The sequence below is a fragment of the Paenirhizobium naphthalenivorans genome (assembly GCF_007992095.1).
Lineage (GTDB): Bacteria > Pseudomonadota > Alphaproteobacteria > Rhizobiales > Rhizobiaceae > Allorhizobium > Allorhizobium naphthalenivorans.
The window spans coordinates 57,672-114,249 of sequence record NZ_BJZP01000003.1 but is presented as its reverse complement, the minus strand read 5'-3'; the positions used below and the strand labels follow the sequence as shown (position 1 = coordinate 114,249).

50 protein-coding genes and 1 tRNA gene (1 of these 51 running past the window's edge) are annotated in these 56,578 nt (G+C 60.5%); 28 read left to right on the top strand and 23 right to left on the bottom strand.

What is annotated here, in order from left to right:
- Positions 1–23 precede the first annotated feature (23 nt).
- The gene (gene carA / locus RNA01_RS04025) at positions 24–1,229 is read right to left on the bottom strand and encodes a glutamine-hydrolyzing carbamoyl-phosphate synthase small subunit (RefSeq protein ID WP_147178677.1); all 1,206 of its coding nucleotides are present in this window, start codon (positions 1,227–1,229) and stop codon (positions 24–26) included.
- Positions 1,230–1,553: 324 nt separating this feature from the next.
- Between carA and RNA01_RS04020 the strand changes: the two genes are divergently transcribed.
- From RNA01_RS04020 to RNA01_RS04000, 5 genes are all read left to right on the top strand, one after another.
- A complete protein-coding gene (locus tag RNA01_RS04020; RefSeq protein WP_371864046.1) occupies positions 1,554–2,006 on the top strand; it encodes a GatB/YqeY domain-containing protein in 453 nt (150 codons plus the stop codon).
- 288 nt (positions 2,007–2,294) lie between these two features.
- Complete coding sequence (gene dnaG, locus RNA01_RS04015) at positions 2,295–4,310, top strand: DNA primase (RefSeq protein ID WP_147178676.1); 2,016 nt, start codon at positions 2,295–2,297, stop codon at positions 4,308–4,310.
- Between the two features lie 77 nt (positions 4,311–4,387).
- Positions 4,388–5,671, top strand: coding sequence for an adenylate/guanylate cyclase domain-containing protein (locus RNA01_RS04010; RefSeq protein WP_235916409.1), 1,284 nt, complete (start codon positions 4,388–4,390; stop codon positions 5,669–5,671).
- 416 nt (positions 5,672–6,087) lie between these two features.
- Positions 6,088–8,148, top strand: a complete 2,061-nt coding sequence (rpoD, locus tag RNA01_RS04005; protein ID WP_147178675.1) for an RNA polymerase sigma factor RpoD — start codon at positions 6,088–6,090, stop codon at positions 8,146–8,148.
- A 159-nt stretch (positions 8,149–8,307) separates the two neighbouring features.
- The gene (locus RNA01_RS04000; RefSeq protein WP_147178674.1) at positions 8,308–9,450 is read left to right on the top strand and encodes a DUF930 domain-containing protein; all 1,143 of its coding nucleotides are present in this window, start codon (positions 8,308–8,310) and stop codon (positions 9,448–9,450) included.
- A 16-nt stretch (positions 9,451–9,466) separates the two neighbouring features.
- On the opposite strand, the gene RNA01_RS03995 is transcribed toward RNA01_RS04000, so the two are convergent.
- Together RNA01_RS03995 and RNA01_RS03990 are read right to left on the bottom strand one after the other, a co-directional pair.
- Positions 9,467–10,615 carry an amidohydrolase gene (locus RNA01_RS03995; RefSeq protein ID WP_147178673.1) on the bottom strand — a complete coding sequence of 383 codons (1,149 nt, stop codon included), beginning with the start codon at positions 10,613–10,615 and terminating at the stop codon, positions 9,467–9,469.
- A 78-nt stretch (positions 10,616–10,693) separates the two neighbouring features.
- The gene (locus RNA01_RS03990; RefSeq protein WP_147178672.1) at positions 10,694–11,299 is read right to left on the bottom strand and encodes a LysE/ArgO family amino acid transporter; all 606 of its coding nucleotides are present in this window, start codon (positions 11,297–11,299) and stop codon (positions 10,694–10,696) included.
- An 88-nt stretch (positions 11,300–11,387) separates the two neighbouring features.
- Between RNA01_RS03990 and RNA01_RS03985 the strand changes: the two genes are divergently transcribed.
- Both RNA01_RS03985 and RNA01_RS03980 read left to right on the top strand, forming a co-directional pair.
- A complete protein-coding gene (locus RNA01_RS03985; RefSeq protein WP_147178671.1) occupies positions 11,388–12,275 on the top strand; it encodes a LysR family transcriptional regulator ArgP in 888 nt (295 codons plus the stop codon).
- Positions 12,276–12,364: 89 nt separating this feature from the next.
- Entirely contained in the window at positions 12,365–12,739 is a 375-nt protein-coding gene (locus RNA01_RS03980) for a nuclear transport factor 2 family protein (RefSeq protein WP_170253348.1), read from the top strand.
- 25 nt (positions 12,740–12,764) lie between these two features.
- Here RNA01_RS03980 and RNA01_RS03975 read toward each other — a convergent pair whose 3' ends face one another.
- Positions 12,765–13,238, bottom strand: coding sequence for a heme-degrading domain-containing protein (locus RNA01_RS03975; protein ID WP_147178669.1), 474 nt, complete (start codon positions 13,236–13,238; stop codon positions 12,765–12,767).
- A gap of 88 nt (positions 13,239–13,326) precedes the next feature.
- Positions 13,327–15,498 carry a sensor domain-containing phosphodiesterase gene (locus RNA01_RS03970; protein ID WP_147178668.1) on the bottom strand — a complete coding sequence of 724 codons (2,172 nt, stop codon included), beginning with the start codon at positions 15,496–15,498 and terminating at the stop codon, positions 13,327–13,329.
- A gap of 267 nt (positions 15,499–15,765) precedes the next feature.
- Here RNA01_RS03970 and RNA01_RS03965 point away from each other — a divergent pair, with 267 nt between their 5' ends.
- Together RNA01_RS03965 and RNA01_RS03960 are read left to right on the top strand one after the other, a co-directional pair.
- A complete protein-coding gene (locus tag RNA01_RS03965; protein WP_147178667.1) occupies positions 15,766–16,188 on the top strand; it encodes a secondary thiamine-phosphate synthase enzyme YjbQ in 423 nt (140 codons plus the stop codon).
- 168 nt (positions 16,189–16,356) lie between these two features.
- Positions 16,357–16,728: a hypothetical protein gene (locus RNA01_RS03960; RefSeq protein WP_147178666.1), complete on the top strand. Its 372-nt coding sequence runs from the start codon at positions 16,357–16,359 to the stop codon at positions 16,726–16,728.
- A 117-nt stretch (positions 16,729–16,845) separates the two neighbouring features.
- Here the strand turns inward: RNA01_RS03960 and RNA01_RS03955 are convergent, their stop codons facing one another.
- Positions 16,846–17,583: an SIMPL domain-containing protein gene (locus RNA01_RS03955; RefSeq protein ID WP_284727818.1), complete on the bottom strand. Its 738-nt coding sequence runs from the start codon at positions 17,581–17,583 to the stop codon at positions 16,846–16,848.
- Positions 17,584–17,739: 156 nt separating this feature from the next.
- Here RNA01_RS03955 and RNA01_RS03950 point away from each other — a divergent pair.
- A tRNA-Ile gene (locus tag RNA01_RS03950) sits at positions 17,740–17,815 on the top strand.
- An 8-nt stretch (positions 17,816–17,823) separates the two neighbouring features.
- Here the strand turns inward: RNA01_RS03950 and RNA01_RS03945 are convergent.
- From RNA01_RS03945 to RNA01_RS03935, 3 genes are all read right to left on the bottom strand, one after another.
- Entirely contained in the window at positions 17,824–18,924 is a 1,101-nt protein-coding gene (locus RNA01_RS03945) for a tyrosine-type recombinase/integrase (RefSeq protein WP_147178664.1), read from the bottom strand.
- Positions 18,925–19,894: 970 nt separating this feature from the next.
- Positions 19,895–20,113 carry a hypothetical protein gene (locus RNA01_RS03940; RefSeq protein WP_147178663.1) on the bottom strand — a complete coding sequence of 73 codons (219 nt, stop codon included), beginning with the start codon at positions 20,111–20,113 and terminating at the stop codon, positions 19,895–19,897.
- A gap of 841 nt (positions 20,114–20,954) precedes the next feature.
- Positions 20,955–21,656 carry a hypothetical protein gene (locus RNA01_RS03935; RefSeq protein ID WP_147178662.1) on the bottom strand — a complete coding sequence of 234 codons (702 nt, stop codon included), beginning with the start codon at positions 21,654–21,656 and terminating at the stop codon, positions 20,955–20,957.
- Between the two features lie 159 nt (positions 21,657–21,815).
- Here RNA01_RS03935 and RNA01_RS03930 point away from each other — a divergent pair, with 159 nt between their 5' ends.
- Positions 21,816–22,403 carry a recombinase family protein gene (locus tag RNA01_RS03930; RefSeq protein ID WP_210245729.1) on the top strand — a complete coding sequence of 196 codons (588 nt, stop codon included), beginning with the start codon at positions 21,816–21,818 and terminating at the stop codon, positions 22,401–22,403.
- Between the two features lie 581 nt (positions 22,404–22,984).
- Here RNA01_RS03930 and RNA01_RS03925 read toward each other — a convergent pair.
- The 3 genes from RNA01_RS03925 to RNA01_RS23620 form a co-directional block, all read right to left on the bottom strand.
- Positions 22,985–23,992: a hypothetical protein gene (locus tag RNA01_RS03925; protein WP_147178660.1), complete on the bottom strand. Its 1,008-nt coding sequence runs from the start codon at positions 23,990–23,992 to the stop codon at positions 22,985–22,987.
- A 437-nt stretch (positions 23,993–24,429) separates the two neighbouring features.
- On the bottom strand, positions 24,430–24,804 hold the full coding sequence (locus RNA01_RS03920; protein WP_147178659.1) for a hypothetical protein: 375 nt from the start codon (positions 24,802–24,804) through the stop codon (positions 24,430–24,432).
- Between the two features lie 345 nt (positions 24,805–25,149).
- Entirely contained in the window at positions 25,150–25,290 is a 141-nt protein-coding gene (locus tag RNA01_RS23620) for a hypothetical protein (RefSeq protein WP_170253347.1), read from the bottom strand.
- Between the two features lie 158 nt (positions 25,291–25,448).
- Here RNA01_RS23620 and RNA01_RS03915 point away from each other — a divergent pair, with 158 nt between their 5' ends.
- From RNA01_RS03915 to RNA01_RS03900, 4 genes are all read left to right on the top strand, one after another.
- On the top strand, positions 25,449–26,156 hold the full coding sequence (locus RNA01_RS03915; protein WP_174824535.1) for an ABC transporter ATP-binding protein: 708 nt from the start codon (positions 25,449–25,451) through the stop codon (positions 26,154–26,156).
- A 4-nt stretch (positions 26,157–26,160) separates the two neighbouring features.
- A complete protein-coding gene (locus RNA01_RS03910) occupies positions 26,161–28,524 on the top strand; it encodes an ABC transporter permease (RefSeq protein ID WP_147178658.1) in 2,364 nt (787 codons plus the stop codon).
- Between the two features lie 4 nt (positions 28,525–28,528).
- Positions 28,529–29,731, top strand: a complete 1,203-nt coding sequence (locus tag RNA01_RS03905; protein WP_147178657.1) for an efflux RND transporter periplasmic adaptor subunit — start codon at positions 28,529–28,531, stop codon at positions 29,729–29,731.
- A gap of 77 nt (positions 29,732–29,808) precedes the next feature.
- Entirely contained in the window at positions 29,809–30,276 is a 468-nt protein-coding gene (locus RNA01_RS03900) for a hypothetical protein (protein ID WP_170253346.1), read from the top strand.
- Between the two features lie 4 nt (positions 30,277–30,280).
- On the opposite strand, the gene RNA01_RS03895 is transcribed toward RNA01_RS03900, so the two are convergent.
- Positions 30,281–31,537 carry an AGE family epimerase/isomerase gene (locus tag RNA01_RS03895; protein ID WP_147178655.1) on the bottom strand — a complete coding sequence of 419 codons (1,257 nt, stop codon included), beginning with the start codon at positions 31,535–31,537 and terminating at the stop codon, positions 30,281–30,283.
- A 191-nt stretch (positions 31,538–31,728) separates the two neighbouring features.
- Here RNA01_RS03895 and metH point away from each other — a divergent pair, with 191 nt between their 5' ends.
- Positions 31,729–35,496 carry a methionine synthase gene (metH, locus tag RNA01_RS03890; protein ID WP_147178654.1) on the top strand — a complete coding sequence of 1,256 codons (3,768 nt, stop codon included), beginning with the start codon at positions 31,729–31,731 and terminating at the stop codon, positions 35,494–35,496.
- 9 nt (positions 35,497–35,505) lie between these two features.
- Here metH and RNA01_RS03885 read toward each other — a convergent pair whose 3' ends face one another.
- The 8 genes from RNA01_RS03885 to RNA01_RS03850 all read right to left on the bottom strand — a co-directional run bounded on the left by RNA01_RS03885 (position 35,506) and on the right by RNA01_RS03850 (position 43,324).
- Positions 35,506–36,075 carry a TetR/AcrR family transcriptional regulator gene (locus RNA01_RS03885; protein ID WP_147178653.1) on the bottom strand — a complete coding sequence of 190 codons (570 nt, stop codon included), beginning with the start codon at positions 36,073–36,075 and terminating at the stop codon, positions 35,506–35,508.
- 2 nt (positions 36,076–36,077) lie between these two features.
- On the bottom strand, positions 36,078–36,566 hold the full coding sequence (locus RNA01_RS03880; RefSeq protein ID WP_147178652.1) for an HPP family protein: 489 nt from the start codon (positions 36,564–36,566) through the stop codon (positions 36,078–36,080).
- 451 nt (positions 36,567–37,017) lie between these two features.
- The gene (locus RNA01_RS03875; protein WP_147178651.1) at positions 37,018–38,178 is read right to left on the bottom strand and encodes an ABC transporter substrate-binding protein; all 1,161 of its coding nucleotides are present in this window, start codon (positions 38,176–38,178) and stop codon (positions 37,018–37,020) included.
- A 155-nt stretch (positions 38,179–38,333) separates the two neighbouring features.
- Positions 38,334–39,392 (bottom strand): ABC transporter ATP-binding protein, encoded by a 1,059-nt coding sequence (locus tag RNA01_RS03870; RefSeq protein WP_147178650.1) that lies wholly within the window; start codon positions 39,390–39,392, stop codon positions 38,334–38,336.
- A gap of 10 nt (positions 39,393–39,402) precedes the next feature.
- Complete coding sequence (locus RNA01_RS03865; protein WP_147178649.1) at positions 39,403–40,194, bottom strand: ABC transporter permease; 792 nt, start codon at positions 40,192–40,194, stop codon at positions 39,403–39,405.
- Entirely contained in the window at positions 40,191–41,066 is an 876-nt protein-coding gene (locus tag RNA01_RS03860) for an ABC transporter permease (protein WP_147178648.1), read from the bottom strand. Before RNA01_RS03860 ends, RNA01_RS03865 begins: the two co-directional genes overlap by 4 nt.
- 116 nt (positions 41,067–41,182) lie before the next feature.
- Entirely contained in the window at positions 41,183–42,268 is a 1,086-nt protein-coding gene (locus RNA01_RS03855) for an ABC transporter substrate-binding protein (protein ID WP_371864045.1), read from the bottom strand.
- 66 nt (positions 42,269–42,334) lie between these two features.
- Positions 42,335–43,324, bottom strand: a complete 990-nt coding sequence (locus tag RNA01_RS03850; RefSeq protein WP_147178646.1) for a MurR/RpiR family transcriptional regulator — start codon at positions 43,322–43,324, stop codon at positions 42,335–42,337.
- 184 nt (positions 43,325–43,508) lie between these two features.
- On the opposite strand from RNA01_RS03850, the gene RNA01_RS03845 reads away from it, so the two are divergent.
- The 8 genes from RNA01_RS03845 (at position 43,509) to RNA01_RS03810 (ending at position 52,620) form a co-directional block, all read left to right on the top strand.
- Positions 43,509–44,282, top strand: coding sequence for an N-formylglutamate amidohydrolase (locus RNA01_RS03845; protein WP_147178645.1), 774 nt, complete (start codon positions 43,509–43,511; stop codon positions 44,280–44,282).
- 123 nt (positions 44,283–44,405) lie between these two features.
- Positions 44,406–44,915: a TRAP transporter small permease subunit gene (locus RNA01_RS03840; RefSeq protein WP_147178644.1), complete on the top strand. Its 510-nt coding sequence runs from the start codon at positions 44,406–44,408 to the stop codon at positions 44,913–44,915.
- A complete protein-coding gene (locus tag RNA01_RS03835; protein WP_147178643.1) occupies positions 44,912–46,237 on the top strand; it encodes a TRAP transporter large permease in 1,326 nt (441 codons plus the stop codon). Before RNA01_RS03840 ends, RNA01_RS03835 begins: the two co-directional genes overlap by 4 nt.
- A 119-nt stretch (positions 46,238–46,356) precedes the next feature.
- A complete protein-coding gene (locus RNA01_RS03830) occupies positions 46,357–47,400 on the top strand; it encodes a TRAP transporter substrate-binding protein (RefSeq protein WP_147178642.1) in 1,044 nt (347 codons plus the stop codon).
- Between the two features lie 111 nt (positions 47,401–47,511).
- Positions 47,512–48,882 carry a glutamine synthetase family protein gene (locus RNA01_RS03825; RefSeq protein WP_147178641.1) on the top strand — a complete coding sequence of 457 codons (1,371 nt, stop codon included), beginning with the start codon at positions 47,512–47,514 and terminating at the stop codon, positions 48,880–48,882.
- Between the two features lie 259 nt (positions 48,883–49,141).
- The gene (locus RNA01_RS03820) at positions 49,142–50,527 is read left to right on the top strand and encodes an aldehyde dehydrogenase family protein (protein ID WP_147178640.1); all 1,386 of its coding nucleotides are present in this window, start codon (positions 49,142–49,144) and stop codon (positions 50,525–50,527) included.
- Positions 50,524–51,669, top strand: a complete 1,146-nt coding sequence (locus RNA01_RS03815) for an iron-containing alcohol dehydrogenase (protein WP_147178639.1) — start codon at positions 50,524–50,526, stop codon at positions 51,667–51,669. Before RNA01_RS03820 ends, RNA01_RS03815 begins: the two co-directional genes overlap by 4 nt.
- A 231-nt stretch (positions 51,670–51,900) precedes the next feature.
- A complete protein-coding gene (locus RNA01_RS03810) occupies positions 51,901–52,620 on the top strand; it encodes an AAA family ATPase (protein WP_147178638.1) in 720 nt (239 codons plus the stop codon).
- Positions 52,621–52,717: 97 nt separating this feature from the next.
- Here RNA01_RS03810 and RNA01_RS03805 read toward each other — a convergent pair whose 3' ends face one another.
- Complete coding sequence (locus RNA01_RS03805) at positions 52,718–54,049, bottom strand: L,D-transpeptidase family protein (RefSeq protein ID WP_284727827.1); 1,332 nt, start codon at positions 54,047–54,049, stop codon at positions 52,718–52,720.
- A 173-nt stretch (positions 54,050–54,222) separates the two neighbouring features.
- Between RNA01_RS03805 and RNA01_RS03800 the strand changes: the two genes are divergently transcribed.
- The 4 genes from RNA01_RS03800 to RNA01_RS03785 all read left to right on the top strand — a co-directional run bounded on the left by RNA01_RS03800 (position 54,223) and on the right by RNA01_RS03785 (position 56,363).
- Positions 54,223–54,696, top strand: coding sequence for a MarR family transcriptional regulator (locus tag RNA01_RS03800; protein ID WP_147178637.1), 474 nt, complete (start codon positions 54,223–54,225; stop codon positions 54,694–54,696).
- Positions 54,693–55,523, top strand: coding sequence for a DUF4432 family protein (locus tag RNA01_RS03795; RefSeq protein ID WP_147178636.1), 831 nt, complete (start codon positions 54,693–54,695; stop codon positions 55,521–55,523). The genes RNA01_RS03800 and RNA01_RS03795 overlap by 4 nt, the downstream gene beginning before the upstream one ends.
- A gap of 91 nt (positions 55,524–55,614) precedes the next feature.
- Entirely contained in the window at positions 55,615–55,953 is a 339-nt protein-coding gene (locus tag RNA01_RS03790; RefSeq protein ID WP_147178635.1) for a protein tyrosine phosphatase family protein, read from the top strand.
- 68 nt (positions 55,954–56,021) lie between these two features.
- Positions 56,022–56,363: a RidA family protein gene (locus tag RNA01_RS03785; RefSeq protein WP_147178634.1), complete on the top strand. Its 342-nt coding sequence runs from the start codon at positions 56,022–56,024 to the stop codon at positions 56,361–56,363.
- A gap of 75 nt (positions 56,364–56,438) precedes the next feature.
- Here RNA01_RS03785 and RNA01_RS03780 read toward each other — a convergent pair whose 3' ends face one another.
- Positions 56,439–56,578 carry the 3' portion of a thiamine pyrophosphate-binding protein gene (locus RNA01_RS03780; protein WP_147178633.1) on the bottom strand. 1,513 nt of this gene lie beyond the right edge of the window, so 140 of the gene's 1,653 nt are visible here — the last part of the coding sequence; its start codon lies beyond the right edge, outside the window; its stop codon occupies positions 56,439–56,441.

The window sequence follows — 56,578 nt, the reverse complement described above, 5'->3', positions numbered from 1 at the left end:
CAATCTCTAATGTGGGAATCGGATCAACGCTCTGCGAGCGCCGGCTCACCCTTGTTCTCGCGCACCAGGTTGATGAAGCGGCGGAAGAGGTAGTGGCTGTCCTGCGGGCCGGGCGAGGCTTCCGGGTGGTGCTGCACAGAGAAGACTGGCTTGCCGGCCAGTCGCAGGCCGCAGTTGGAGCCGTCGAACAGTGAAATGTGAGTCTCTTCAACGCCTTCCGGCAGGGACTTCGAATCGACTGCGAAGCCGTGGTTCATCGAGACGATCTCGACCTTGCCGGTGGTGAAATCCTTGACCGGGTGATTGGCGCCATGGTGCCCCTGGTGCATCTTCTCGGTCTTTGCCCCGAGCGCCAGGCCCAACATCTGGTGACCGAGGCAGATGCCGAACAGCGGCTTGTCGGACTTGATCAGGCTCTGGATGACCGGAACGGCATATTCGCCGGTTGCGGCCGGGTCGCCCGGACCGTTCGACAGGAATACGCCATCCGGCTGCAGCGCCAGGATGTCCTCGGCGCTGGTGGTCGCCGGAACGACGGTCACCTTGCAATCAAGACCGGCAAAGAGCCGCAGGATGTTGCGCTTCACACCGAAGTCGACGCAGACGATATGATACTGCGCATCCGCCGCGCCAAGCGTCGAGTAACCTTCGTTCCACACCCAGGGCTTCTCGTCCCAGACGGAGGACTGGCCGCAGGTTGCGACCTTGGCGAGGTCAAGGCCGACCAGACCGCTCCACGCCTTGGCCTCGGCCTTAAGCGTATCGATGTCGAACACGCCGTTCGGATCGTGGGCGATCACCGCATTCGGCGCGCCGTGCTCGCGGATCCAGGCGGTTAGTGCTCGGGTATCGACGCCATAAAGGCCGATGATGCCGCGGGCCTTCAGCCAGGCGTCGAGATGCTTGGCAGCGCGGTAGTTCGACGGGTCCGTGATGTCAGCCTTGAAGATCACACCGACTGCGCCGTGGCGTGCCGCCGGCGTCAGGTCTTCGATGTCTTCATCATTGGTGCCGACATTGCCGATATGCGGGAAGGTGAAAGTGACGATCTGGCCGAGATAGGACGGGTCGGTCAGGATTTCCTCATAGCCCGTCAACGCCGTGTTGAAGCATACTTCTGCCTGTACCTTGCCGGTGGCGCCGATCCCGTGGCCTTCGATGACGGTGCCGTCGGCGAGAACGAGAAGCGCAGTCGGCTTGCGGGTGGTCCATGGGGCTGTCGAGGTCATGTTCGTTCCTTGTCCGGCCGGGAACGCCGGTCCCTTGAAGAACCGGAGCCCACGCGCCATTTATGATCGCAGATCAAGGTCGCGCAGCGACGTGCGCGTTTTCCCCTGATGACAATTTTCGTGCAGGTGCCGGAAAATAGACGGATCGACCCTGAAGGTCAATTCGCCCTTGTGGAAAGCGTGGAATTTTGCCCCATGTATTTCAATGGGTTGCCTAATTGATTTGCGCGAAGCGGAAGGTCTGGTTAAGAGTTCGGCAAAAATGACAAGGAAAAGCCACAATTGACGACGTTCGCCAACCGGTTTTCCTATGGAGATGAAGAGATGATGCGCGACAGGCTCACCGAGGTTATGAAGGAATCCCTCAAGGCGAAGGACGTGCGCCGTACCTCGACTGTGCGGTTGATTCAGACCGCGATCAAGGATCGGGACATCGCCAACCGCGGTATCGGCAAAGATCCCGTTACCGACGACGAAATCATGCAGATCCTGATGAAGATGATCAAGCAGCGCGACGAGTCGGCGAAGATCTATGCCGACAACGCACGGCCTGAGCTTGCCGAGCAGGAGCTCCAGGAAATCTGCATCATCAAGAGCTTCATGCCGGAGCAATTGCCCGAGGAGAAGGTGCGTGAACTCTGCGCTTCGGTGATCACCGAAACCGGTGCCCAGGGGCTGCGCGACATGGGCAAGTGCATGAATGCACTCAAGGAGCGCTATCCCGGTCAGATCGACTTCGCCAAGGCGTCCGGCCTGGTCAAGGATCTGTTGAAGTAGGGGGCGAAGGCCTCGCTTCAGGACTCCGCCTTCGGGCGGAGTTTTTCGTTCAGCGCCTTTGAGATCTTCTGTTGCATGGTGAAATGGCGCAGAGAGAGCAAAAGGGTCCCGGCAATGGGGTGTCATCGGCTCGGTTCTATCCGCACCTGCCAGGCATTTACTGACCTCTGGTAATGTCGGTCCGCTTGCCGTTCTGGTCGGCCGCTGTGAATAGCGGGTGCAAGCCTTAAAAGCCTTGGCGCTTCCACCTCGGCCCGCCTATATGGAGGGAACGACCAAGAGGGCAGAATGCGCTTTTCCAACGACTTTCTCGACGAGATCCGCGACCGCGTGCCGATTTCGGCCGTGGTTGGTCGACGCGTGTCGTGGGATCGCAAGAAAACCAATGTCTCGCGCGGCGACTATTGGGCGTGCTGCCCGTTCCACGGGGAAAAGAGCCCGAGCTTTCACTGCGAAGACCGCAAGGGGCGCTATCATTGCTTCGGTTGCGGTGTCTCCGGCGACCATTTCCGATTCCTCACCGATCTTGAGGGGTTGAGCTTTCCAGAAGCCGTGCAGCAGATCGCCGACATGGCCGGCATCGCCATGCCAAAGGCCGACGCGCAGGCGGAACGGCGCGAGAAGGAGCGCACGACGCTGCAGGACGTCATGGAAATGGCGACGCAGTACTTTCAGGATCAGTTGCAGACCGCTACAGGCGCGCGGGCCCGCGCATATCTGCGCGAACGGGGGCTCTCCGGGCGCACGATCGAAACGTTCCGGTTGGGCTATGCGCCCGAGAGCCGCAACGCGCTCAAGGAATATCTCGCTGCCAAGGGCGTGCCTAAGGAACAGATCGAGGCCTGCGGGCTGGTGCGGCATGGTCCGGACATTCCCGTCTCCTACGACTATTTCCGTGATCGCATCATGTTTCCGATCCTGTCGTCGCGCGACAAGGTAATCGCCTTCGGTGGCCGCGCCATGGCTCCGGACGCGATGGCGAAATACATGAATTCGCCGGAAACGGAGCTCTTCCACAAGGGCAATGTGCTGTTCAATTTCTCCCGGGCGCGCCGGGCACTGCAGGGGCCGTCCGGTGCGGAGACGATCATCGCCGTCGAAGGCTATATGGATGTGATCGCGCTCCACCAGGCCGGCATCGAGAACGCCGTGGCGCCGCTTGGCACGGCGCTGACCGAGAATCAGCTCGATTTGATGTGGAAGCTGACGCCGGTGCCGGTGCTTTGTTTCGACGGTGACAGTGCTGGCCAGCGGGCCGCGTTCCGTGGCGTTGATCTGGCGCTTCCGCACCTGAAACCGGGCCGTTCGGTGCGCTTCGCCATGTTGCCCGACGGCAAGGACCCGGATGACCTGGTCAAGCAGGACGGTCGCGCACCGTTCGACAAGGTGCTTGCGGAGGCACGGCCGCTGGCGGAAATGCTTTGGCTTCGCGAGGCTGGAGCGGGGCAGTATGACACGCCGGAGAAGCGCGCGGAGCTCGAAGCCCGGATGAAACAAGTGGTCCAGGTGATCGCTGACGAGAATGTTCGCCGCCACTACCAGCAGGACGTCCGAGACCGGCTGAACGCGTTCTTCCAGCCGAGCCAGGCCGGGCGAGGCGAGCGTCGCGGCGGTTTCGAGCCGGGCAATCGCGGCGGGGGGCGTGGCGGAGCGGCGGGACAGGGCCGGTTCGGCGGACGCGCGCCCGGTCCATCGGCTGGCGGCGGTGGAGCGATTTCCGATCGGCTGGCCCGGTCCGGGCTGGTCAAGGGGCACCAGGATCAGCCGGCACTTCGGGAAAGCGTGCTGGCGTTGACTATCGTCAATCATCCGCAACTGTTGCAGGACGAGTACGACGAAATCGCCTCGATCGACTACGAGAACCGCGATTTACAGAAGCTCTGGTCCTCGCTTCTTACGATCGCGGCGGGGATGGGAGCCCAACTGACGCGGGAAACGCTGATTGCGCGATTGGAGGAACAGGGACATGGCGGTCTGATCAAAAGCCTCGACCAGCAGATCCGCAATGCGCGGCTGTGGACGGCGACGGAGATCGCCGCGCCCGAGGACGCCGGCGAGGGGTATCGCCAGGCCCTTTCCCTGCACAAGCGGACCAAGGCGCTGCGGCGCCAGCGCATCGAGCTTGAACGCGAGGTGGCGGAGGCGACCGAAGCCGAGGATGGCGACCATATCGGCCAGTTGATCGGTGCGCTGCATGAGGTGCAGCTCGAAATCACCCGGATGGAAAATCAGGAAGCGATCATCGACGGCTTCGGTGTGATGTCCGGACGCGTCAAAGGTGCGGCCACGGGTCATAATTCCTAGGCCATTTCGCTATAAGTGGTTGCTGAAAACCGGCAGATACTTCATTCAGCAGGACGATAGGCTCATCGGAACAAGTCGTGTCGACGCAGAGATTCGAAATTCAGTTACGACGCGAACGCGGGGTGCGTTCGGCGCGGCGTCTACAGACCCTCCATGCGCTCGTTGGACGTGCACTGGCGGTCCGCGCGCCGTATGGTCGTCGCCGGATGGACGTGACCAATATCGTCGCATTGCTCGCCAGCCTGATGACGATCCCCTACATCCTGCTTTATGCGCTCTACGATTATCAGGGGCTGTTGCCGGCCATTGCGGCCTTGTCGCCGCAGATCGTGCTCTATGCGATCACACCTTGCTTTCATCGCCTGGGACCCTGCGCCGCGGCGATCTATTTCAGCAGTATGTGGCTCGCCTTCGGTGTGCTCTGTTGTTTTCTGTTTGGAAGTGCGTCGGGGTTGCCTCTATTTTTCCTCACGGGCGCGGCCGCGACAATGCTGATTTTCGGCGCCGAGCGTTTCCTTCTGTCGGTGTTGGTGGCCGTACTGGCACTGGTGGCATTTCTGTGTGTCGAGGTATTCTTCAAGACTCCGGCGCTTGCCGCGGCTGATCCCGCCCTGATCGAAATTCTCTTCTTTATTACCGTGCCTTTCGCCTTCCTCCTGATCGTAACCACCGTCTATTTCGCTTTCGAGGAGGCGAGTCAGGCGGAAGTGGCCTTGGAAAAGGAGTATCGTTTCTCCGAAAAGCTCCTGGAGAACATGCTGCCGCGCGCGGTCGCTGCGCGCCTCCGACACGGCGATACCTCCATGATCGCCGATCAGATCTGTTCGGCTACCATTCTCTTCGCCGATATTGTCGATTTCACGCCGCGCGCAGCCAAATGGCCGCCGCAGGAGCTGGTGACTTTTCTCGGTCGGGTGTTTTGTTGTTTCGATGATCTTGCTGCGGGCCATGGGCTGGAGAAGATCAAGACAATCGGCGACGCTTATATGGTGGCGGGCGGTTTGCCGGAGCCGTGTGCCGACCATGCGGAGAGGATGGCGCTGATGGCACTCGACATGGTGGAGCGCTGCCGGCAGATCTCGGTGGAATATGGCGAGCCGGTCGATGTGCGCATTGGACTCGAGAGCGGTCCGGTGGTGGCCGGCGTGATCAGCTCGAGCAAGCTGCTCTACGATGTCTGGGGCGATACGGTGAATACTGCGGCACGGATGGAGTCGCACGGCGTCGCCGGCAGGATACAGGTCGGCGACCAATTCAAGTCGATGCTCGAAGACCGGTTCGAGTTCGAGTTGCGTGGCGAGATTGAAGTCAAGGGCAAAGGGGCGATGCGGGTCTGGTTCCTGAAGGGCCGAAAGCCATAACGCTCATCGATGATGCGTCGCAGAACCTTCAGTTTTGCGGGGTTTCAGCTCGCCCCTTGTTTCCGGTGCGTTCAGACCTACATCTGTCGGGAAGCGGTGCGATAGCCGTTCGTGTTAAGATTTTTCCCGTTTTCCCAGGCAATCGTGCCGGAAAAGCTTGACGGCAGGGGAAATTGTGGGAATCACCAGTACAGGCACACAAGGGTGAAGTGGGTCCAGGCGAATCTCTAGTACCATGACCGGTCATTCGGAAGAACGAGGACGTTGCGCGGCGGTGATGCAGTCCTTAGTTAATCGGGAATTAAGCACCATTCCGGTAGGTCATTGACAGAAATCGTAGCGGGCAGGGGCCTTCGGGCCGCTTTCCGCTTTGCATCGTGCGGACAAGATCAGACGTCAGGAAAGCGACGAAATAGATGGCATCCAAAGTCAAAGAAAACGAAGAAGCAGATAGCGAACGCGATGGCGCTACCGATGGTCCGCTTCTCGACCTTTCGGATGACGCGGTCAAAAAAATGATCAAGGCCGCCAAGAAGCGCGGCTATGTCACCATGGACGAACTGAACTCGGTTCTGCCGTCGGAGGAAGTCACCTCCGAGCAGATCGAGGACACCATGGCCATGCTCTCCGATATGGGTATTAACGTCGTCGAGGACGAGGACGCCGAAGAGGCTGCGCCCGCCGAAGAAGGCGATGACGATAACGACGGCGAAAGCGAAGGCGGCGAACTGGCGCCGTCGCAGGGCACTCAGCTCGCGACCGCCAAGAAGAAAGAACCGACCGACCGCACGGACGACCCGGTGCGCATGTACCTGCGCGAGATGGGTTCGGTCGAGCTTCTGTCGCGTGAAGGCGAAATCGCCATCGCCAAGCGTATCGAGGCCGGTCGCGAGACGATGATCTCCGGTCTTTGCGAGAGCCCGCTGACCTTCCAGGCGCTGATCATCTGGCGCGACGAACTTAACGAAGGCACGACGCTGCTGCGCGAGATCATTGATCTCGAAACCACTTATTCCGGCCCCGAGGCGAAGGCTGCGCCGCAGTTCCAGTCGCCGGAAAAGATCGAGGCCGACCGCAAACTTGCCGAGGAAAAGGAAAGGGAGCGGGCCAAGCGCCGTCCGGCCGGAGCTGGCGACGACGACATCACCAATGTCGGCGGCGACAATGCCGCGCCTGAGGAAGAGGAAGAGGACGAGGACGAATCCAACCTGTCGCTCGCCGCCATGGAAGCGGAACTGCGTCCGCAGGTCATGGAGACCCTCGACACGATCGCCGACACCTACAAGAAGCTGCGCAAGCTGCAGGATCAGCAGGTCGAGGCACGCCTTGCCTGCACCGGCACGCTGTCGTCCGGCCAGGAGCGCCGTTACAAGGAACTCAAGGACCAGCTGATCACGGCGGTCAAGTCGTTGTCGCTCAACCAGAACCGCATCGACAGCCTTGTCGAGCAGCTCTACGACATCAACAAGCGCCTCGTGCAGAACGAGGGAAAGCTGCTGCGTCTCGCCGAATCCTATGGTGTGAAGCGCGACAGTTTCCTTGAACAGTATTCCGGCGCCGAGCTTGATCCGAACTGGATGAAGTCGATCGGTAATCTTTCGGCCCGTGGCTGGAAGGATTTTGCTCGCGAGGAAAACCAGACGATCCGCGATATTCGCGGCGAGATCCAGAATCTGGCGACCGAGACCGGCATTTCGGTCACGGAATTCCGCCGCATCGTGCACATGGTGCAAAAGGGCGAACGCGAAGCCCGCATCGCCAAGAAGGAAATGGTCGAGGCCAACCTGCGTCTCGTCATCTCGATCGCCAAAAAATACACAAACCGCGGTCTGCAGTTCCTAGACCTCATTCAGGAAGGCAATATCGGCCTGATGAAGGCGGTCGACAAGTTTGAGTATCGTCGCGGTTACAAGTTCTCGACCTACGCCACCTGGTGGATTCGTCAGGCGATCACCCGTTCGATCGCCGACCAGGCTCGTACGATCCGTATTCCGGTGCATATGATCGAAACGATCAACAAGATCGTTCGCACATCGCGCCAGATGCTGCACGAAATCGGCCGCGAGCCGACGCCGGAAGAACTGGCCGAAAAACTCGCCATGCCGCTTGAGAAGGTCCGCAAGGTCCTCAAGATCGCCAAGGAGCCTATCTCGCTCGAAACCCCGGTCGGCGACGAGGAGGATTCTCACCTCGGCGACTTCATCGAGGACAAGAACGCGCTGCTGCCGATCGATGCCGCCATCCAGGCCAACCTGCGCGAGACGACGACGCGCGTTCTCGCCTCGCTTACTCCGCGTGAAGAGCGCGTGCTGCGCATGCGCTTCGGTATCGGCATGAACACCGACCATACGCTCGAAGAAGTCGGTCAACAGTTCTCGGTTACCCGCGAACGTATCCGCCAGATCGAAGCCAAGGCGCTCCGCAAGCTCAAGCACCCGAGCCGCTCGCGCAAGCTGCGCTCGTTCCTCGATAGCTAAGGCGACAGATAGAAGTTCAAGATTGAAGCCCGGTTGGAGCGATCCCGCCGGGTTTTCTTTTTCCCGGAGACATATGGACGGCGATCTGGCCGATCGACCTTGATGCCGCCTGCATTTGGCGCCACATCACGCGAAACGTTTGGGGACCATTGGTTCGGCATGGATGATTATGCGAAAAAGCGCTGGGGGAAGCTGGGTGCGGGCCTTCTGGTCTCGCTCGTGGTGCATTTTGCCGTGCTGGGCGTCCTCTTGGTGAACCTGCCGTTGTCGCTGCCGGCGCAGCCGCAGGAGGAAACGGTCGCGGTAGAGATCGTGCCGCCGCCGGAAGAGGCCAAGCCAGCGACGGAAGAGCCGCCGCCGGAGAAGGCCGAAGAACAACCACCAGAACCGAAGCAGCAGCCCGAGGCGGAAGCGGCTGCTGCCCCCCCGCCGCCACCTCCGCCATCGCCATCGCCATCGCCACCGCCGGAAAGTGTTCCGACGCCGCAGGAGCGTCCGGTCGAGCAGCCAGCCGGCGAGGCTGGCGGCGAGGCGCTGTCCCTGCCGGTGCTGCGTCCCGTCTTCGAATTCAGTGAGAAGGACAGCGGGCCGCGTAAGGATATGAGCGGCGACGCGTCGAAGGAGAGTGTCAAGCCGGACGCGGCGAATGACGAGAAGGGTAAGCCGGATCCTGAGGCGCCTAAGCCGCAAACTGCGGATGTCGAGCCTAAGACCGAGGCCGCGGGCCCGTCGGGTGTGCCGCTGCCGGATGACATCGCATTGCCCGAGATCGATACGGGAACGGCCAGCGCCGAGAGGGACGGGGCGCCGTCGCCCGCCCAGCCGGACGAGACTTCGGTGACCATCGGTGCGGCGGATCCCGTTGACGCCCCGGTTGAGCCTTCCGCTGCGCCGGATGCGTCCGCCTCTACCGTTGCCGAGAAAGCCGCATCTCCTGCCAAGCTAGAGGAGGTGAAGAAGCTCTATTCGAGGAATCTCACGAACGACGCGGCGGCTATGACGGCCATGCGCGATATCCCGCGTCCGGACCGCGCCGATCAGCTCTGCGTCACAGAATTGCGCGAGCAGTTGCGCAACGGCTCTCCCAGCTACCGGCCGGAGCTTCTTCCCTCCTTTCGGCTGAAGGAGGGCAATGTCCTTTCGATCGACAAGGCCGCCTTTCGCGCCAACGGGCAATGGTTCAATCTGCGTTTCCGCTGCGAGATCAACGCCGACGCCACCCGCGTGGTTTCATTTGCTTTCGATGTCGGCAGCGCCATCCCGAAAAGCGAGTGGAAGCGTTACGGCTTTCCCGACTTCTGAATATCCGGACGCGGCACTAGCCGAGGATATTCTGCACGACCCGCCTGAAGACCCGTGCGCCGATGCCGATCAACTCGTCGGGAAAGTCGTAGTCAGGGTTGTGCAATGCCGGATGGGTTTCTCCCGAGCCAAGGAAGAACATGGCGGCCGGGGCAAGGGCACGGAAGCGGCCAAAGTCCTCTGACGCGCGCATCGGCAGGTCCCCGCCATCGTGCGGGATCCCTTCCGCATCGAGTGCGCGGGCGAGGTGGGCGACGGCCTCCGGCGCGTTCTCGCAGTGGAGGAAGACATCGTCATAGCTGATGGCCAGCTCCAGCCCGTCCGATATTGCCGCCTGGCGTGCCAGTTGCTCCGCTTCGGCGCAAAGTTCGGCCATGCGGTCGTCGACCATAGTGCGGAGCGTCACCCAGATCTCACCGGCGCCGGGGGCTATGCCGAAGGCTTGCTCGCCGAGTACCGCATGGGTGACTGTTGCCAGCCGGAAGCCGCGATCGGGTGGGGCGCTTGCCGAAAGGGCGGTCAGTGCCGGCATCAGCCTCGCCATCGCCATCATCGGTGAACGGCCGGTTTCCGGCAGGGAAGCGTGCGCCGCCTTGCCCAAGAGGCGGATTTTCATGCCGCGCGAGGCGCAGTTGACGGGGCCGTCGGTGAGCGCGACCCGGCCGAGAGGCAGGCCTGGCAGATTGTGCAGGGAAAAGGCCAGATTGGGGCTGATCTCGGCAAAGCGCGAGTCGGCGATTACGGCTGCGGCGCCCGCGCCGGTTTCCTCCGCCGGTTGGAACAGCAAAACCACGCGGCCGCGCTTCGGCGGTTGGCGCGACAGGCTGAGGCCAACCGCGAGCAGGATCGTCGAATGGCCGTCATGGCCGCAGAGATGGCCCTTTCCCGGTACCGTTGAGCGATAGGCCGCTTCGGACTTTTCCTCGATCGGCAGTGCGTCGAGTTCTGCGCGCAAGAGCAGGGTCGGGCCGGGCTCGGCACCCTCGAAGACGGCAGCAATCCCGTGACCTCCGAGTCCCGTGAGGATGCGATCTGGCTTCATTGGCGCGAGAAAGGCCAAGACGCGGCGGGCGGTTTGTTCTTCCTCGCCGGAAATCTCCGGGTGGCGGTGTAGTTCGTGGCGGAAGTCGATCAGGTCGACCATATCGTGGTTGGTCAGAAACATCGCGGGCATCCAGTCAAATCGGTATCCGCCGAGACTATACGCTTTGCCGGCCTTCGCCCATCGGCGATTGTCGTGCCCTCAGCCGGTCCACACGAGATTGACGGCGATCGAGCCCATCACCAGCGCGATCAGTCCGTCCAGCAGACGCCAGGCGGCGGGCTTGGCGAAAATCGGTCGCAGATAGCGCGCGCCATAGCCAAGGGAGAAGAAGAACAGCACGGATGCCGCTGCTGCTCCGAGGCCGAAAGCAAGCCCCTGGCCGGGGTATTGGGTCGAAATCGAACCTAGCAGCACCACCGTGTCGAGGTAGACGTGCGGGTTGAGCCATGTCAGCGCGAGGCAAGTCAGAAGAGCCGTGGCAAGGCTATCCTCGGCCTCTCCCTCGGGTTTCAGTGAGGCGTTGCCGGTCAGCGCCGTGCGTAGGCTGCGAAGGCCATAATAGGCGAGGAAGGCGGCACCGCCGTAGCGCAACAGTGGGATGAGCCAGGGCACTGTAGCAATGGTGCGTGCCAGACCGCCGATGCCGGCCGAGATCAGTGCCGCATCCGAGGCGGCGCAGGTCAGGCATATGGCAAACACGTGGCTTCGCCGCAGCCCTTGGCGCAGCACAAAGGCATTTTGTGCGCCGATCGCGACGATCAGGCTGAGACCGAGAAAGAACCCGGATGTGGTGGCGATCAGCATGTCTGGCTCCGTAACGGACTACAGCTTGACTACAAGGGATGGTGTGATTAGCAAAATTCAATAATCTAAGTGAAGTTTAGGGATGCTAATGAGCCTCGATTACGCACTCCTCGATGCGCTGACCGCCGTCATCCGCTCCGGCAGTTTCGAAAAGGCCGCCCGACAGATCGGAGTGACGCCTTCGGCCATCTCGCAGCGGGTCAAATTGCTGGAGGAGCGCATCGGTTCGGTCCTGGTCATTCGCGGTCAGCCGTGCACCGCGACCGACCTAGGAATGCGGCTGGTGCGCCACGCCGAGGAAGTCGCCCTGCTCGAGAGGACTTTGGGTGATGACATTGGCGGCGGGGCGGTTGGCCAACGGAGGCCCACGATCAGGATCGCCGTCAATGCCGACAGCCTGGCGACCTGGTTCATCCAGGCCATGGCGGCGGTGCCCGACTGTCTGTTCGATCTGGTGCTCGATGACCAGGAGCACAGCGCTGACTGGCTGCGTCGCGGCGAAGTGCGCGCGGCGGTCAGCGGTTCGGATGCACCGGTACAGGGCTGCGATTGCCGGCCGCTCGGGGAGTTGCGCTACATCGCCACCGCAAGCCCCGACTTCATGCGCCGCTGGTTTGCCGAAGGGGTGACCGCCGAAGGGCTTGCCCAGGCGCCGGCGTTGACCTTCAACGCCAAGGATATGCTGCAGGCCCGCTGGATCGAGGCGCAGATCGGTGAGACAATCACCCCGCCTACCCACTGGCTGCCGTCGTCGCAGGCCTTTGTCGACGCAGCGACAGTCGGGCTGGGGTGGGGTCTCAATCCGGAAATCCTGGCAAGGGACGCGATCAGGCAAGGGCGGCTCGTGCCTCTGCTGGCGAATGCACCCTATGATGTTCCACTCTATTGGCATTGGAGCCGCTCGGTCGCCACCGCCCTCCAGTCGGTCAATCGGGCTGTTACGGAAACGGCGCGGGCGATGCTGCTGCCGGTTTGAGGCGCCTCGGCAGTCGCACACGCCAGCCATTGCCGACGTGGCGTCTGTGCCCTAATTGCTTCAGAGTGAATTTGGTGGAGGATATGCGCATGCCGATCCGCAAGCAGATCTTGTTGGCCCTCGAAGCGCTTAATCGCCGGGATTTTGCCGCGCTCGAAGACCTTTTCGACCCGGAGACGGCGCTGGACATGCCGGCCGGCCAGCGTGTGATCGGCTTTTCCTCGATGCGCGATACGTTGTCTACGTATCTGCTGCGCCACGAAGCCAGATTCGCCAACGGCGTCGTCATGGTTGACGAGGCCGGTCTGCGAGGGGCCGTTGATGGCACCCTCGACGGCCGTGCTCGCGATGGATCGCCGGACGGCGGCCGCAGCGGATGGTTTTCCCTGCCGTGCGTGCTGATTTTCGAAAGCGAGGATGATCGGTTCACCCGGCTGAGCCTCTATCTGTCGACGCCGCTGTGACGGTGTCGAAGCTCGACAATGCTCTCTATTCGTCGCTCAGGTAGTCTTCCAGCACCCTGACGATCAGGCCATGATCGTCTTCAGAGGCCATGCCGGACACAGTGATGGCGGCCACGACACCGGTGCCGATGACGCGGACTGGGAAACTGCCGCCGTGGCTGGCATAGTCGAACGGGTCCATGCCAAGCTCTGCCGACACTTCGCGGCCCTTCAGCCGATAGTTCTCGCCCACTCGCATGGATGATTTGTGAAAACGCAGTACCGTATTGCTCTTGCGGCGCGCCCAGTCGTCATTGTCCGGCGAGGAGCCGGGCAGGGCGACATGGAACAGCGTGCGGTCGCTTGTCCGGATATCGATCACCACCGGCAGATTTCCCTCGCGCGCCGCGCGTAGCAGGTGCTCGCCGATTTCGATCGCGGTGATCTCATTAAAGGCTTTGAAGACGAAGGCCTCTTCCTGGCCGGCCAGTGTGTCAAGCAGAGTGCGGTCGTTCGACATGTCTCATCCTCCCAAGGTGTGAGCAAGACTAGCGCTTTGTGCGGTGCTCGCAAAGCCTGACCGGTGTTTTATGCACCGATCCAGGATGTCACCTCACTCCAGTCAACCGGTTGAACGGCCGCGCCTGCGTGAGGGCCGCAAGGGCATCAATTGGCTGCGGTCGGGCGAGCAGAAAACCCTGGGCGCGATGATAGCCGAGGGCCTTGACGCGGGCGAGTTGTTGTTCTGTCTCGATCCCCTCGGCAACCGTCGTCAGCTTGAGGGCCGTGGCCAGGGCTGCCATCGCCTGCAGGATTGCAGCGCAATCGTTATTGGTGTCGGCCTCTTTGACGAAACTGCGGTCGATCTTGATCTTGTCGAAAGGGAAGCTGTGCAGGTAGCTCAGCGAGGAGTAGCCGGTGCCGAAGTCGTCCAGCGCGATGTCGACACCCATGGCTTTCAAGCTGTTGAGGGCGTCGAGTGTGCCGGCATCCCTCTCCATCAGCAGCGATTCGGTGATTTCTATCTCAAGCCGGTGGCTCGGCAGGCCCGAGGCGGCAAGCGCCCCACTCACCAGCGCAGGGATGTCGTCGCGGCGGAACTGCACAGGCGACAGATTGATGGCCAGACCAAGGTTGGGGGGCAAGGTGGCGAAGTCGTGGCAAGCCTTGTGAAACGCCCAACGACCGATCGATACCATCAGGCCGGTGGTCTCGGCGATCGGAATGAATTCAGCTGGGCTGATATAGCCGTGATCCGGGTGCTTCCAGCGCAGCAATGCTTCGGCTCCGACCAGCGCGCCCGTCGCAATGTCGAACTGCGGCTGGTAGTGGATCTCGAACTCGTCGCGCTTCTGGGCGCCGCGCAGGTCGTTCTCCAGTCCTCGCTTGACCAGCGTCTGACCATCCATATCCTTCTCGAAGAAATGAAATCCGTTGCGGCCTTCCAGCTTGGTGCGATAGGTGGCGAGGTCCGCATGATTGAGCAGGGTGTCACAGTCCCTGCCATCGCGCGGATGGCAGGCGATGCCGAGGCTGGCACTCGTCGAGACGAGGTGACCGCCAACGTCGAAGGTTTCTGCGAGTGCCGCGAGAATGGTCTCGGCAAAGAGCGCAAGCGCCTCCCTGCCTTGGCCGCCGCGCCGGACGATCGCAAACTCGTCGCCGCCGAGCCGGGCGAGGATGTCGTTGTGTCCGGCAATGGCGCGTAGCCGATCGGCGACCTGCTGCAACAGGGCATCGCCGACTTTGTGTCCAAGAGTCTCGTTTATCAGCTTGAAGCGGTCGAGGTCGATGCACACCACGGCAAGGCCGTTGACCTCGCCAGACGCCTGGCTCAGCAGATCCTCGATCAACCTGTGCAGGCTGTTGCGGTTGTGAAGGCCGGTCAGTTCGTCGTGGTGGGCAAGAAAGGCGATGCGGCTATCGGCCAGGCGTTGTTCGGTGACGTCGCGGATGATGAAGCCGAGGCCCGACAGGTTGAGGCGTTCATCCTGCCAGGCGGTACCGGAAACCTCGACGGTAATCTCATGATGCGACTTGCTTTGCGTTTTCAGTTCCTGGCGGTGCCGCCAGGCACCCGGTTTTCCGGACATGGCGGCGTCACCCTCTTCGGCGATCGCCAGCGGCAAGAACTTTGCCAACGGTTCTCCGAGTACATCTTCGGCGCGATAGCCGAACACCGTCTCGGCGGAGTGGTTCCAGGCGACGATACGCCGGTCCCCGTCCGCGACCACGACCGCATCGGCGGTCGCCGACATCAGCTTTGCGGAAATCACCTCCAGTCGTGAAAGCCGCCGTTGTTCCAGCTTGTCGGTCACCAGTCTGGCAAGGTCCTGCAGACGGCGGGTTGCGGTCTCGTCGAGGGGCGGCCGGACCTTCGTGTCGATGATGCACAGCGTGCCGATGCCGTAGCCTTTGGCTGACTTGAGCGGTGCACCGGCGTAAAAGCGGAAAGCGGCGCCGCCTGTGACCATGGGATTGTTGGCAAAGCGCCGGTCCAGCGACAGGTCGGGCACGACCATCGGTTGGTCGCCAAGCACGGTATGGCTACAGAATGCCACCTCGCACGGCACCGATTGAACATCGATACCAAAACGGGATTTGACCCAGACTTCCTCGGCGCCGACGAAGTTGATCAATGCGACCGGTGCGTCGAAAAGCTCTGCCGTCAGTCGCACGATATGGTCGTAGTCCGCTTCGGCCGCTGTCCCGAAAACACTGTAAGCATCAATGTCGCGCAGTCTGTCGCTGTCGCGAAGTTGTTCCAGAACGGCTTGCATGAAGTGGCCCGTGCAAAGATCTTCAATATAGTATCGAAGACAAACACGGTAGTCTTTCGATAAAGTTAAACCAGTAACTTCGCAGCATGGAGGAATTTCCTCTCTGTCTCCTCTCCTTGTTGATGGAAGTCAAAATTGCACGGCATAGTCGAGGATTTGCATCGGAAACCTTTGGGATCCGGGGCGTATGCGAGCCGTTTGGCGCGGTTGACCTTTTTCGGACGTCTGGACTATTCGATGAACTTCCGGACGTTGAGGGAGGGAGCGATGGTCTTGCGCCACATTGTGATCCGTACCAGGGGGCAGGGGCTTTACGAGTTCACACGCGAGGCGCAGTCCTTTATTGGCGAGCAGGCGGTCGACGAGGGGTTGTTCACGGTCTTCATTCGCCACACGTCTTGCTCGCTGCTGATTCAGGAGAATGCCGATCCGTCCGTCCAACGGGACATGTGCGCCTTCTTCGCCCGGCTCGCTCCACCATCATCCGATCCGTCCATGCACTGGATCGAGCACCGTCAGGAAGGGCCGGACGATATGCCCGCCCATATCAAGGCGGCACTCACGCAGACCTCGGTCGGAATTCCGTTTTCCGGCAGGCGGCTGCTGCTCGGCACCTGGCAGGGGCTTTATCTCTTCGAATACCGGGACCGGCCGCATGTGCGAGAGCTTGTCTTTCATGTTTCAGGTTGAGCGCGACCCGTCGCGAATGGGCGATTGGGGGCTGAATTCCACCATGAACGACCGCTGAACACCCGGTTCGGACCACATTCAGGCGCTCTCGGGCAATCTCCTCTTCATCGCTGATGGCAGCGGGAGTGTCAGCCGGGCCAAACCGGCAAGCCAGAGGAGAGAGAAGTCATGACCGGAATGCTTGCAAAACTGGGCCTTGCCGCCCTCGTTACCTTCGCCACCGCCGCCGGCACCGCGTCGACTGCCGCCGCAGGGTCCGATTTCAGCCTGGGCATTTATGTCGGCGGTCCCGGCTACGATCGCGACTATCGCGACAATTTCGGGCCGCGCAACGGCTGGCGTCATGAACAGCGTCGCCACAATCGCCTGGAAGGCTGTTCGCCGCGCCGTGCGGTGCAGGAGGCTCGCTGGAGTGGTCTGCGCCGCGCCCGTGTCCATAACATCACGCCACGCCGCGTGGTCGTTTCCGGCATCCGTTATGGTCAATTCGACCGCATGGTCTTTGCCAATGTCCGCGGCTGCCCGGTGATCAGATACTGATGTCTCCGCTGGATCTCGCAAAAGCCAAGGCACGCCGTATGGCGGGCCTTGGCATTTTTACCACAGAGAAGGCGGCCTGGCTCGTCCGGCACGCCGGATGAGCCAGCGGCTCCGGGCCTATTGGGCGATGGCGTAGGTGATGTTGACCGTCACCGTGTATTGGTTTTCGCCGGCGGCGATCGGTGCCGCATCGGACATCTCCTTGGCCATGGCCGCGCGATACATGGGTTGCGGCATGGGACGGGCGAAATTTTCGCTGATCTCGATCACCCGGCCGAGCTTGACGCCGGCGGCTTCGGTCAGCACCTTCGCCTTTTCGATCGCGGTGGCGACGGCCTTCTTGCGCGCCTCGGTGATCGCCGCCTCGGGGTTGTCGTTGGTGAAGGTGATGCCGCCACCCTGGTTGACGCCGAGCTTCACCGCCGCGTCGATCAGCGTGCCGAGTTTCGTCAGGTCACGGACGCGCAACGTCAGCCCGTTGCTGACGCGGTAGCCGACGATCACCGGCGCCACGTAGCTGCCGTCGTCTGTCTTGTCCTGGCGATAGAGCGGATCGACGGAAAAATTCGAGGTCTGCATGTCGCGCTCGGCGATGGACTTGGTCTTGAGGTCGGCCAGAACCTCGCTCATCGCCTGGCTATTGGCCCGTAGCGCCTCCTCGGCCGTTTCCGCCTCGCGTACGACACTCAGGTTTAGAATGGCCATGTCGGGGGCAATCGCCGCATCGCCTTCGCCCGAAACGATAATCGTCGCCTCGCGCGGCGACTGATCGTCGGCGAGTGCCGCAAGCGGCAGCAAAAAGGCGCAGGAAAGTGTCGCGGCGAGGGCGAGCCTGGTGGTCTTCAAATGGTTCATCATGGTTTCCTCGGATTGGCGTCCCTTACACATGCCTTGATGACGCGCGATTGTGAAGCCAATGCGGCGAAGACTTGTCGCCCGTCGCGAATTCGGTTAGAGCGATCTCCACGGCGCGGGTGCCATTGCCCGCCCCTGCGGCGCCATGCGCCGGGAGGGCCTGTAGCTCAATGGTTAGAGCCGGCGGCTCATAACCGCTTGGTTGGGGGTTCGAGTCCCTCCGGGCCCACCACTCTTTTATTATCTGTTTGATTTAGAACGATTTTCTCCGCAAAATCCCTCACCTTTCTCAGGGTGCGGGGCAGTGATGCGCTCGATTTGTTCCGATACCAGTCTGGAGGTGACAATGCCCAAACGTTCACGGTCCGCGCCCTTCGTATAGATTTCTGCTTGTTGGGTCGTTACCCAGCCGAACTGCGCCATCAATTGATGAGTTGTCGCACCTGCATTGGCGGCGATCGTCGCACTGAGCTTTCGCAGTCCATGAGCACTCTTCTGAACCCCTGCGGCCCTGCAAATCTCGCGGAACCAATTGCCGAACGATTCTTTTGTCAGCGGCATGCCATTTTTCCCGACAATGATCGACAGATCACCGGTCTGTGTCTCGTCGATTAGGTCCAAAACGCGATCAGAAAGCTCGATCGTCACTGGTGTGCCAGTTTTGACAGTGCGAATCCTCACAACTGCCTGCGCCATGTGCTGTCGCCCCACCCGGACAATGTCTGAGCGACGGAGGCCCGAGGTGAGCAACAGCTCAAAGGCGAGGCGTTCCCGACTTCCAATTGGCCAGTGGCTGGTAAATCGCTTCACATCCTCGTCAGTCCACGCTGGAAAGCCGTCCGACTTGTTCTTGAGCCTCTTTACGCCGATTGTGGGATCAACCCCTACATGCTCGTGTGCCAATGCCCACTTGAAGAGCGCTGACATTGATTTAAGAAAATTGTTTGCTAGTGCTGGTGTTGTCTTTCGACGTTCCAAGGCGTTGCGGATGTCTCTTGGGGCAACCGTCCGGCAGTCTACATTGCCGCTCACGTCGACGACCTGTCTATAGAACAGGCCTCTCTGCTTCCGCGTTGCTATAGCTAACCCCGACCATTCAGCGCTTTCCATGTATCGCTGAACCAACCATCGAAGCGACCGGACACGTTCAACAATAATTGTCGTTTCGACATGCTGACCAGCCACGGCAGCTTTATAGGCCACCTTGAACGCTTTGCTTGAGGGATCGTCGGGCAACCGAATTCTCGGCCCCTTTCCGATCCGGAAGAAGAGCTTTGTGCGTCCATGGCGCGATTTCTCTTTTACGACGTAGAGAGGTAGGGGCTTTGGCATGGTGCTCATTAGAGAACCACGCCCCCGCTGGATGCAACGGGCCCGAATGATGGACCCCCAGAAACGATTGGGCTGATCCTAAAGACCCGCCCATCGATTTCAATCTCCACAGTGACGTTTTCACTTCGGGCGACATCTGCCGCCCTCTTCAAATCAGCTTTCGATACCTTTTCCGATTTTCTCACCACTTCGACCTGCCACTCTCGTTACACGAAAATGCTGACGCAGAAAAAATCGTGTGGCAACAGAAAAATTAATGAAAAACAATCCACTAGCCAGACTCCCTAGTCCTTAGGGAACTTCGTTAGGGAAGTAGCGGACAGCCTAAGGCAATTACCCTATCGCGTTCGTCTCGGAACAAGAGCAGGTGTCGGAGAGATAGCTTTATCCTCCGATGCTGGCGTTGATCGACGGAAAACGTGATCAAGCCCAGACTCGGCAGCTTCCGGAAATGAAGCTAAGAACACGCGCGCCCTTGCCACTCTCCCTAAGGTCGCCTCCGCAGCCTCGTGCCTTGCTGCCACGGCTCCTGCCGCCATTCTATACTGTTGATCAGCTCGTCGCTCTGCGTTCACCTGCCGCGCCTCACACTGTCCGGCATAAGTCCGGCATTGCCACAAATGATCGTCTGCGGACGCAAGTTGTCTTTGCAACTCTTCGATTCTCCTGCTGCGAGCACCGGCTAAGCCAATAAGGTATGTCCACCAAGACACCTTTGGTGCGTTCCGTATGCTCTCGGCCAACTGCCACCGTCGATCAAAAGCGCTATCAACATCAGCTCTGGCTCTTTCGGCATCAGCCTTTGCTGCGATGACCTCCGGCGTATAGCGTCTCTTTGGGAGCATAGAAGCCAAATCGGCTCTGGCGGAAACCTCTAAGCGGTTCAATTCGTCAGAAACGCGTAGCAGATTAGGCTTCGCTAACTCACATGCCTTGGCATGTAGCCTCTGAACCTGAAGGCCCTGCTCTGTCGTGAGCGCTATTCGCGTGAACTGATTGTTGGGTTCCGCCTGCTGCTGCTCAGGAGTTGGTGCATCTGCGTGATCTGAGCTTGGGTCTGTTCGATGGCTTCCAGCATTTTTTCCTGAAGCGAGATCAGAAGTTCGGGTCCTTTCGCCGCCTCGTCCGCTTCCAGGAGGCGGCGGATAGCTCTGGTGTCCTTTAGAATGGCCTGTTCGATTGGTATCTCTTTGTTCATTCACCTTCTCCATCAAGATGTTAATCGCCGATTTGCGTTCTGCAGCCAGACGGTGCAGTGCTCCGAGAACGCAGCCGTCAGGGCTGACTACTACCGATGAGAGCGCCCTTTTTCCGGCTCCGAACCTCATTGAAAGATTAGATGGCTCGCTGGCTCGGGATCAAGAGCTTGCCCTCATCGCCGAAATTGTCTCAGCGAAAGGCCCAGTGGTGATTCATGCGCCTGGCGGTATCGGCAAGACGATCTTCGCGAACAGAATTGCAGCCAGTCTCCCTAGCGGCTCGAATTGCATTGTCTACGATTGTTTTGGAAACGGCCAATATCGTAATGCATCCGGCTATCGCCACCGGCACAAGGACGGTTTGGTACAAATTGCAAATGAGTTGGCGAGCAAGGGGCTCTGCCATTTGCTCATTCCCACAGTTCACGCGGATTCGGCTTCGCACGCTGCGCAGAGCTAACCTACGACTATGTTGTGCGAGACAAAGTCAACGAAGGGCTGCGCAAAGATCTCGAAGATCGATTGCAGCGTCTCAGAGCATTTCGGGGGTTAGCGGAGGGCTTAGCCGAACATTTTCAGGCCCAGCTAGATAATTTGCCGGAGGTCGATGACGTAAAGGACGAGGGGACGCGCATCTCCTTACACTCCCCTCCGCCGTTACCAAACTCAAGCCTCGACTAGGTGATGCCCTTTGGAGGGTTGCAAGCCGAGACCAGCAGCTATGCCAGAGAGCGCCGAATAACAGTTAGTGGCCCGCGTTGGCTCGGTGGATGTGAACTTCTGCCCTAACCCGATGCAGCACGAACAATAAGGTTGGACCTCAGGCTGCGAACAGTCTCCTCACCATTCCCAAGGCTGTTTTAGCGTAACCTCGGGATCTTTTGGTTCTTGGCTAGACTTATAGCGCATGCTTTTTTCGGGTTCTCTTTTAAGAACATCAAGCAGGTACCCTAAATCGATAGCCCTAACGAAGTTCCCGCCGCCATCGAAACCAAGCATAATTCCTCCGCGGAATTCTCCGTTTGCTGAGGGCTCTCTAAAATGTGAAAGAACCCTGACATAATCCCTGAACTGATCTCGAGAAAGCATGGGCATGTCATGCCAACATACGTTTTCTAATTTCTTATCATTTCTTTGCCAGTAATCCATTGCTATAGGCTGAATATTATTGCCTGCAATAGCTCCATATACAATTATATGCGGCTCTCCGCCAGCAACTCCATCTTCCTCATAAAGATTGCATAAGTGGATATAGTAATCCGTATAAGACTTTATTCCGTTCCTTTTAGTAAATTCCTTGTCAAACTTGTCTATTTCCGAACTAGAGTCAGCCTTGCAACGCTTGAATTCAACGACCCCCCAAAAATCGGCGTCGTTGAGTACCGCGTCACCAAGATCTCTCTCAATTGGACCTGCAAGAGGCGTGATTTTTGTTAAATTTGATTCAGCCAGAAATTGCTCAAGAAAGGCGTATTCAACCGTTTTTTCCCACCACAGATACCCCGACATTTCCTTGTCGCACCAGCTTTTAGTATTCATCACGGCACATTCCTTCTTCCTGTTTGTGAATTTGCATACGATCTAACGTTTTCCAAACATTGAAAAAATGATGATTTTTAAGACAGCTTGTGGCCGATCTTTTTGTCAGCAAAGCTAATGCATCACAAACGACCGTTTTCGGGACTGGAGGGAATGATGGGGGTGGTGATTGGATATGCGCGGGTTTCAAAATCAGACGGTAGCCAAACGCTCGACCTTCAAAAAGATGAGCTCCTGCGAGCAGGAGTTGATGCCGACCGGATCTACGAAGATTTCGCTTCCGGTAAACGAGACGATAGGCCCGGCCTTCATGCCTGTCTCAAGGCTTTGCGCTCAGGCGACACTCTCGTGGTCTGGAAGCTTGATCGCCTTGGGCGCGACATGCGGCATCTGGTCGACACCGTCGATGACCTGTCGAAGCGCGGGGTAGGTTTGCGCGTGCTTGCTGGGCAAATGCCCGTGGATACAGGCACCGCGCAGGGCAAGCTGATGTTCGGCATCTTTGCCAGCTTAGCCGAATTCGAACGAGAGCTTATCCGCGAGCGAACTATGGCGGGACTGAAGGCAGCCCGCGCCAGAGGGCGGGTAGGTGGCCGAAAGCCAAAAATGACCGGCGCAAAACTTCGGCTGGCGCAGGCGGCAATGGCAAAGCAAGGAACTGTTGTTGCTGAGCTATGCCGGGAATTGGGAGTGTCGCGGCAGACGCTTTACGAGCCCAGCCCAGTAGCGGCGTTCTTCGAGCGCTTCTGAATACGGGTTTCTGTCAGCGTAAGCTTTTCCAAGAGAAAGCTCCTTTTCGAGCAGTTTGTTTACGGCGGAAAAGGAGGTTTCTGTCTCATCCGCATCAGCCTCGTGGCTGGCGATGGCGAGGCTATTGAGGTACGTATTGAAGAAGAGGCTGTCGCTATTCACGGTTACTCCAATCATATTTGGGCATGATGCCCGATCCGCTTCCGTCGTCATCGGAGGCCGCTTAATGATGAAGCAAGATATTGATTTGTCTATTTTTTTAGTCCTTGAGGGCATCAAGGATTGGAACAGAATTCCTCAAGGTTGAAGCCTACGTTTTGATTTGAAGGCTGAACTGATGAAGGATTCGAGGTCGCTGGATCAGCCGGAGAACCGACGGCCTTCGCCGCGTATTTCTTGGTGAAGCATTTGGACAGCCATTGAAAAATAACGCTGAGCATCCGGCGATGCGTGCCAACTTCTGACTCCGCAGGGAGCCCAAATTGAATCCTTGCGGTGAGATAGCAAGCAGTCGTCCGTTTGGACCGCGCAGATGCGAGCATTTGGGGCTTGATTGGCATTTTATACCTTCTGGAGCCTCGTCAGTCACTCCGCACGCAAAAATGTTTCATGCCACTTTTAATTTCGTCGTACGCAGCAAGGAATCGCCGAGATGATGGAGGTCCTCGAATCCTTGCCAAAGCCCGAAATGCGCGGCACAGCCTTCTGTTTGGTGATGCTATCTCGCCAGTACCGCGACCGTCGATTTCTCCTTGCTGTGCACGCAGGCCTGACAAATAGGTTCTGAGCAGTTTCCGTTCCTGAGTTACGACGCTATTCGCTGAAGAATATTCATCGGCGCGAATAGCGGATGGGCATCCAGCTTCTGTGCCTGCCGTTGTGCGGTTCTCGCATAGCAATGCCGCGACGCGGCGGCTGCCGTACCGAACGAGTACCTTAGCTAGTATCCGGTCAGTCGTCGGTTCACAGCGGGGTGAGTGCGCCGTCTCCTTCCTGTTAGCAGCTACGATTTCCGCAGAGGGCTTCAAATTCGCCTTCGATGCAATTGAACGGACCGCCGCTCTCCATCGGGCGAAACCTCCGCCTGCCCGAAACAAGCGGCAGCGCTTGCGGCTCAGTTCCCACGCTGCAGCAAGCGCGTCATCTGGCCACCCAAGCATCTCGCTTTCTCGCCATATGCCCCAGAGCATATAGGTAGCTACCGCACCGGCCTTGCGTATAGGGTAATCAGGCAAGTCCACCTTTGAAAACTTGGCAGTCAGCCGACGTTTTGCAGTTTCCCGCGCAACAGGCGGTATGCGTGCTATGAAGTGCGCATGGAGGTCAAAAAGCCCGCTGACGGGATCGAAGCGCGGATGAATCGTGAGAAGGAGAAGCTCGAAAGAGCATCGTTTCCTAAGTTCGCTTAGGTGGATATTCAAAAGGGAGTTGAACGCTTTGAGACCGGCTTCCAGAGCCTCTGAGCTCACCTTGGCGCTGGGGATGCCGACACACCAGAATACACAATCCTGAAGCCCTATATCAGCCGCGAACGCTTCAAAGTCGCGCACCACTGGGACGTTCCTGCGGCGTGCATTTGCCTTGAACATCCGCGATCCACGGGTGGGTCGCCCGAGTTCGATGATCTCACCAGGAGCATCCTGCAGCAGAACGAGATATCGATCTCTATCCGAGACGAATACGTCGGCACCGACTTGCTCAAGTCGCTGGGCTAGTTGGCGTGATTGTGCAAACCGATGGTTCGCGGCGGGAGCTAGTCTGTAAGTCACCCTCGAGCCTTTCTCGAGAGTGGTGCGGGGTACGCTAGATATTCAAAAACGAAATCAATGGTGGATTTTTGCAGGTGCGGGGCACTTAACCATCTGAAAACGCTTAATTATGTTCCAACCTCCGGGCCCACCATTTCCGTCTTCGGGTGTGGTGTCTTCTCATTGGAAACCCGCTTCCAATCCTCGCACGCGGCCCGCGTCATGCACAGGAATGCCAAGCAAGCGCCTGGTGAATGCTATGCGAAAGAGATGTACATCTATTTTTGCCTGTCGAGCAGCGATCTGGCTTCCTCGAAGCGGCGGCGGCGTACCGGGTCCTTCTCGTCGGCCGAGTAGCAGGTTCGGCCGAGACAGAACTCCAGCAGTTTGTATGGGGCGCTTGCCGTTTCGAACTGGCATTCGATCGTGTCGCGGATGTCAGTGTCTTCAGCGGCCATCTTGGTCGAATAGGTCAGTCGCGCGCCCGGCGGCTTGAGTTCCGGGAAGGACTGGACGACGCCGATTTTCACCGCCTTGACCATTTCGAAATTGCGGGCGACGGTCGCGCAGATTTCTTCCATGCCGGGCGACTGGGCAGCGGCAAGGGACGGGGCGGCGATTACGGCGAAAGCGGCGAACAGAACGGGCTTCATGGTCCCTCCAAGGGCAAAAGGCTGCGATCCACCGGAGATTTCCACAAGGGGTGATTGTTCCCCGGAAGTCATCACTCTAGCGCCAATTGCAACGGCTGTCCTCCTCTGAAATTGTCGTGGTAAAGGGATGGGAGCGGTGGCTGCGCGGCAGATCCGAATGCGAGCGGGGTGTGGCCGGAATACCGCCAAGCGATAGCGGTCGGCGACGTTCTGGTCTCTGGCCGCAGCGCACTCTCCAGTCTGGCGCTCCGGTTGGGGGCAAGGCTGCCCAAACTCGTCAGGGCACCAACGGACGCGGTACCTGTTCGCGAGAGGGAGCGCTGTGAGGGGGAACCAGCTGCGTAATCAGAAGCCGGTGCTCCGCGTGAGGAGTACGTTGGCGACGCCGGAGTCGATCGTTGCGCAGATCTTGCGCGGGGCGGAGACGACCGCGATGTCATCGACACGGTGACCGGTGCCTATCGGCGCTGTTGAGAGCCTGGACATCCTCATGGCCCTTACGGCTTTCGGGGCGCCGCGACAGAGCGGTGAGCTGGAGGCGTTTGCAGGCGGGGGAGGCCCGTTTGGCGGATCAGGTTTGACTTTGGTCAAGGCCGGGCTTGGATGCAGTGCTTATCGTTAAGTCAATATGGCAAGGATGCGGGATGGCAGAGGTTCTCTTTCAGGTTGATGGTGTGACGAAGACCTATCGCACCGGCGATGTGGAGGTCTGGGCCTTGCGTGGCGTCGATCTGAGCCTGGAGCGCGGCGAGATGGCGGTGCTGCTTGGGCCCTCGGGCAGCGGCAAGTCGACGCTACTCAACATCATGGGCGGGCTCGATCGCGCCACGGCGGGGTCCGTTCGCTGCGCCGACCATGAACTGACCGGCTTCAGCGAGCGCCAGCTCACACAGTTCCGCCGCGACCATATCGGCTTCGTCTTCCAGTTCTACAATCTCATCCCGAGCCTGACGGCCTATGAGAATGTCGCCTTGGTGACGGAAATCGCCAGCAATCCCATGGACGCCGGCGAAGCGCTCGATATGGTCGGGCTGAAGGATCGCATGGACCATTTCCCGGCGCAGCTTTCCGGCGGCGAGCAGCAGCGCGTCGCTATCGCCCGTGCCATCGTCAAGCGGCCGGATGTGCTGCTCTGTGACGAACCGACGGGGGCGCTGGATTCCAAGACCGGCGTGCTCGTTCTCGATGTCCTGTGCCGGGTCAATGCCGAGTTCAACACGACCATGGCGATCATCACCCACAATGCCGCGATCCGCCAGATCGCCCATCGGGTCTTTTCCTTCCGCGACGGCCGGATCGAGGAATCCTCCACCAATGCGGTGCGGCTGCCGCCGTCCGCCGTGAGCTGGTAGCGCCATGTCGATGCTCGACCGCAAGCTCTACCGCGACCTCCTGCGCCTCTGGGCCCAGGTGCTTGCCGTGGCGCTGGTCATGGCTTGCGGGGTTGCGACAATCATCATCGCCATCGGTTCTTACCGGTCGCTCGAGGAGACGCGCGACGTCTTCTACGAGCGCTATCGTTTCGCCAATCTCTTCGCCGAGGCCAATCGGGCGCCGCTTCACCTGCGCGACCGGATCGCTTCGATCGAGGGGATCGGTGGACTGGAGCTTCGCATCGTCAAATATGTGATGCTCGACATCGAGGGCATGGTCGAGCCGGCAACCGGTGTGGCCGTCTCGTTGCCGGACAGCGGACAGCCGGGTGTCAATCGTCTCTACATCCGCAGCGGCCGCTTGCCTGAACCAGGAAGAGGCGACGAGGCAGCGGTGCTGGAGAGCTTTGCCAAGGCGCATCGACTGAGGGAGGGCAGCAGGTTTGCCGCCGTGATGAACGGCCGCAAGCAGATGCTGACGGTGACCGGCATCGTGTTGTCGCCGGAATATATCTACACCATCGGGCCGGGCGATATGGTGCCAGACCCGCGGCGTTTCGGAGTGTTCTACATGTCGCGCAAGGCGCTCGAAGGCATGTTTGACATGGGTGATGCCTTCAACAATGTCGTTCTCTCAACGTTGCGCGGCACCAATCCGGAGGTGATCAAGGCCGCGGTCGACGCTCTGCTCGAGCCGTATGGCGGACGCGGCGCCTATGGTCGCGAAGATCAGATCTCCGACACCTTCCTAGCCAACGAACTCGACGAGTTGCGGGCGATGGCGGCGGTCATTCCACCCATCTTCCTGTTCGTCGCCGCCTTTCTCGTCAACATGATCCTGACACGGTTGATCACTTTGGAACGTGAGCAGATCGGTCTGCTCAAGGCGCTTGGCTATCGCGACACGGAGGTCGCCTGGCACTATATCAAATTGACGGCTGTCATCGCCTTGATCGGCGTCGCGATTGGCTTTCTGGCCGGCAACTGGACCGGACGGGAAATGACGCGTCTCTATGCCCGCTTTTTTTCCTTTCCCTTCCTGATCTTCCGCGAGAGCTTCGACCTCTATGCGATGTCGGCAGGGATCTGTCTTGCCGCTGCGTTCGCCGGGGCAATTCGGGCGATCTGGTCGGTGGTCGCGCTGCCGGCGGCCGTCGCCATGCTGCCGCCGGCGCCCTTGCGGTTCCGCTCGCTGTTCAAGGGGTACAGGCGGGGACCGAAATTCCTGTCACAACTCACTATCATGGCCTTTCGCCAGATCGTCCGGGCGCCCGTGCGCGCCGCGCTGACCTCGCTCGGCGTGTCCTTTTCCGTGGCGCTGCTTGTCGTCTCGATGTTCTCGGGCGATGCCGTGAGCCATATGGTCGAGGAGATATTCTTTCGCATGGAACGGCAGGATGCCAGCCTGCATTTTGATCAGGACCGGCCGATCGCTGCGCTTGATTCCGTGCGGCAATTGCCGGGCGTGCTCAGGGCCGAGCCGTTCCGCGCCATCTCGGTGACCCTGCGCAACCGGCACAGTGAAAAGGACCTGACGATCTTCGGCGTTGAGGCAGAGACCGACCTTGGGCGGATCATGGATGCCGACATGCGACCCATCCCACCGCCGCCGAACGGAATTCTGCTGATCGGACGCGTCGCCGATGCGCTGGGCCTCAAGGTCGGCGATATGGTCGAGGTCGAACTGGTCGAGCGCGACCACAGGAAGGTGATGGTGCCGGTGACCGGTATCAGCCAGAGCCTTGTCGGCACCGACGCCTACATGCATATCGAGGCGCTGGACCGTCTGGTCGGGGACGGGCGCCGTATTTCCGGTGCCCGCGTCTCGCTCGATGCGTTGCAAAGGGACGCTCTGTTTGCTGAGGTGAAGAACACGCCGGCGCTTGCCTTCGTCATGTTGATCGGCTTGTCGCGTGAGCGTTTCCGGGCGACCATCGAGGAGAACATATTGATGATCCAGATTGTCTACATGACGCTCGCGGTCATCGTCGCCTTCGGCCTGATCTACAATTCGGCGCGCATTCAGCTGTCCGAGCGGGCGCGCGAACTGGCGAGCCTGCGGGTGCTCGGGTTTACTCCTGCGGAGGTGTCCCGGGTGCTGATGACGGAGTTGGCCGTGGTGATCCTTGCGGCTCAGCCGCTCGGCTGGGTGCTTGGCTATGCCTTCTCCAAGCTTGTGACTGAGGGAATCGAGAGCGATCTGTTCCGTATCCCCTTCTTTATTAATCAATCGACATTTGCCATAGCGAGCCTTGTGGTTCTTGGTGCATCGCTGGCCTCGGCGTTGATCGTGCGCCGGCGCATCGATGAGCTCGACCTCATCGCCGTTTTGAAATCCAGGGAGTAGCCCGATGCAGGGGAAATGGATCAAGCGCGCCATCGGTGTCGCTGCGGTCGGCGCGATGGTCGCCGGTTTCGCCTATGCGCTGAGGGAAAGGCCGCAATTGGTGGACGTGGGAGCGGTTACGCGGGGGGGCATGCGCGTCACGGTTTCGCAGGAGGGTGTGACGCGGGTGAGGGAAGTCTATTCGGTCTCCTCGCCGATCGCCGGTCATCTTGCCCGCACCGTGCTTGACGAGGGAGATGCGGTCAAGGCCGGGGTCACCGTGGTCGCGGCCATTCATCCGCTTGATCCACCGCTGATCGACAGCCGCAGTCGGGCCGAACTGGTTGCGGCGCGCGACGCGGCGCGGGCCGCAGTCACCATGGCTGAAATCGACCTTGGGCGCCTGCAATCCGACCTTCAGTTGGCCCGTGATACCCTGAGGCGGGCCGAGACGCTTGCCAAGACGAAATTCATCTCCCAGAGCGCTCTGGAAAAGGCCGGCACCGACGTCGAGGTGCTCGAGGCGCAGATCGGTTCGGCTGAGGCGGCGATCGAACTGCGCAAGGCGGAGTTTGCCAGCGCCGAGGCGCGCCTCATCCCGGCGGGCGATCCGAACAGACAGACCGACAGCCGCTGCTGTGTCTATCTGACGGCACCGGTCGACGGGGTCGTTCTGTCCGTCTTCGCCAAAAGCGAGCAGCCGGTCGCGGTCGGCTCCAAGATCGCCGAGATCGGCGATCCCTCCGACCTTGAGGTAACTGTTGATCTTTTGTCTTCCGATGCCGTGCGTATCAAGCCCGGCGCGAAGGCCGAGATCTTCGACTGGGGCGGTGACAAGTCGCTGGCCGCCACGGTGCGGCGGATTGATCCGGCGGGCTTCACCAAGGTTTCGGCGCTCGGTATCGAGGAGCAGCGGGTCAATCTTGTGCTCGACCTCTCCGAAAGCGATCTGCGGCTTGGCCACGGCTTCCGTGTCTATGCGCGCCTGACGCTGTGGCAGGGTGACGACGTATTGCATTTGCCGATCAGCGCGCTTTTCCGGAACGGCAGGCAGTGGAGCGTGTTCGTCATCCGTGCCGGCCGGGCGCGGCAGGTGGCGGTCGAGATCGGCCACATGAACGACGAGGCGGCTGAACTTCTCGGCGGGCTTGCCGAGGGCGACCGCGTTATCCTGCATCCCAGCGATATGATCATCGACGGAACGCTGGTCGAGGAGCGGCCGGAGTAGACGGGGGATTCCGTCCCGCTTGATCCAGACCGGTGGCGGGGGCAGATTGTCTGACGAGTGCAATGGAAAGCGAGGGAATGCGGGTGACGAGAATGATCAGCGGGACGGCTCTCGCCTTGCTTTGGCCAATGGCGATGGCGTTTGCCGGAGGCCCGCCGGCGCCTGTTGGGTTCAAGGCGCTCGAGGGCAAGTGCGTTCGGGTCGTGGCCGGCGACGAGGATCTGACCGCCGGCTGCAACTCCAAGCTCGGCATTATCAGCTATGCCGACGGGCGCACCGGCTTCTACTTCCTGCTCTCGGACAACAGGATCCTGACCTTTTCGGGCTTTGGCAAGGCGCGCGATCGCAACACCTATGGACTTGACCGCGTCGTATACAATGACGGCACCGGCGCGGCGATGCCGAGGGTTGTGCCGGCGAGCGGCTCCTGCGCTTACGGAAATCCTTACAAAGGGCCGGTGACTGTTCGCTGCAAGGGCCGGACACCGCAGGGCGAGATTTTCGCCGCGACTTTCCGCTCGAACGGAAAGCCGCCGAAGCAATAGCCCGTTAGAATGTCCCGCCGGTCTCCTGGATGACGCGGGGCAAGCTTCCCGTTGCCGGAAAGAGCGGGATCAGACAGGCCTGCAGGGCATGATAGATGTCGCCCTTGCCGGGGAAGAGAGTATTCGAGGGCTTGAGATCCTCGGTCAGTTCCTCATGCCAGCCGCCATGGGCATGATCGAGGCTGTGATTGGCGATGAAACTCCAGATCCTGCGGTAGCTTTCCTCGTGGAAATCAGTGGGCACATGCTGGTTGAGGAAATGGGCGGCCGCGGCCCCTTCGCAGAGCGGCCACCACAGTTTCATCTTCTTGTCGGGCACGTTTTCCCAGTCGAGCGTATAGAAGAAGCCGCCATTTTCCTTGTCCCAGCCGAGCGACATGGACTGGAAGAACAGGCCGCGAGCCGCTTCCGGCATCCAGTCGTGCGTCTTGCCGCCAAGCACCCAGAGTTGCAGCACGAGGCGGGCCCATTCGAGCCAGTGCCCGGGCGTGGTGCCGGCAGGACGGAACATTTCGTTCTGGTGGTAGTAGATGCGATCGAGCGTCCAGTTCTCGTCGAAATGCTCCGGCACACGGTAACCTTGCTCCGCCGCGCGGCGGCGGATCAAGAGGTCGGCGATGCTGATCGCCTTGTCGAGGTAATGGCGTTCGCCGGTCGCCTCGAAGGCGGCCATCAGCGCCTCGGTCAGGTGCATATTGGAATTCTGGCCGCGATAGCCCGGCACCGGCTGCCAGTCGGCGGAAAATTCCTCGGCGATCGCGCCGTGCTTGTTCTCCCAGAACCGCTTCTCCAGCACCTCGCTGATATCCGCGAGCATGCGGTCGGCGAGGGGGTGGCCGATGGTCTTGGCGGAAGCGGCTGCAAGCAACACGAAGGCGTGGCCGTAACCCTGCTTCGAGGCGTCGACGGCGCCATTGTCATCAACCTGCCAGAAGTAGCCGCCATGGGTCTCGTCGCGATGGTGGTTCCAGAGAAATTCTATGCCGTGGTCGACGAGGTCGGCGGCGCCCGGACGTCCCAAAAGGTCGCCGATGGCAAAGCAGTGGACCATGCGGGCGCTGGCATGGATGCCGCGCACCGGATTGTCGATGGAAAGAGGCTTGCCGTCGCGTGCCAGGTCGTAAAAGCCGCCCTTGGGATTGACGCTCGTATACTGGAAGAAGTCGAACAGGCCATTGGCCTGATCCAGCAGCCATTTGCGGTGGTAGGGGCGGTTGGTCCAGTTTTGTGCCAAAGTCGAAGCCGTGGTGTATGCTGACATGACAATCCTCCCAGAGAAACTCTAATCGGTTGAAATTCTTACCGGCAATCGCCTCGCGTGTCACCGTGGCGAGGGGTTTGTCCACGGCTGCCGCCGTATAGGGTAAATGTCCAGCAAATCCCATTGTATGTTGACATAAACATATCTTTATGTGAACTGACCGTGTCGCGTTTCAATAAGGGAGTTCGCTCATGCTCGATTCATTGTTCGGCCGGGAAAGCGCCAATCGGGATGGAGCCGAGATCATGCGCGCCCTACGGCAGGCCGCCAGCGAACGGATTCTTATTCTCGACGGCGCGATGGGCACGCAGATCCAGGGCCTCGGCTACGACGAGGATGCCTTTCGGGGCGCGCGTTTCCTTGGCTGCGCCTGTCATCAGCAGGGCAATAACGATCTGCTGATCCTCAGCCAGCCGAACGCTATCGAGGACATTCATTTCCGTTATGCCATGGCGGGCGCCGACATCATCGAGACCAATACCTTCTCCTCGACGCGGATCGCCCAGGCAGACTACCAGATGGAAGAGGCCGTCTACGACCTCAATCGTGACGGGGCGATCGTCGCCCGCCGTGCGGCGATCCGGGCGGAGCGTGAGGACGGCAAGCGTCGCTTCGTCGCAGGCGCCATCGGTCCGACCAATCGCACCGCGTCGATTTCGCCGGATGTCAACAATCCGGGCTATCGCGCTGTATCCTTCGACGACCTGCGCATCGCCTATGGCGAGCAGATCGACGGGCTGATCGACGGCGGCGCCGACATCATCCTGATCGAAACGATCTTCGATACGCTGAACGCCAAGGCGGCGATTTTCGCCTGCGAGGAGCGTTTTCTCGCCAAGGGCATCCGTCTGCCGGTGATGATCTCCGGTACGATCACCGATTTGTCCGGCCGCACGCTGTCGGGCCAGACACCGTCCGCCTTCTGGTATTCGGTGCGTCACGCCAATCCTTTCACCATCGGTCTCAACTGCGCGCTCGGCGCGGACGCCATGCGACCGCATCTGCAGGAACTGTCGGGCGTCGCCGATACCTTCATCTGCGCCTATCCCAATGCCGGCCTGCCGAACGAGTTCGGTCAATATGACGAGAGCCCGGAAGATATGGCCCGTCAGATCGCCGGCTTCGCCGATGAGGGACTGGTCAATGTGGTCGGCGGCTGCTGCGGTTCGACGCCTGAGCATATCCGGGCGATAGCCGAGGCCGTCGCGGGCAAGGTGCCACGCCGTCCGGCGGAGCACCGGCCGTTCATGGCGTTGTCGGGGCTTGAGCCCTTCGTGCTCACCAAGGACATTCCCTTCGTCAATGTCGGCGAGCGCACGAATGTCACCGGCTCGGCGAAGTTCCGCAAGCTGATCACCGCCGGGGACTATACGGCGGCTCTGGTGGTCGCGCGTGACCAGGTGGAGAACGGCGCGCAGATCATCGACATCAACATGGACGAGGGCCTGATCGACAGTGAAAAGGCTATGGTCGAGTTTCTTAACCTGATCGCCGCCGAGCCGGACATCGCCCGCGTCCCGGTGATGATCGATTCCTCCAAGTTTCCGATCATAGAGGCCGGCCTGAAATGCGTTCAGGGCAAGGCGGTGGTCAATTCCATCTCGATGAAGGAGGGCGAGGAGAATTTCATCGCCCAAGGCAAGCTCATTCGTAACTACGGCGCCGCCGTCGTCGTCATGGCCTTTGACGAGCAGGGCCAGGCCGACAGCTATGAACGCAAGGTCGAGATCTGCGAGCGGGCCTACAAGATCTTGACGGAGCAGGTCGGATTCGCACCCGAGGATATTATCTTCGACCCGAATGTCTTCGCGGTGGCAACCGGTATCGAGGAGCACAACAATTACGGCGTCGACTTCATCGAGGCGACGCGGACCATTCGGCAGAAGATGCCGCTCGTGCACATTTCCGGCGGCGTATCGAACCTCTCGTTCTCGTTTCGCGGCAACGAGCCGGTGCGCGAAGCCATGCATGCGGTCTTCCTCTACCACGCCATTCAGGCGGGCATGGACATGGGCATCGTCAATGCCGGTCAGTTGGCGGTCTACGAGAGCATTGACGCTGAGCTGCGCGAGGCCTGCGAGGACGTCGTGCTCAATCGTCGTGCGGACGCGACCGAGCGTCTGCTGGAGATTGCTGAGCGTTATCGCGGCACGGGCGAGGCCAAGGCCCGCGTGCAAGACATGTCCTGGCGCGAGCTGCCAGTCGACAAGCGCCTTGAGCACGCTTTGGTCAACGGCATCACCGAATTCATCGAAGGGGACACGGAAGAGGCGCGCCAGTTGGCGCAGCGGCCGCTGCATGTGATCGAAGGGCCGCTGATGGCCGGCATGAACGTGGTCGGCGATCTGTTTGGCGCTGGTAAGATGTTCCTTCCGCAGGTGGTCAAGTCCGCCCGCGTGATGAAGCAGGCCGTCGCAGTGCTGCTCCCTTATATGGAAGAGGAAAAGCGCGCCAATGGCGGCTCGGGCGAGCGGGAGGCTGCCGGCAAGGTTCTGATGGCGACCGTCAAGGGCGATGTGCACGACATCGGCAAGAACATCGTCGGCGTGGTTCTCGCCTGCAACAATTACGAGATCATTGATCTTGGCGTCATGGTTCCGGCGACCAAGATTCTCGAGGTGGCGCGCGAGCAGAAGGTCGACATCATCGGCCTGTCCGGGCTGATCACGCCTTCGCTGGATGAAATGGTGCATGTCGCCTCGGAAATGGAGCGGCAGGGCTTCTCCGTGCCGCTGCTGATCGGCGGCGCGACGACCAGCCGTGTTCACACCGCCGTCAAAGTCGCGCCGCAATACAGCGCCGGGCAGGCGGTCTATGTGACGGACGCAAGCCGCGCCGTCGGTGTCGTCTCCTCGTTGTTGTCGCCGGACAGCAAGGAGGCTTACGCTAAGGGCATCCGCGCCGAATATCTGAAGGTCGCTGAAGCCCATGCGCGCGCGGAGGCGGAGAAGCAACGTCTGCCGTTGGCGCGTGCCCGTGGAAATGCTCTCAAGCTCGACTGGTCCGCCTACAAGCCGGTCAAACCGAGCTTCCTCGGGACGAAGGTGTTCGAGGATTATGACCTCGAAGAACTGTCCCGCTATATCGACTGGACGCCGTTCTTCCAGACGTGGGAAATGAAGGGTCGCTATCCGGCGATCCTCCAAGACGAGAAGCAGGGCGAGGCGGCGCGGCAGCTGTTTGCCGATGCACAGGCCATGCTGGCCAAGATTATCGCCGAGAAGTGGTTTCGCCCGCGCGCGGTCATCGGCTTCTGGCCGGCCAATTCGGTGGGCGACGACATCCGGCTGTTCACCGATGAAACCCGCAAGGACGAGTTGGCAACCTTCTTCACGCTGCGCCAGCAGTTGTCGAAGCGTGATGGGCGGCCGAACGTGGCGCTTTCCGATTTCGTCGGCCCGGCCGACAGTGGTGTCGAGGATTATATCGGCGGTTTCGTCGTGACGGCCGGTTTCGAGGAGATAGCGATCGCCGAGCGGTTCGAGCGGGCCAATGACGACTATTCCTCGATCCTGGTCAAGGCGCTCGCCGACCGCTTCGCGGAGGCCTTCGCCGAGCGTATGCACGAGCGGGTGCGCCGTGAGTTCTGGGGCTATACGCCGGATGAGAACTTTACGCCGGAGCAGCTTGTGGCGGAGACATATCCCGGTATCCGTCCGGCACCCGGCTATCCGGCCCAGCCAGACCATACGGAGAAGGTCACGCTGTTTCGCCTACTCGACGCCGAGGCAAAGACGGGTGTGAAGCTCACCGAGGGTATGGCCATGTGGCCCGGCTCGTCGGTTTCGGGCCTCTATATCGGCCAGCCGGAGAGTTACTACTTTGGCGTGGCCAAGGTCGAGCGTGATCAGGTCGAGGATTATGCTCTTCGCAAGGGCATGGCGATCCGCGAGGTCGAGCGCTGGCTCGGCCCGGTGCTCAACTATGTGCCGGCGGCTCCCGGCGACGAGTTGGCGTGAGCCTCGGCGCTATCGAGACAAGGCGGGGCGGCAACGGGTTTTCAGGCGTGCCAGAACGCGCGTGAAGGCTGAGGTGTCCTCCAGTCCGCGGGCAAGGATCAGTGCGCCTTGGATGCCAGCCAGCACTTCTTCGGCAAGGGCGCCAGCCTCGCCGTCGGTAAATCCAGCGCGCGCCAATGTTGCGGCAAGGTCGCGCCTCCAGTCGGCGAAATAGCTCTGGACACGCTCGGCAAAGATGTCGATGGCTCCGCTTGAGGCGATGACGCCCATCAGGCAGGCCCGGTGACCGGAGCGGAAATACGTCTCGACATTGGCGAACATCGTGTCGAGCGCCTCGTTTGGGTCCTTTGCCTCGCGCAAGGGGGCGAAGATATGCGTGCGGAACCAGCCATCGACGTCATCGAGCACTGCCTCCGCCATCTCCTGTTTTCCACCGGGAAAGAAGTGGTAGAGGCTTCCCTTTCCGAGCCCAGTCCGCTCCGTGATGATTTTCAGGCTCGTTCCTTCGTAACCTTGCTCGCGGAAGATTTCGGCGATCTGCGGAATGACGTCGTGGCGTTCGGCGACGAGACGGGCCATGGTCAACCTGCCTTCAGCGGATAGGGCGTGCGGGTGGCGCGGTGGAACAGCGCGCCGACCGCGACGAGACACAGCGATCCGGACAGGACGGGGAAGAGCAGGTAATCGAAGCCCGGATCGGCGGCGAAGACGACGATCGGATCGGCACCGGCCGGCGGATGGGTGATCCTCAGCGCCGACATGGCGGCGATCGACAGGCCGACGGCCAGCGCGACTGCCCACCATTCGTTGGGCAGTGCCGAACGAAGTATAAGGCCGATTAACGTCGAGACCAAATGGCCGCCGACGACATTTACGGGCTGGGAGAAGGGGCTTGCCGCAGCCGAGAAGATCAGGACGCAGGTCGCACCGAACGGCGCCATCAGGAATGGTGTGCCTGCATAATGGCTGAGCGCACCGGCCAGGGCGATGGCGATGAGGCCGCCGATCCCGGAGACGAGCCAACGGCTGGCGGCAACAGGCTGCTGATGGCGGCGCAGGTAGGCTTGCATTGTTTGTACCTTTTGTTACGATGTTTACTGATAGGTACAGAGTTGGCTAAAGCCTGTCAAGCTGCGGTGTATTCGGCGGATCAACGATGATGGCGCCTGGGTGCCGTGCGTGCAGAGGAGAGTGCCGTGCGAGGTGTCCAGAGGATGGAATGGTACTAGCGATCTTGGGATGGTGTGGCGTGGGGCATGCCGACTTGGCGGTCCACGTCCCGCGTGCCTCATGTTTCAATTCAGCTTGCTTAGAGGCCGATTCATGTCGTTGGCGAATTGAATCAGTTTCTGGCCGCAAGGTGTTGATGCTGAATCACAAAGGCTCTTCGCGCAAGCGGGTGCAGACGAGCCGCTCGGCTCGGCGTCATGTCCGATATTTTGGATGTCGGCAGGATGCGATCAACGAGAGCACGCGCTGTCGGTCCCATAGGAACGGGGGCAATCCGTAGGATGGTGCCCGTCAGGCTGCCTTGAAGCGCGCCATCAGCTCCGAGCGCCCGGGGTCGGTCAGCGTCACCGCCGCACCGAACTCCAGCGGCGTGAGGGCTGCCTCGTCCGGGTAGGCGATCTTGTTGCCTCGAATTTCCTCGGGCAGGAGGGCGAGCACACGACGGTCAGTGGCCGGAGCGCCCGAGATGGCGTGCTCTCTCACCGCCACTGCGGGATCCATCAGAAAGTCTAGCAGGGCATAGGCAGCCGGCTTGTTCGGTGCGGCCTTCAGAATGGCGTAATAGTCGGTCCAGATCTCTCCGCCATCCGTGCCCAGCGCATAGGTGATTTCCGGCATATCACGGTTGAGTTGCAAGCCGTCGCTGACCCAGCACATGGTGAGCCAGGCGTCTTGGGCGCGCATGGCCGGCTGGTAGTCACTGTCGATCGCCAGGAGATGCGGCTTCACCTCCAGCAGTAATTCTTCCGCTGCGGCGAGTTCCAGCGGCGCTACAGAGTTGAACGAATAGCCAAGCGAAACCAATGCGCTGCCGATCGTCGTCAGCTGGTAGTCATGCACGATGGTCTTGCCGCTGGCTTCCCCCATGGCGGTGGCAAAGAACTGCTTCCAGCTGGTGATAGCCGTTTCGATCCGGCGGGTATTGACGGCCATTCCTGTCGTACCCCAGTTCTTCGGTAGCGCATAGGTCCGTCCCGATACCTGACCGGCCCAGGTGAAGAGCAGATTTTGGCTGGTCGCGTTATAGTTTCGCAGCTTTTGCAGCTCAAGTTCGTCGATTAAACCCAGGCCGACATAGGTCGAAATCGCGTAGTTTGTCGGCACGATCAGATCCCATTCGGCCATGCCGGTCCGGATCTTCTGCAGCATTTCTTCGTTGGAATTCGTGACGCTCAACTCGACGGTGACGCCGGTCGCCTCGGTAAAGGCTTCGAAGGTTTCTGCTGCGTGATAGTTTGGCCAAGAGTTCAGTCGCACCCGCCCCCGGAGATCCTGTGCGAGAGCCGAAGAGGAAAAGGGGTGGGTGCCACCGCCTAGCACCGTGGCGGCAAGTCCCAGGCCTGTGACACCGAGGAAATGCCGGCGGCTCACTGACCCGCGCTTCAGTCGCATGAATTCGTCCATGAACCTGCGGGGAGTGGGCGGCAGATCATGTTTGACATGCTTCCACATTCATTGGCCCTCACGCTTCCAATCAATCCGGTCCTGATGTTTCCATGATTCCGTAAAGAAAATGGATCATCCGGCAGATTTCCGCGCGGGACGTCTGTGGCTCTCTGCAGGTCGGCCCTCGCGCGGTGACTACCAGCGCATTGGGGCCGATCTCCTCATGCCTGAAGGATGAGGAGATCGGCGGAATCGATCTTCAGGGAAACCGTGTCGCCGATCGCCGGTGGCGTGATGCTCGGGTCGTTGAACATGTCGAAGGAGACTGTGTTGCCGGCGACGTCGATCCGTGTGCGGATGACCGAGCCAAGGAAGTGGCTGGAGAGGACCTGCCCGACGAGGGTGGTGTCGCCCTTGGCGCCGTCGATGATCGATCCGGCTTCCGGACGCATGGCAAGCTGGACAGTGCTGCCAGCGGGAAGCTTGATCTCCTCCTTCAGCGCGACGGACAGGTCGCCTATGGCGACGGTGCGGCTTTGCGGATCGACCACTTTTGCTTCGATCAGGTTCAGCGTGCCGACGAAAGAGGCGACGAAACGGGTGGCGGGACGATTGTAGATTTCGAACGGCGTGCCGATCTGATCGGCGCGGCCGGCATTCATCACCACGACGCGGTCGGAAATCGACAGGGCCTCCTCCTGGTCGTGGGTGACGAAAATCGTGGTGATGCCGAGCTGGCGCTGGATCTGGCGGATCTCCTCGCGTAGTGACACGCGGATCTTGGCGTCGAGCGCGGAGAGCGGCTCGTCGAGAAGCAACACCTGCGGCTTGGGGGCGAGAGCCCTGGCAAGCGCAACGCGTTGCTGCTGACCACCCGACATCTGATAGGGATAGCGGTCGGCGAGATGCTCGAGGTGGATGAGCTTCAGCATCTCCATGACCCGCGCGTGGATTTCGTCCTTGGGTTTGCCCGCGACTTTCAGCCCGAAGGCGACGTTGTCGAACACGTTCATGTTGGGAAACAGTGCATAGGCCTGGAAAACCATGCCGATATTGCGCTGGTTCGACTTGAGGCGCGACTGGTCCTTGTCATCGATGACGATAGTGCCGCCAGTTGGGTCCTCGAAGCCGGCGACCATACGCAGGATCGTCGTTTTGCCGCAACCGGACGGACCGAGGAAGGAGACGAACTCGCCCTTGTTGATCGACATGTTGAAATCATGGACGACTTTGACCGCCCCGAAGGACTTCTGAATATTCGTCAGGGTCAGGAATGTCATAAATCTATCCTCAGGCGGGGCGTTGCGTGGTCTTCTGGAAGCGCGAGACGAGCTGGATCAGCGCGAGGCAGCCCCAGGTAATACCGAAGGCGATAACCGACAGCGCGAAGGGTTCGTAAGCCTTGTTGGCCCCGATGCGTTGCAGATAGGGGCCGAAGGCGGGCCGATCGAGCAGAGCGGCGAGGGTGAATTCGCCGATGACGATGGCAAAGGTCAGAAAGGCGCCGGAAAGGACGGCGGGAATGACGTTGGGCAGGATGACCCTGCCGAGAATGGTGACCCAGCCGGCCCCAAGGCTTTGTGCCGCCTCTGTGAGGGTGGCGACGTCGATCGTCCGCAGTCCGGTGTCGACGGCCCGATACATATAGGGCAGGGCGAGGATCGTGTAGCCGAAGGCAAGCAGAAGGTTGGTGCCCAGAACAGAGCCGGTCAGCGGCAGCCAGCTGGAGGTATTGTAGAGCCGGATATAGCCGAACACGATGACGATGGCCGGGATGACCAGCGGCAGAAGCGTCAGGAATTCGACATAGGGACGGGCCCAGGGCATTTTGAGGCGAACCCAGAAGGCGGTCGGCACGACGAGCAGCACGCCTATCGCGATGGTCACCAGCGCCATGACCACCGAATAGGTGAAGGTTTGCTGGAACTGCGGATCGGCGAGCACCTTGGTGTAGGCGTCGAACGAGTAGACGCCGCGCCGCGCTTTCATCGAGAATTCGAACAGACCGCCGAGCGGCACAAAGAAGTAGAGCAGACCAAAAATCAGGGCGGCCCAGCCGGTGATGCGTGCCCAGAAGCTCATTTCAGCCACCTTTCAGCGCGCACGCGCAGCCAGATGTAGAGGATGTTGGCGATGGCGGTTATGACGATCATGCCAAACGCCATGGCATAGCCGAGATGCGGGTTTCCGAGCACGTCGCCACGGATCTGGGCGTAAAGCTGGATCGGTACGATGTTGAGGCTTGAGCCGGTCAGCGCGATGGCGGTCGCGACGGCGCCGAAGGCATTGGCGAACAGCAGCGCGAAGGTCCCGAGGATCGAGGGTGCCAGGATCGGCAGGGCGACCATGCGCCAGTACTGCAAGGCGGTCGCGCCCAGAACCTCGGCTGCCTCGCGCCACTCGCGCCGCAGACCCTCAAGTGCGGGCGTGATGATCAGGATCATGAGGGGGATCTGGAAGAACAGGTAGGTGATCGTCAGGCCCCAGAAGCTCAGGATGCTGAAGCCAAGATCCCGCTGCAGGACGATACCGAAATTATTGCGCAGGAAAATGGTTACGAGGCCGACCGGCCCGAAGGTCGCCAGGAAGGCGAAGGCGAGTGGAACGCCGGCGAAGTTCGAGGCGACCCCGGAGAAGGTCATGAGCGGTGACTTGATCCAGCGCGGTACAGTCCCGAAGACAACCGCCGCGGCCATGGCAAAGCCAATCAGGCAGCCGAGCGATGCCGAGGCGACGGAGATCTTGATCGAAATCCAATAGCTGGACGGGATTGTGCCGGAGTTCAGGTCGATGATGTTCTGCAGGGTGAACGCGCCCTCCCGGGTCTGGAAGGCGCCGATGACGATATGCATCGTCGGCAAGACCAGGAACAGCACCACAAAGGTCACGAAGGGCAACAGACCCAACCAAGTGAGCGGAAGGCGCAGACGGCGCGCGTTAGGGGCTTGGTTCATGTTCGCGGATCTTCGCTAAAGGGCGTGAATACAGCACCGGCAAGTATGGTCGGTGCTTGAAAGATGGCAAGCCCCGACCCGAATATCTCGGGCCGGGGCCAAAGGCTTTGGGCTTGTTACTGTACGTTGGCGCCGACGACGCTATCCCAGCCGCTGGTCACAACAGCCTTGTTGGCATTCTGCTCTTCGACCGTCGGGAAGACAGCGGCTTCGTAGCTTGCCGCCGGCGGCAGGGCGTCGAGCAGTTCCTTCTGGATGCTGCCGGCCTTGGCCATGGCGTTGAAGCGAGCCGGGTGGCAATAGCCCTTCAGCCACAGGTTCTGGCCTTCGTCCGAGTAGAGGTATTCCATCCACAGCTTCGCAGCGTTCGGATGCGGCGCGTAAGCCGAAATGCCCTGGACGTAGACGCCGGCGAGAACGCCGGTCTTCGGAACGACGATCTCGACCGGCGGGTTGCCGGCCAGTTCATCACGCCATGCCAGAACGTTGTAGTCCCATGCAACGGCAATCGGGGTCGCGCCCTGGGCAATGGTGCCCGCCTTGGCGATGACCGGAACGAAGTTGCCGGCCTTGTTCAGTTCGGCGAAGTATTCGAGACCAGCCTTGCCGGTTTCCTCACCGGCCTTCGCACCCTTGTGCAGGCCAGCGGCGAGAACGCCGAGGATTGCCTGGTTGGAGGCGCGTGGATCACCAGCGAGCGCGACCTGACCGGCATATTCCGGCTTCAGAAGATCTGCCCAGTCGGTCGGGGTGTTGGCGACGAGGTCCTTGTTCACGATGAACGACAGAACGCCGTAATAGTCGCCGTACCAATAGCCTTCCTCATCCTTGATGGTTGCCGGGATTTCGTCCCAGGTGGAGACCTTGTAAGGCTGCAGCAGGCCTTCCGACTTCATCTGCGGGCCGAAAGCGAGGCCGACGTCGACGACGTCCGGAGCCTGCGGACCCTTGTTGTCCTTGTTGGCCTTGATGGCTTCGACTTCGTCGGCCGATCCGGCATCCGGGTTCAGTTCGTTGACCTGGATTTCCGGGTACTTTGCCTTGAAGCCGGCGATCACGTCGCCATAGCCGCACCAGCTATGGGGCAGGGCGACCGTGGTCAGTGCGCCTTCCTTCTTGGCGGCTGCGATCAGTTCGGCGCCCGGCTCGGCAAAGGCGAGCGAGGTGGAAGCGACGACCATTGCGGTCGACAGCGAGAGCATACGACGAAGATTCGTGGTCACTGGAATTCTCCTTGTTGGTTCTATTGCACCGATGCGGACTGTTATTCAGCTTACATGATACTTATGTGACGGCGCCGGTTGGCAACCTTCCGCGACATCGTCGGTCGCAGCTGGTTCGTCCGGCTTTGTTCTTGCCTGTTCTCCTCTCTCCCTCGTTTTTTGTCCCCGCGGCTTGCGGAACAGCCGGGCCTGTTCGAAGAGCCCTTCCAGCGTGTTCATGCGTTCGCGGGTTTCGTCCCAGGCCGAACTCTGCACGGCTTCGATCAGGGCTTCGACGACAAACAGCGTGACGACCGAACTGTCCCAGGCGGAAGGCGCCTCGATGTCGACCCTGAAACAGTGGCTGGCATGCTTTGCCACGGGCGAGCTCCACGGGTCGGTGAAAAGGATAATCTCGACACCACCGGCCCTGGCCACTTCCGCCAGGGTCTCCATATCGGCTTCGTAGCGACGAATATCGAAGATTACCAGCACGTCGCCGGCACTCATGTTGAGAACATTCTGCGGCCAGGCGCTGGTGTTTGACGACATAAGGGCCGTCTTCGGCCGAATGACCTGCATGTGGGTGAAGAAATACTCGGCCAGCGCGCCGGTAATGCGTCCGCCGACGAAGTAGACGCTGCGCTTGCGATCCGACAGCAACCGTGCTGCGCCATCGAAGGATTGCGGGTCCAGCGCGCTCAGCGTCTGGCGCATGTTGTTCATTACCGCTTCGGCGAAGCGGTTGAGAATATGGGTCCCAGGAGCATTCGAAGCCCAGCGGTCGTGCTTGGCGATCGGGTTCGACAGGGTGGCCTCAAGCTCGTGGTGAAGATGCGCCTGGAATTCCGCATAGCCCTTGTAGCCGAGTTTCTGGACCATACGCGCGACTGTCGGTGTCGATACGCCAGCATTTTCTGCGACAGTGGTGATAGAGCCAAGGCCGGAGACCGGATAATTGTCGAGCAAACTCTCCGCGAGCTGGCGCTCAGCGCGCGTCAACCCATCGAAATGGGCGCGGATCACGTCCGACACTGTCTTCGGCGTATTGTTCAAGATCTGATTTTCCCCTTGGACCGATCTTTTGCCGGTCTATGCCGAATTTAAACTTGGCTGTCACAATTCTGTCAATGCGCAAATTGAAGAGAAACTTTCACAACCCGGTTGACAGTCTCTTCATCGTGAAGAATTCTCTTCGCAATGACATAAGCTGCCGTAAAAGGCGCGGGGGGAGTTCCGCATGCTGTTGAGGTCGGACATACTGACTGAGGCGGACGGCAAAGCCGTTGCCGTCGACAATCCGGAGGGGGGAGGTACCTGCCTCTTCGTCTGCGAGCACGCGTCGCATCGCATGCCTGAGCGAGCCGGCAATCTCGGCCTTGATGCCGATGCGCTGGTCAGTCACATCGTCTGGGATCCGGGCGCGCTCGCCGTGGCGCGGCGGCTCAGCGCGCTGCTCGACGGAACGCTGGTGCACCAGTGTTTTTCCCGGCTCGTCTACGACTGCAATCGTCCTCCGGAATCGCCGGCCGCCATGCCGGACAAAAGTGAGATCTACGACATTCCGGGCAATCGTGACCTTTCGCCCGCCGAGCGTTATGCCCGCACTGCGGCACTCTACATACCGTTTCATGACCGGATCTCCGGCATTCTTGCCGAGCGGCAGGCGCAGGGCCGGAAGACCGTCGTCGTCACAGTGCACAGCTTTACCCCGATTTATATGGGAAAGCAGCGCGAGGTCGAGATTGGTATCCTGCATGACGCGGACAGCCGTCTGGCCGATGAGATGCTGTCGGCCGCCGGCGGCGGGCCTTTTCGGGCAGCGCGCAACGAGCCCTATGGACCGGAAGACGGCGTTACCCATAGTCTGCGGCTGCACGCCTTGCCCGGCGGGCACTTGAACGTGATGATCGAGGTCAGGAACGATCTCATACGGGACGAGAATGGCGAGCGGGCGGTGGCCGATTATCTGGCGGGGCTGCTGCGAGCTGGTTTGGAGGCGCTTTCGTCCTGAAGGTCACAGTGCCGGAGCGGGGCACGGCTACATAAAAAGGGGAACGCATGCCGATACGACGAAACAGGAAAGTTGCGCCGCATTGTTCTGCGATGGCGTGCATGACCGACGGAGGCGGCAGACATGCCTGATGCGATCAAGACTTACGTGCACGTGGTCGACGCCTTCAATCGTCGCGTCGGCCGTATCGTCATGTACGGTATTTTCGTGATGATGGGCATCCTGCTCTATTCGTCGATCTCGAAGACGATGTTCCTTCCTGCGCATTGGACGCTTGAAATGGCGCAGTTCGTCATGGCCGGTTATTATCTCCTCGGCGGCGCCTATTCGCTGCAACTGGACAGCCATGTGCGCATGGATCTGATCTATGGTCGCTGGTCGCCTCGGACCAAGGCGGCGGTCGATGCCGTGACCATCATGATGCTCTTCGTCTATCTGTTTTTCCTTCTATATGGTGGCATCTCGAGCACGGCCTATGCGCTGCAATATACAGAGACCAGCTATTCCTCCTGGTCGCCCTATATGGCGCCGGTCAAGATCGTCATGGTGATCGGCATTGCGCTCACCTTCCTGCAGGCGACCTCCATATTCTTCAAGGACCTTGCCGTCGCCATGGGGAGGCCGCTTGCATGAGCTATGAAATGATCGCCCTTTTGATGTTCTCGTCGATGATGATGTCGATGCTGACGGGGCAGCGGGTGTTTGCCGCGATCGGATTCGTCGGCGTCGTGGCGGCTGCCGTTCTCTGGGGCAATGGCGGCTTCGAGCTTGGCTTCTCGGCCGGCATGAAGCTGATGAAGTGGTATCCGCTGCTGACGCTGCCGCTGTTCATCTTCATGGGCTACATGCTGTCGGAATCCGGCATCGCCGAGGATCTCTATAAGGCCTTCCACGTCTGGATGGGTGGTTTGCCGGGCGGGCTGGCCGTCGGCACCATCGGTCTGATGGTGGTGATTTCGGCGATGAACGGACTGTCCGTCGCGGGCATGGCCATCGGCGCCACGATCGCGCTGCCTGAATTGCTCAAGCGCGGCTACGACAAGATCATGGTGTCCGGTGTTATCCAGGCGGGCAGCTCGCTCGGCATCCTGGTGCCGCCCAGTGTCGTGTTGGTGCTCTATGGCATGATTGCCCGACAGCCGGTCGGCAAGCTCTGGATCGCCGGGGTGTTTCCGGGATTGCTGCTCGCCTTCTTGTTCGTTGTCTACATCGTCATTCGCTGCAAGATCAATCCTTCCCTGGGGCCGGCTCTACCGAAGGAAGAGCGTAATATGCCTTTGGTCGAGAAGTTGAAGCTGCTGCGTGCCGGCATCCTGCCGTTCGTGATCTTCTTCCTGATGATGGGGCTCTTCGTCATGGGCGTCACCAGCCTGGTCGAGAGCTCGGCCGTCGGAGCGCTGTCGGCACTGGCGGCGGCTGCGATCAAGGGGCGGCTGAACTGGGCGATGTGGAACCGCGTGCTCGAACAAACGCTCGGCATCTCCTGCATGTTCATGTGGATCATTCTGGCTGCGCTCTGCTTTGGCGCGGTGTTCGACGGGCTCGGCGCCGTCAAGGCGATCGAGCACCTGCTGGTTGACGAACTGGGGATGAGTCCCTGGCAGATCCTGATCATGATGCAGATCTCCTATCTGATCATGGGCACTTTCCTTGATGACACGGCCATGCTGGTGATCGTCGCGCCGCTCTATATCCCGCTGGTCGGCAAGCTCGGCTTCGACCTGATCTGGTACGGCGTGCTCTACACGATCACCTGCCAGGTCGCCTATATGACGCCGCCCTTCGGCTATAATCTTTTCCTGATGCGGGCCATGGCGCCGCCGGAAATCACGCTGGTCGATATCTACCGTTCCATCGTGCCCTTCGTAGCGATCATGCTGGTTGGCCTCGCCATCATCATGGCATTTCCTGAGATCGCGACGTGGTTGCCCGCGCATGTCTATGTGAAGGGTTAGCAGAACGACAATTGAAAACGAGGTTCGCCATACGGACCCGGAAAATGGAGGTTTCCCGCCGATGACGATGTGGTCGTCGGGGAGCGTCGCAAAGAACCAACGGAAAGAGGGAAACGAACATGACCAACAGAAGAAATTTCCTGAAGAATGCCGGCATTGCGGCTGCAGCCGCTGGCCCGGCAATGCTCGCAGCACCTTACGTCAAGGCGCAGGACAAGAAGATTACCTGGCGTTTGCAGACCTATGCCGGCGCCGCACTTGCCGAGGAAGTCGTGCGGCCATGCGTCAATGCCTTCAACAAGGCCGCCAATGGCGAGATGGAAATCGAGCTCTACACCGCCGACCAGCTTGTGCCGACGGGCGAATTGTTTCGCGCCATGCAGGCCGGCACGATCGATGCCGTTCAATCGGATGATGACTCGATGAACTCGCCGGTCGATATCAAGGTGTTCGGCGGCTACTTCCCCTTCGCCTCGCGCTTCAGCCTCGATGTGCCGACGCTTTTCTACCAGTACGGTCTCGATAAGATCTGGGAGGAGGCATATGATGAAGTTGGTGTGAAGTGGCTTTCGGCTGGCGCATGGGATCCGTGCAATTTCTCGACCAACAAGCCGATCAAGAGCCTGGAAGACCTCAAAGGCCTGCGCGTCTTCACGTTCCCGACCGCCGGCAAGTTCCTGACGCAGTTCGGCGTTGTGCCGGTGACAATTCCATTCGAGGATGTGCCGGTGGCGATGCAGACCGGCGAAATCGATGCGATTGCCTGGTCCGGCATCACCGAAATGAAAACCTCGGGCTGGGAAGAAGTGACGAAGTACTTCCTGACCAATAATATTTCCGGCGGGTGGTGCGGTTCGTTCTTTGCCAATGGCGATCGCTGGAAGGAGGTGCCTGAGCACCTGCAGCAGCTGTGGAGAGTCTGCATGGATTCGTCGCATTATCGTCGCCTGCATTGGTATTGGGGCGGTGAAGCATCCCTTCGCGCCGGCGGCAGTTCGCTGGAGCTGACCACCATTCCCGCGGAAGAGTGGAAGACGGTTGAAGAGAAGGCCTACGCGTTCTGGGATGAAATCGCCGCCCAGAGCGAGCGCAATGCCAAGGTCGTCAAGATCCTGAAGGACTATCAGGCGGTCATGGAAAAGGCGGGTTCGCCTTACCGTTGATCCGATGGACTGGTAGCAGTCTGAATAAGCGGTCCGGGGCGCCCTCTTGGCGTCCCGGACAGTCTCTTAAAAAATCATAGGGCTCGAAACGCTGCCTGTCAGGATAGACCGATGTCTGCGCACTATACATTTGACGAACTCAAGAAGGATGTTGCCGAAGGCCGCATCGACACCGTTCTGGCTTGCATGGTCGACATGCAGGGCCGCCTCATGGGCAAGCGGTTCCATGCGCAGTTCTTTGTCGATAGCGGCTACAAGGAAACGCATAGCTGCAACTATCTGCTGGCGACCGACATGGAGATGGAGACTGTGCCTGGCTACAAGGCGACGAGTTGGGAAAAGGGCTACGGCGACTATGCCTTGAAGCCCGACCTTTCGACGTTGCGCCGCGTGCCGTGGCTTGAGGGCACGGCACTGGTGCTTTGCGACGTGCTTGACCACCACACCCACGAAGACATTCCCCATTCGCCGCGCGCCATCCTGAAGAAACAGGTGAAGCGGCTGGAGGCGATGGGCCTGAAGGCCTTCATGGCCACAGAACTGGAGTTCTTCCTGTTCGACCAGACCTATGACGATGCGCGTGCCTCGGGCTATCGCGACCTGCAGCTCTCCTCCGGCTATAACGAGGACTACCACATCTTCCAGACGACCAAGGAAGAGGACGTGATGCGGGCGATCCGCAACGGGCTGCAGGGGGCGGGCATTCCTGTCGAGAACACCAAGGGCGAGGCCTCAGCCGGTCAGGCCGAGGTCAATGTGCGCTATGCCGACGCGCTGACCATGGCCGACCGCCATGTGATCATCAAGAACGCCTGCAAGGAAATCGCCTGGCAGCGCGGAAAGGCGATCACCTTCCTTGCCAAGTGGCACTATGACGCCTCCGGCTCCTCATCGCACATCCACCAGTCGCTGTGGTCGGCCGATGGCGGGACGCCGCTGTTCTTCGATGAAAACGGCGACCACGGCATGTCGGTGACGATGAAACACTACATGGCCGGCTTGCTGGCGCATGCCAGCGAGATCACCTATTTCCTCGCACCTTATATCAACTCCTACAAGCGCTTCATGGCAGGTACTTTCGCGCCGACCAAGGCGATCTGGTCTAAGGACAATCGCACCGCCGGCTACCGGCTGTGCGGTGAAAACAGCAAGGCCATTCGTGTCGAATGCCGCGTCGGTGGCTCCGATCTCAATCCTTATCTCGCCATGGCGGCGCTGATCGCCGCCGGTATCGGCGGCATCGAGCGCAAGCTGGAACTGGAGCCGGCCTTCGTCGGTGACGCCTATGGCGCCCGCGAGGTCCGCGAGATCCCGCGCACGCTGCGTTCGGCCGCCGTCGCGCTGAGCGGTTCGGCCATGCTGCGTGAGGCCTTCGGCAACGACGTCGTCGATCACTATGTACGGGCCGCCGAATGGGAGCAGGAGGAATACGACCGCAAGATTACCGACTGGGAGGTGGCGAGAGGGTTCGAACGGGCTTGAGCCAGCTTGGCGCCGCTTCACAAGGTCGCGGCAAGAAAGTGGTTGGGAACCGGTCGGGCCATAGGCGAGCTGCGGAAACCACAATAGAATGGCGCGGAGCCTCCCGAAATCGCGAGTTTCGGGCGGTTGCGCTGAAGCGGGGGCCTTGATGCGTCCCCACTCGCGAGAGGATTTTCGCATCATCCGCCGCCGGGCACTATCGGCCGGCGCAGCGGATCGTGCCGAAGTACTGGCCCAAGGGCTGAAGGAGTGATTGAGAATGACGATGATCCAATGTATTTCGCCGATTGATCAATCGGTGTACGCCGAGCGCCCGGCCATGTCGCTGGACGCAGCGGCCGAGGCCATCGGCCGTGCCCGCAAGGCGCAGAAGGCCTGGGCGCGCCGCCCGCTGGAAGAGCGTGTCCAACTCGTGATGAAGGGCGTTGCCCGTCTCAACGAGATGTCTGATGAGGTCGTGCCGGAACTCGCCCACATGATGGGCCGCCCGGTCCGCTATGGCGGTGAATTCAAGGGATTCAACGAGCGCTCCAACTACGTGGCCTCTATCGCCGCTGATGCGCTGAAGCCGCTCGTCATCGAAGAGAGTGCCTCGTTTGAGCGCCGCATCGAGCGCGAGCCGCAGGGCGTGGTCTTTGTCATCGCGCCGTGGAACTATCCCTATATGACGGCAATCAACACGGTGGCGCCCGCCCTGATGGCCGGTAATACCGTTGTCATCAAGCACGCCACGCAGACCCTTCTGGTCGGTGAGCGCATGGTGCGTGCCTTCGTCGAGGCCGGCATTCCCGATGACGTTTTCGTCAACCTTTTCCTCGACCACGCGACCACCTCCGCGCTGATCGCCACCGGCAGTTTCGACTTCATCAACTTCACCGGTTCGGTCGAAGGCGGCCGGTCGATCGAGCGCGCCGCCGCCGGCACTTTTGCCGGGTTGGGACTGGAGCTCGGAGGCAAGGATCCGGGCTATGTGATGGAGGACGCCGATCTCGATGCCGCCGTCGACACGCTGATGGATGCCGCCACCTATAATTCCGGACAATGCTGTTGCGGCATCGAGCGCATCTATGTGAACGAGAACCTCTACGACGCCTTCGTCGAGAAGTCGGTCGCCTGGGTCTCGAACTACAAGCTCGGCAATCCGCTCGATCCGGAAACCACGCTCGGCCCGATGGCGCACCGTCGTTTCGCCGCGCATGTGCGCGAGCAGATCGCCGCCGCCGTCGCCAAGGGCGCCAAGACGCTGGTTGATCCGAAGCTCTTCCCGCAGGACGACGGCCACGCTTATCTGATGCCGCAGATCCTGGTGAACGTCGATCATTCCATGTCGTTCATGAAGGACGAGACCTTCGGCCCTGCCGTCGGGATCATGAAGGTCAAGAACGATGAGGAAGCGCTCGCGCTGATGAACGACAGCCCCTATGGCCTGACCGCATCGCTGTGGACGCAGGATGCCGAGCGGGCCGCGCGCATCGGCCGCGACATCGAGACCGGAACCGTGTTCATGAACCGTGCCGACTATCTCGACCCGGCGCTCTGCTGGACCGGCTGCAAGGAGACCGGCAAGGGCGGCTCGCTCTCGGTCCTTGGCTTCCAGAACCTCACCCGCCCGAAATCCTACCACCTCAAGAAAGTCACGAAATGAATATCGTCGCAAACTGGAGCTATCCCACCGTCATCAAGATGGGACGCGGCCGCATCAAGGAACTGGCGGACGCCTGCAAGTCGCTCGGTATGAAAAAGCCGCTGCTGGTCACGGACCGGGGGCTTGCCAGCATGGCCATCACCCAGGGCGCACTCGACGTCCTGGAAGAGGCCGGCCTCGGCCGGGCGATCTTCGCCGACGTCGATCCGAATCCGAATGAGATCAATCTCGAGGCCGGCATCAAAGCCTACAAGGACGGCGGTCATGACGGTGTCGTCGCCTTCGGCGGCGGATCGGGCCTCGACCTTGGCAAGTGCGTCGCCTTCATGGTCGGACAGACGCGCCCGGTTTGGGACTTCGAGGACATCGGTGACTGGTGGACTAGGGCCAATTCGGATGGCATCGCGCCGATCGTCGCTGTTCCCACCACCGCAGGCACCGGTTCCGAAGTCGGCCGCGCCTCGGTCATCACCAACTCGCAGACCCATGTGAAGAAAATCATCTTCCATCCGAAATTCTTGCCCGGTGTCGTCATCGCCGACCCGGAATTGACCGTCGGCATGCCGAAGATGATAACGGCGGGCACCGGCATGGACGCATTCGCCCATTGCCTCGAGGCCTATTCCTCGCCCTTCTACCACCCGATGTCGCAGGGCATCGCGCTTGAAGGCATGCGTCTCGTCAAGGAGTTCCTGCCGCGCGCCTACAAGGATGGTACGGATATCGAAGCCCGTACCAACATGATGTCGGCCGCCGCCATGGGCGCCGTCGCCTTCCAGAAGGGCCTTGGTGCGATCCACGCGTTGTCGCATCCGATTGGAGCCGTCTACAATACCCATCACGGCATGACCAATGCCGTGGTTATGCCGCCGGTGTTGCGTTTCAACCGGGTAGCGATCGAAGAGAAGATCGCCCGCGCTGCAGCCTATCTCGGCATTTCCGGAGGCTTCGACGGGTTCTATGACTATGTGCTGTCGCTTCGCGCCGAGCTCGGTGTTCCGGAGAACCTGACCGCCATGGGGATCAAGAGCGACCGCATCGACGAGTTGGCCGCCATGGCCATCGAAGATCCGAGCTGCGGCGGGAACCCGGTCGAGATGACGCTGGACAATACCAAGCAATTGTTCCTCGACTGCTTCTGAGATTTGGCGAAGCTGCAAGCATTAACGCCCGCGGGGATACTCCCGCGGGCTTTTTTGTTATGCGGATCAGCGAGATGCGGGGGAGACTAGCCATTTTTGGGGAGGCGCTTGCGTCGCGTCTTTATGACTTCATTAACCATGTTTAGCAATGATGGATTTACCGGCACCCATGAGCCAAGGGTGCCTACGAGAGCGATGAAGCGCTCGGTCCATACCCTTCGAGGAATAAGCATGCCAGTTATCTCGTTTGCCAATGCCAAGGGCGGCGCCGGCAAGACCACTGCCGCCCTGCTGCTTGCGACCGAACTCGCTCACCAAGGTTATCGTGTCGCCATCCTCGATGCCGATCCGCAGCGCTGGATTACCCAGTGGTACGAAATCTCCGGACCTCAGCGCAACATTGAGGTGATCTCGGAAGTTTCCGTCGCCTCGATCCAAGGGCATTTGCGTGAACTGTCGCGTACGTCGGACTACACCATCATCGATCTTGCCGGCGCCCGTGACGCCATAGTGACCACCGCGATCGGGCTTTCCGATCATGTGATGATCCCGGTCCAGGGTTGTGCCATGGATGCCAAAGGCGCGGCGCAAATTCTTGATCTGATCAAGCTGATGGAGGACACAGGACGCCTGAAGATCGCTCATTCGGTGGTTCTGACGCGGGTGACTTCCATGGTGACGACCCGGGCGCTTCTGGCCATCAAGGGGCTTCTCTCCGCTCGTGGTGTCAATGTCATCGATACACCGATCGTCGAGCGGACCGCCTTCCGCGAGATCTTCGACTGTGGCGGCACGCTCTACAAGATGGATCCGGCGAAGATCAGCAATCTCGACAAGGCTTGCGAGAATGCCCAGGCATTTGCCGGCGAGGTTCGCCGCCTGTTGCCGACCAAGGTCATTCGCAGCCAGGAGCCGCGCCGTCTGTTCCGCGTCGTCCGCGACGCGGCTTGATTCTCCCAAGCCTCCCGAGCCTAGCAATGAGAAAGCCGCCAGAATCACTTCTGGCGGCTTTCTCGTTGGATGAAACCATAGTTTCGGTTGCCCCTGGTCAGTCGACGAATTCGACGGTGACGCCTGGTTTTGTCATTTTCGCGAGTTCCGTCGCATCCCAGTTGGTCAGGCGGATGCAGCCATGGCTCTGGGTTCGGCCGATCTTGGACGGTTCCGGGGTTCCGTGTATGCCGTACGTTGGCTTGGATAGCGCCATCCACACTGTACCGACCGGGCCATTCGGTCCCGGCGGAATCGCCAGGATCTTGTCGTTTGTACCCTGCTGGAAGTTGATCTTGGGGTTGTAGGTATAGCCCGGATTCAGGGCGATACGCTCGACGGTTACTGTGCCGGACGGGGAGGGCGTGTCGGACGAGCCGATGCTGGCCGGATAGGCCGCGATCAGGGCGCCGTCGGCCGCATAGGCAAAGACCTGCTTCAGCCCCTTGTTGGCGACGATCCTCGCGACCTCGCCCTTCTTCGGCTGTCCGGGGGCAACGACCTTGATGATCGTGCCGGGGATGGTGAAGTCGACACCCGGGTTGAGCGCGCGCAGATAGGCCTCGTCCATATGGAATTTCTCGGCCAGCATTTCTGCGGTCGAGGTGTAGGACAGTGCCGGGAGTTGCGCCTTGTGGGCATAGTCCTCGGGGATCGCCGCGACATAGGGGCCGGCGGCGTCGCCGGGTGTGATGGTATACGCGGTGATCGCCAGACCACCGGAGAGCCGCAGGCGCTCCAGAATATCCTCGGCGTTGTTCGGGTCTATGGTTTCGCCGGTCATCTGCTGCCAGGCGACCAGGGCCTTGTTGACGTTTTGGCCCATCTTGCCGTCGATGACGCCGGGCGAGGCGCCCTCGCGGTCGAGAAAGGCCTGAAGTGCCGTGATTTCCAGCTGGGAGAGGTTACTCTTCACAGGTATCTTGGGGGTGACGGTGCGGGTCGGAGCCTGATCGACAGGGGGCGCCATGTCCGGCCCGCCGGAAGGCATGTCGGGGAGTGGCTCGTTGAGTGGCTGACGATCAATCACACCGGGGCCGGGGATCGTGCCCGTCACGATGCCATCGTCCTGCCAGCCGGGCCGGGGCGCGCCGTAATCGTCGTAGGGAACCGGAGCACGGGCTTCGCGCTGGCGCGGGAAATAGCTCTCGGCTGGGACTTCGGTTGCAATGAGGTTGCCGCCCCGGTCGAGCAGGATGCGCCGGCCCAGGCGGTCGCGGCTGATCACCACCTCACCCCGCTCTGGCGTATAGTCGAGCAGGTCGCCTTCCGGCGAAACCAGCAGAACAGGGCTGTCGCGATAACCGTAGGGGTCGTTTGCGAATACAGGGGTGGCCACGCCGGTCATTAGGGCCGCGACGGAGGCCACAATCATTCCCGCTTTCAGCATATCGACCACGATTCACTCCTTCTTGTTGCCTGCTCCTACAACGCGGCAAATTTGACACTAGTGTGGAAAAGGTGAATTCATGGTGAAAATTGTTTTAAATCCGTCTCTTGGGGAGAGGCGGAGTAGGGAGCCGTCCTGATGGGGTGGCTTGCCTGAATATCGTAGGGGGAACGATGCAGGACAGATTCGATATTGACGGCTTCTTGCCATTTCGGCTCGACCGGGTGGCCGAACGGTTGAGCGCGCATTTCATGCGCTTCTGTGGCGAGGGCGTGGAGATCAGCTGGGCCGAATGGCAAGTGCTCTGGTCGCTGGGGGAGCGGGTCCATACGACCGCCAAGGCCATTTGCGGTCATTCGGGTTTGAGCAAAACGAAGATCAGCCGTGCCGTCAAGGCGCTTGAGGACCGCCGCTGGCTGGAGCGCCATCGCGATCGGGATGATCGCCGGTTCGAGCTTCTGGCGCCCACGGCCGCAGGCGTGGAGGCTTACGCCCAGCTCAAGAGGCGCGCGCTGGATTATCAGGTCTGGCTTGAAGGGGCTATCGATACGCCATATCTCAAGGCCATGGTCGAGGGACTGTCGGGCGTGGAGATGATGATCGCCAGCGGGCAGTTGCGATCGCTGAGCGAGGAGCCTGTGGAATGATGGAATTCAAGGGGCGGAGTGGTCCGGCTCTCATGCTGGATGAGGGCTCCGTTCTGGATATTGGTGGCTGCATCGTCGGTGGCGTCGACCTGGCGCCCGGCAGGGCGATCCCGGATGACGGGGATCCGCGCATCGATCATTCGCTCGAGGGCTTCCTCTTCACCTGCGGCCCGGACCATATTCGCCATCCAGAACCGCTCGGCGACGGCAAAGCCGGCAGATTTCCGCTGCACGGTTCCTTTTCATCCCATGCGGCGCGTGACGTCGTGTTTTCGGAGGAGGGGGGTGATGTCGAATGCCAAGCCGTCGTCGACCTTCGGCTGGCCGATGGCGGAAGCGCGCGGTTGGAGCGCCGCTGGCGGATCAGCGGCGAGACCGGCGAGGTGAGCCTTGCCGATACCGTCATTAATACCGGCGATAAGTCCTGCCAGACTTTTCTGATGTATCATATGAACCTCGGCGCCAAGCATTTCGATGACGACGTTCGGCTCGAAGGCGCCATGCTGGACGGCGGCGGTTTTCACTGGGCCTTTGGCGAGGGCGACGGCGGCGTGTTCTGCGTGCCGGCCGGCAAGGGCGGCTGGGCGGAAGTTCGGCTCGGGCCGATCGCTGCTGCCGGCGGCAAGACGCTCAAGGTGCGTTTCCGTACTGACACGTTGCCCTTCCTCCAGGTGTGGCGCAATCAGGCCGCTCCCGCGCATGTGTTCGGGATCGAGCCCGTCTCGCACCGCTGGGAACCGCGAGCCAAGCTGGTGGAACGTGGTGAGATGGTCGTACTCGCGCCCGGCGAGAGCCGCGCGTACGGTCTGAGCTTCGCCTTCGTCTGATCCGAAAACGGCGGTTGGAACGGGGGCTTGGCGATTGACGCCCGCGCAAGCCCATCGTAGATGTTTGCCCCTCGCAAGCAGGGAGCGCGCCATGAACATTTCGCAGATCAACGACGAATATTCCGTGACCGGCCAGATCTCGGTCGCAGATCTCGACACGATCAAGGCACTCGGCTTCAAATCCATTGTCTGCCATCGCCCCGACGGGGAAGAGGCCGGCCAGCCGACCTTTGCTGAGGTTGCCGCCCGCGCGCAAGAACTCGGCATTCAGATAGCCCATGTACCGGTTGGTCCGATGGGTGTCACTCCCGACGCCATTTCCGGCATGGTCGATGCGCTTGACGATTTCGATCGGCCGATGCTCGGCTATTGCCGGTCAGGCGCGCGTTCGACCGCGACCTACCAGAAGAGCCAGCACCTGCGCGGCTGACAAGCCGTCGCGACTGTCGCTCGCCAGTCCCTTTTTCCATCCCATCCCTTGTAACAGGAGTATTTTCCATGACCATCAAGCGTATCGAGCCGGGCGCCCGCATGAGCGGCGCCGTCGTCCACGGCAACACCGTCTATCTCGCCGGCCAGGTTGGTGAAGGCGTTTCCGTCACCGAGCAGTCGAAGTCGGCGCTCGCTGAAGTCGACCGTCTGCTGGCCGCCGCCGGCACCGACAAGTCGAAGATCCTGCAGACGATCATCTACATTTCCGACATGTCGACCTTCGGCGAAATGAATGCCGTCTGGGAAGCGTGGATCGACCCGAAGAACCCGCCGGCCCGCGCCACCAGCCAGGCCGCGCTCGCGACCCCGGACTACAAGGTCGAGTTCGTCGTCACCGCCGCTCTGTAAGCGGCACTTCATGTTCTGAATCAAGAAAAGGCCGGGATTGCTCCTGGCCTTTTCTCTTTTTGTTTGAAGGCTCTATCAGGATTTTTCGCGAATTTGAGTCAGAGTCTTCATTGGCGTGATGGCTTCCGGATCGAGCTTGATTTCGATGATCGATGGCTTGCCGGAGGCGCGGGCGCGCTCAAAGGCCGCGGCGAACTGTGAGGTCTCCTCGACCG

What these genes read in the sequence shown, in the direction of transcription:
- RNA01_RS03825 (WP_147178641.1), top strand. Translation starts at nt 47,512, where the DNA reads ATGTCTGCGCACTATACATTTGACGAACTCAAGAAGGATGTTGCCGAA.
- RNA01_RS03955 (WP_284727818.1), bottom strand. Translation starts at nt 17,583, where the DNA reads ATGAACCATTTGAAGACCACCAGGCTCGCCCTCGCCGCGACACTTTCC.
- RNA01_RS03910 (WP_147178658.1), top strand. Translation starts at nt 26,161, where the DNA reads ATGTCGATGCTCGACCGCAAGCTCTACCGCGACCTCCTGCGCCTCTGG.
- RNA01_RS03975 (WP_147178669.1), bottom strand. Translation starts at nt 13,238, where the DNA reads ATGTCGAACGACCGCACTCTGCTTGACACACTGGCCGGCCAGGAAGAG.
- RNA01_RS03870 (WP_147178650.1), bottom strand. Translation starts at nt 39,392, where the DNA reads ATGACATTCCTGACCCTGACGAATATTCAGAAGTCCTTCGGGGCGGTC.
- RNA01_RS03855 (WP_371864045.1), bottom strand. Translation starts at nt 42,268, where the DNA reads ATGCTCTCGCTGTCGACCGCAATGGTCGTCGCTTCCACCTCGCTCGCC.
- carA (WP_147178677.1), bottom strand. Translation starts at nt 1,229, where the DNA reads ATGACCTCGACAGCCCCATGGACCACCCGCAAGCCGACTGCGCTTCTC.
- RNA01_RS03860 (WP_147178648.1), bottom strand. Translation starts at nt 41,066, where the DNA reads ATGAACCAAGCCCCTAACGCGCGCCGTCTGCGCCTTCCGCTCACTTGG.
- metH (WP_147178654.1), top strand. Translation starts at nt 31,729, where the DNA reads ATGCTCGATTCATTGTTCGGCCGGGAAAGCGCCAATCGGGATGGAGCC.
- RNA01_RS03900 (WP_170253346.1), top strand. Translation starts at nt 29,809, where the DNA reads ATGCGGGTGACGAGAATGATCAGCGGGACGGCTCTCGCCTTGCTTTGG.
- RNA01_RS04000 (WP_147178674.1), top strand. Translation starts at nt 8,308, where the DNA reads ATGGATGATTATGCGAAAAAGCGCTGGGGGAAGCTGGGTGCGGGCCTT.
- RNA01_RS03885 (WP_147178653.1), bottom strand. Translation starts at nt 36,075, where the DNA reads ATGGCCCGTCTCGTCGCCGAACGCCACGACGTCATTCCGCAGATCGCC.
- RNA01_RS03795 (WP_147178636.1), top strand. Translation starts at nt 54,693, where the DNA reads ATGATGGAATTCAAGGGGCGGAGTGGTCCGGCTCTCATGCTGGATGAG.
- RNA01_RS03840 (WP_147178644.1), top strand. Translation starts at nt 44,406, where the DNA reads ATGCCTGATGCGATCAAGACTTACGTGCACGTGGTCGACGCCTTCAAT.
- RNA01_RS03790 (WP_147178635.1), top strand. Translation starts at nt 55,615, where the DNA reads ATGAACATTTCGCAGATCAACGACGAATATTCCGTGACCGGCCAGATC.
- RNA01_RS03940 (WP_147178663.1), bottom strand. Translation starts at nt 20,113, where the DNA reads ATGAACAAAGAGATACCAATCGAACAGGCCATTCTAAAGGACACCAGA.
- RNA01_RS03895 (WP_147178655.1), bottom strand. Translation starts at nt 31,537, where the DNA reads ATGTCAGCATACACCACGGCTTCGACTTTGGCACAAAACTGGACCAAC.
- dnaG (WP_147178676.1), top strand. Translation starts at nt 2,295, where the DNA reads ATGCGCTTTTCCAACGACTTTCTCGACGAGATCCGCGACCGCGTGCCG.
- RNA01_RS03970 (WP_147178668.1), bottom strand. Translation starts at nt 15,498, where the DNA reads ATGCAAGCCGTTCTGGAACAACTTCGCGACAGCGACAGACTGCGCGAC.
- rpoD (WP_147178675.1), top strand. Translation starts at nt 6,088, where the DNA reads ATGGCATCCAAAGTCAAAGAAAACGAAGAAGCAGATAGCGAACGCGAT.
- RNA01_RS03995 (WP_147178673.1), bottom strand. Translation starts at nt 10,615, where the DNA reads ATGTTTCTGACCAACCACGATATGGTCGACCTGATCGACTTCCGCCAC.
- RNA01_RS03925 (WP_147178660.1), bottom strand. Translation starts at nt 23,992, where the DNA reads ATGTTCAAGGCAAATGCACGCCGCAGGAACGTCCCAGTGGTGCGCGAC.
- RNA01_RS03920 (WP_147178659.1), bottom strand. Translation starts at nt 24,804, where the DNA reads ATGAAGCCCGTTCTGTTCGCCGCTTTCGCCGTAATCGCCGCCCCGTCC.
- RNA01_RS03865 (WP_147178649.1), bottom strand. Translation starts at nt 40,194, where the DNA reads ATGAGCTTCTGGGCACGCATCACCGGCTGGGCCGCCCTGATTTTTGGT.
- RNA01_RS03905 (WP_147178657.1), top strand. Translation starts at nt 28,529, where the DNA reads ATGCAGGGGAAATGGATCAAGCGCGCCATCGGTGTCGCTGCGGTCGGC.
- RNA01_RS03980 (WP_170253348.1), top strand. Translation starts at nt 12,365, where the DNA reads ATGCCGATCCGCAAGCAGATCTTGTTGGCCCTCGAAGCGCTTAATCGC.
- RNA01_RS03785 (WP_147178634.1), top strand. Translation starts at nt 56,022, where the DNA reads ATGACCATCAAGCGTATCGAGCCGGGCGCCCGCATGAGCGGCGCCGTC.
- RNA01_RS23620 (WP_170253347.1), bottom strand. Translation starts at nt 25,290, where the DNA reads ATGTCCAGGCTCTCAACAGCGCCGATAGGCACCGGTCACCGTGTCGAT.
- RNA01_RS03915 (WP_174824535.1), top strand. Translation starts at nt 25,449, where the DNA reads ATGGCAGAGGTTCTCTTTCAGGTTGATGGTGTGACGAAGACCTATCGC.
- RNA01_RS03810 (WP_147178638.1), top strand. Translation starts at nt 51,901, where the DNA reads ATGCCAGTTATCTCGTTTGCCAATGCCAAGGGCGGCGCCGGCAAGACC.
- RNA01_RS03985 (WP_147178671.1), top strand. Translation starts at nt 11,388, where the DNA reads ATGAGCCTCGATTACGCACTCCTCGATGCGCTGACCGCCGTCATCCGC.
- RNA01_RS03880 (WP_147178652.1), bottom strand. Translation starts at nt 36,566, where the DNA reads ATGCAAGCCTACCTGCGCCGCCATCAGCAGCCTGTTGCCGCCAGCCGT.
- RNA01_RS03835 (WP_147178643.1), top strand. Translation starts at nt 44,912, where the DNA reads ATGAGCTATGAAATGATCGCCCTTTTGATGTTCTCGTCGATGATGATG.
- RNA01_RS04020 (WP_371864046.1), top strand. Translation starts at nt 1,554, where the DNA reads ATGATGCGCGACAGGCTCACCGAGGTTATGAAGGAATCCCTCAAGGCG.
- RNA01_RS03875 (WP_147178651.1), bottom strand. Translation starts at nt 38,178, where the DNA reads ATGTGGAAGCATGTCAAACATGATCTGCCGCCCACTCCCCGCAGGTTC.
- RNA01_RS03960 (WP_147178666.1), top strand. Translation starts at nt 16,357, where the DNA reads ATGACCGGAATGCTTGCAAAACTGGGCCTTGCCGCCCTCGTTACCTTC.
- RNA01_RS03805 (WP_284727827.1), bottom strand. Translation starts at nt 54,049, where the DNA reads ATGCTGAAAGCGGGAATGATTGTGGCCTCCGTCGCGGCCCTAATGACC.
- RNA01_RS03845 (WP_147178645.1), top strand. Translation starts at nt 43,509, where the DNA reads ATGCTGTTGAGGTCGGACATACTGACTGAGGCGGACGGCAAAGCCGTT.
- RNA01_RS03990 (WP_147178672.1), bottom strand. Translation starts at nt 11,299, where the DNA reads ATGCTGATCGCCACCACATCCGGGTTCTTTCTCGGTCTCAGCCTGATC.
- RNA01_RS03945 (WP_147178664.1), bottom strand. Translation starts at nt 18,924, where the DNA reads ATGAGCACCATGCCAAAGCCCCTACCTCTCTACGTCGTAAAAGAGAAA.
- RNA01_RS03815 (WP_147178639.1), top strand. Translation starts at nt 50,524, where the DNA reads ATGAATATCGTCGCAAACTGGAGCTATCCCACCGTCATCAAGATGGGA.
- RNA01_RS03965 (WP_147178667.1), top strand. Translation starts at nt 15,766, where the DNA reads ATGGTCTTGCGCCACATTGTGATCCGTACCAGGGGGCAGGGGCTTTAC.
- RNA01_RS03830 (WP_147178642.1), top strand. Translation starts at nt 46,357, where the DNA reads ATGACCAACAGAAGAAATTTCCTGAAGAATGCCGGCATTGCGGCTGCA.
- RNA01_RS03820 (WP_147178640.1), top strand. Translation starts at nt 49,142, where the DNA reads ATGACGATGATCCAATGTATTTCGCCGATTGATCAATCGGTGTACGCC.
- RNA01_RS03800 (WP_147178637.1), top strand. Translation starts at nt 54,223, where the DNA reads ATGCAGGACAGATTCGATATTGACGGCTTCTTGCCATTTCGGCTCGAC.